60 protein-coding genes and 1 tRNA gene (2 of these 61 running past the window's edge) are annotated in these 54,441 nt (G+C 68.2%); 31 read left to right on the top strand and 30 right to left on the bottom strand.

Going from position 1 to position 54,441, the window contains the following annotated elements:
- The 4 genes in view from NKJ07_RS09680 to NKJ07_RS09665 are tightly spaced (at most 45 nt apart) and all read right to left on the bottom strand, a layout consistent with a single transcriptional unit that may run on beyond the window.
- Positions 1-43 carry the beginning of an ABC transporter permease gene (locus NKJ07_RS09680; protein WP_318570379.1) on the bottom strand. Its footprint begins 782 nt before the window's first position, so only the first 43 of its 825 coding nucleotides appear in the window; the start codon lies at positions 41-43; the stop codon falls past the left edge of the window.
- Positions 40-861: an ABC transporter ATP-binding protein gene (locus NKJ07_RS09675; protein ID WP_318570378.1), complete on the bottom strand. Its 822-nt coding sequence runs from the start codon at positions 859-861 to the stop codon at positions 40-42. The genes NKJ07_RS09680 and NKJ07_RS09675 overlap by 4 nt, the downstream gene beginning before the upstream one ends.
- A complete protein-coding gene (locus tag NKJ07_RS09670; RefSeq protein WP_318570377.1) occupies positions 858-2,786 on the bottom strand; it encodes a NosD domain-containing protein in 1,929 nt (642 codons plus the stop codon). The genes NKJ07_RS09675 and NKJ07_RS09670 overlap by 4 nt, the downstream gene beginning before the upstream one ends.
- Positions 2,787-2,831: 45 nt before the next feature.
- Positions 2,832-3,419 carry a nitrous oxide reductase accessory protein NosL gene (locus NKJ07_RS09665; RefSeq protein WP_318570376.1) on the bottom strand — a complete coding sequence of 196 codons (588 nt, stop codon included), beginning with the start codon at positions 3,417-3,419 and terminating at the stop codon, positions 2,832-2,834.
- A 144-nt stretch (positions 3,420-3,563) separates the two neighbouring features.
- On the opposite strand from NKJ07_RS09665, the gene NKJ07_RS09660 reads away from it, so the two are divergent.
- On the top strand, positions 3,564-5,264 hold the full coding sequence (locus NKJ07_RS09660) for an acyl-CoA mutase large subunit family protein (protein ID WP_318570375.1): 1,701 nt from the start codon (positions 3,564-3,566) through the stop codon (positions 5,262-5,264).
- A 151-nt stretch (positions 5,265-5,415) separates the two neighbouring features.
- A complete protein-coding gene (gene acs / locus NKJ07_RS09655; RefSeq protein WP_318570374.1) occupies positions 5,416-7,410 on the top strand; it encodes an acetate--CoA ligase in 1,995 nt (664 codons plus the stop codon).
- An 84-nt stretch (positions 7,411-7,494) separates the two neighbouring features.
- Here acs and NKJ07_RS09650 read toward each other — a convergent pair whose 3' ends face one another.
- A complete protein-coding gene (locus NKJ07_RS09650; protein WP_318570373.1) occupies positions 7,495-7,746 on the bottom strand; it encodes a DUF7576 family protein in 252 nt (83 codons plus the stop codon).
- 245 nt (positions 7,747-7,991) lie between these two features.
- Here NKJ07_RS09650 and NKJ07_RS09645 point away from each other — a divergent pair, with 245 nt between their 5' ends.
- Together NKJ07_RS09645 and NKJ07_RS09640 are read left to right on the top strand one after the other, a co-directional pair.
- A complete protein-coding gene (locus NKJ07_RS09645; protein WP_318570372.1) occupies positions 7,992-8,294 on the top strand; it encodes a HalOD1 output domain-containing protein in 303 nt (100 codons plus the stop codon).
- A gap of 90 nt (positions 8,295-8,384) precedes the next feature.
- Positions 8,385-9,995: a long-chain-fatty-acid--CoA ligase gene (locus NKJ07_RS09640; RefSeq protein WP_318570371.1), complete on the top strand. Its 1,611-nt coding sequence runs from the start codon at positions 8,385-8,387 to the stop codon at positions 9,993-9,995.
- A gap of 83 nt (positions 9,996-10,078) precedes the next feature.
- Here NKJ07_RS09640 and NKJ07_RS09635 read toward each other — a convergent pair whose 3' ends face one another.
- The gene (locus NKJ07_RS09635; RefSeq protein ID WP_318570370.1) at positions 10,079-11,542 is read right to left on the bottom strand and encodes a P-loop NTPase; all 1,464 of its coding nucleotides are present in this window, start codon (positions 11,540-11,542) and stop codon (positions 10,079-10,081) included.
- Positions 11,543-11,609: 67 nt separating this feature from the next.
- Positions 11,610-12,359 carry a GNAT family N-acetyltransferase gene (locus NKJ07_RS09630; RefSeq protein WP_318570369.1) on the bottom strand — a complete coding sequence of 250 codons (750 nt, stop codon included), beginning with the start codon at positions 12,357-12,359 and terminating at the stop codon, positions 11,610-11,612.
- A 79-nt stretch (positions 12,360-12,438) separates the two neighbouring features.
- On the opposite strand from NKJ07_RS09630, the gene NKJ07_RS09625 reads away from it, so the two are divergent.
- The 7 genes from NKJ07_RS09625 to NKJ07_RS09595 all read left to right on the top strand — a co-directional run bounded on the left by NKJ07_RS09625 (position 12,439) and on the right by NKJ07_RS09595 (position 19,124).
- On the top strand, positions 12,439-13,125 hold the full coding sequence (locus NKJ07_RS09625) for a haloacid dehalogenase type II (RefSeq protein WP_318570368.1): 687 nt from the start codon (positions 12,439-12,441) through the stop codon (positions 13,123-13,125).
- A gap of 132 nt (positions 13,126-13,257) precedes the next feature.
- Positions 13,258-14,655, top strand: a complete 1,398-nt coding sequence (locus tag NKJ07_RS09620; RefSeq protein ID WP_318570367.1) for a substrate-binding protein — start codon at positions 13,258-13,260, stop codon at positions 14,653-14,655.
- Between the two features lie 107 nt (positions 14,656-14,762).
- Positions 14,763-15,716: a branched-chain amino acid ABC transporter permease gene (locus tag NKJ07_RS09615; RefSeq protein ID WP_318570366.1), complete on the top strand. Its 954-nt coding sequence runs from the start codon at positions 14,763-14,765 to the stop codon at positions 15,714-15,716.
- The gene (locus NKJ07_RS09610; RefSeq protein ID WP_318570365.1) at positions 15,713-16,858 is read left to right on the top strand and encodes a branched-chain amino acid ABC transporter permease; all 1,146 of its coding nucleotides are present in this window, start codon (positions 15,713-15,715) and stop codon (positions 16,856-16,858) included. The genes NKJ07_RS09615 and NKJ07_RS09610 overlap by 4 nt, the downstream gene beginning before the upstream one ends.
- Positions 16,855-17,613, top strand: coding sequence for an ABC transporter ATP-binding protein (locus NKJ07_RS09605; protein ID WP_318570364.1), 759 nt, complete (start codon positions 16,855-16,857; stop codon positions 17,611-17,613). Before NKJ07_RS09610 ends, NKJ07_RS09605 begins: the two co-directional genes overlap by 4 nt.
- On the top strand, positions 17,610-18,365 hold the full coding sequence (locus NKJ07_RS09600; RefSeq protein WP_318570363.1) for an ABC transporter ATP-binding protein: 756 nt from the start codon (positions 17,610-17,612) through the stop codon (positions 18,363-18,365). Before NKJ07_RS09605 ends, NKJ07_RS09600 begins: the two co-directional genes overlap by 4 nt.
- A gap of 3 nt (positions 18,366-18,368) precedes the next feature.
- The gene (locus NKJ07_RS09595; protein ID WP_318570362.1) at positions 18,369-19,124 is read left to right on the top strand and encodes a thioredoxin family protein; all 756 of its coding nucleotides are present in this window, start codon (positions 18,369-18,371) and stop codon (positions 19,122-19,124) included.
- A 142-nt stretch (positions 19,125-19,266) separates the two neighbouring features.
- Here NKJ07_RS09595 and NKJ07_RS09590 read toward each other — a convergent pair whose 3' ends face one another.
- The 6 genes from NKJ07_RS09590 to NKJ07_RS09565 form a co-directional block, all read right to left on the bottom strand.
- Complete coding sequence (locus NKJ07_RS09590) at positions 19,267-19,668, bottom strand: universal stress protein (protein WP_318570361.1); 402 nt, start codon at positions 19,666-19,668, stop codon at positions 19,267-19,269.
- A gap of 24 nt (positions 19,669-19,692) precedes the next feature.
- Positions 19,693-20,049, bottom strand: a complete 357-nt coding sequence (locus tag NKJ07_RS09585; RefSeq protein ID WP_318570360.1) for a DUF7520 family protein — start codon at positions 20,047-20,049, stop codon at positions 19,693-19,695.
- Positions 20,050-20,269: 220 nt separating this feature from the next.
- Positions 20,270-20,929, bottom strand: coding sequence for a hypothetical protein (locus tag NKJ07_RS09580; RefSeq protein WP_425504756.1), 660 nt, complete (start codon positions 20,927-20,929; stop codon positions 20,270-20,272).
- A 141-nt stretch (positions 20,930-21,070) separates the two neighbouring features.
- Complete coding sequence (locus tag NKJ07_RS09575; protein ID WP_318570434.1) at positions 21,071-22,846, bottom strand: cbb3-type cytochrome c oxidase subunit I; 1,776 nt, start codon at positions 22,844-22,846, stop codon at positions 21,071-21,073.
- A 233-nt stretch (positions 22,847-23,079) separates the two neighbouring features.
- The gene (locus NKJ07_RS09570; RefSeq protein WP_318570358.1) at positions 23,080-23,436 is read right to left on the bottom strand and encodes a DUF6684 family protein; all 357 of its coding nucleotides are present in this window, start codon (positions 23,434-23,436) and stop codon (positions 23,080-23,082) included.
- A gap of 55 nt (positions 23,437-23,491) precedes the next feature.
- Positions 23,492-23,857, bottom strand: coding sequence for a DUF7541 family protein (locus tag NKJ07_RS09565; RefSeq protein ID WP_318570357.1), 366 nt, complete (start codon positions 23,855-23,857; stop codon positions 23,492-23,494).
- Positions 23,858-24,102: 245 nt separating this feature from the next.
- Between NKJ07_RS09565 and NKJ07_RS09560 the strand changes: the two genes are divergently transcribed.
- The 5 genes from NKJ07_RS09560 (at position 24,103) to artA (ending at position 28,803) form a co-directional block, all read left to right on the top strand.
- Positions 24,103-24,306: a hypothetical protein gene (locus tag NKJ07_RS09560; protein WP_318570356.1), complete on the top strand. Its 204-nt coding sequence runs from the start codon at positions 24,103-24,105 to the stop codon at positions 24,304-24,306.
- Positions 24,307-24,788: 482 nt separating this feature from the next.
- Complete coding sequence (locus NKJ07_RS09555) at positions 24,789-25,901, top strand: OBG GTPase family GTP-binding protein (protein WP_318570355.1); 1,113 nt, start codon at positions 24,789-24,791, stop codon at positions 25,899-25,901.
- Positions 25,902-25,940: 39 nt separating this feature from the next.
- Positions 25,941-26,396 (top strand): TIGR04206 family protein, encoded by a 456-nt coding sequence (locus tag NKJ07_RS09550; RefSeq protein ID WP_318570354.1) that lies wholly within the window; start codon positions 25,941-25,943, stop codon positions 26,394-26,396.
- 489 nt (positions 26,397-26,885) lie between these two features.
- Positions 26,886-27,677, top strand: coding sequence for a VOC family protein (locus NKJ07_RS09545; RefSeq protein ID WP_318570353.1), 792 nt, complete (start codon positions 26,886-26,888; stop codon positions 27,675-27,677).
- Positions 27,678-27,858: 181 nt separating this feature from the next.
- Entirely contained in the window at positions 27,859-28,803 is a 945-nt protein-coding gene (gene artA, locus NKJ07_RS09540; RefSeq protein WP_318570352.1) for an archaeosortase A, read from the top strand.
- A gap of 25 nt (positions 28,804-28,828) precedes the next feature.
- On the opposite strand, the gene NKJ07_RS09535 is transcribed toward artA, so the two are convergent.
- The 9 genes from NKJ07_RS09535 to NKJ07_RS09495 all read right to left on the bottom strand — a co-directional run bounded on the left by NKJ07_RS09535 (position 28,829) and on the right by NKJ07_RS09495 (position 35,021).
- A complete protein-coding gene (locus tag NKJ07_RS09535; protein WP_318570351.1) occupies positions 28,829-29,239 on the bottom strand; it encodes an EamA family transporter in 411 nt (136 codons plus the stop codon).
- A 206-nt stretch (positions 29,240-29,445) separates the two neighbouring features.
- Positions 29,446-30,246: a diphthine synthase gene (dph5, locus tag NKJ07_RS09530; RefSeq protein ID WP_318570350.1), complete on the bottom strand. Its 801-nt coding sequence runs from the start codon at positions 30,244-30,246 to the stop codon at positions 29,446-29,448.
- Between the two features lie 96 nt (positions 30,247-30,342).
- Complete coding sequence (locus tag NKJ07_RS09525; protein WP_318570349.1) at positions 30,343-30,750, bottom strand: CBS domain-containing protein; 408 nt, start codon at positions 30,748-30,750, stop codon at positions 30,343-30,345.
- A gap of 291 nt (positions 30,751-31,041) precedes the next feature.
- On the bottom strand, positions 31,042-31,398 hold the full coding sequence (locus tag NKJ07_RS09520; RefSeq protein WP_318570348.1) for a hypothetical protein: 357 nt from the start codon (positions 31,396-31,398) through the stop codon (positions 31,042-31,044).
- Positions 31,399-31,862: 464 nt separating this feature from the next.
- A complete protein-coding gene (locus tag NKJ07_RS09515) occupies positions 31,863-32,237 on the bottom strand; it encodes a hypothetical protein (RefSeq protein WP_318570347.1) in 375 nt (124 codons plus the stop codon).
- A gap of 335 nt (positions 32,238-32,572) precedes the next feature.
- Positions 32,573-32,645: transfer RNA gene (locus NKJ07_RS09510), tRNA-Thr, on the bottom strand.
- A 56-nt stretch (positions 32,646-32,701) separates the two neighbouring features.
- The gene (locus NKJ07_RS09505) at positions 32,702-33,721 is read right to left on the bottom strand and encodes a class I SAM-dependent methyltransferase (protein WP_318570346.1); all 1,020 of its coding nucleotides are present in this window, start codon (positions 33,719-33,721) and stop codon (positions 32,702-32,704) included.
- 196 nt (positions 33,722-33,917) lie between these two features.
- On the bottom strand, positions 33,918-34,391 hold the full coding sequence (locus tag NKJ07_RS09500; RefSeq protein WP_318570345.1) for an HTH domain-containing protein: 474 nt from the start codon (positions 34,389-34,391) through the stop codon (positions 33,918-33,920).
- Between the two features lie 189 nt (positions 34,392-34,580).
- A complete protein-coding gene (locus tag NKJ07_RS09495) occupies positions 34,581-35,021 on the bottom strand; it encodes a pyridoxamine 5'-phosphate oxidase family protein (protein WP_318570344.1) in 441 nt (146 codons plus the stop codon).
- 109 nt (positions 35,022-35,130) lie between these two features.
- On the opposite strand from NKJ07_RS09495, the gene NKJ07_RS09490 reads away from it, so the two are divergent.
- Positions 35,131-35,559: a universal stress protein gene (locus NKJ07_RS09490; protein ID WP_318570343.1), complete on the top strand. Its 429-nt coding sequence runs from the start codon at positions 35,131-35,133 to the stop codon at positions 35,557-35,559.
- Between the two features lie 17 nt (positions 35,560-35,576).
- On the opposite strand, the gene NKJ07_RS09485 is transcribed toward NKJ07_RS09490, so the two are convergent.
- The 3 genes from NKJ07_RS09485 to NKJ07_RS09475 all read right to left on the bottom strand — a co-directional run bounded on the left by NKJ07_RS09485 (position 35,577) and on the right by NKJ07_RS09475 (position 39,339).
- Positions 35,577-36,230 carry a potassium channel family protein gene (locus NKJ07_RS09485; RefSeq protein WP_318570342.1) on the bottom strand — a complete coding sequence of 218 codons (654 nt, stop codon included), beginning with the start codon at positions 36,228-36,230 and terminating at the stop codon, positions 35,577-35,579.
- A 15-nt stretch (positions 36,231-36,245) separates the two neighbouring features.
- The gene (locus tag NKJ07_RS09480; protein ID WP_318570341.1) at positions 36,246-37,781 is read right to left on the bottom strand and encodes an APC family permease; all 1,536 of its coding nucleotides are present in this window, start codon (positions 37,779-37,781) and stop codon (positions 36,246-36,248) included.
- Positions 37,782-38,181: 400 nt separating this feature from the next.
- A complete protein-coding gene (locus NKJ07_RS09475) occupies positions 38,182-39,339 on the bottom strand; it encodes a tubulin/FtsZ family protein (protein ID WP_318570340.1) in 1,158 nt (385 codons plus the stop codon).
- Between the two features lie 85 nt (positions 39,340-39,424).
- On the opposite strand from NKJ07_RS09475, the gene NKJ07_RS09470 reads away from it, so the two are divergent.
- A complete protein-coding gene (locus tag NKJ07_RS09470; protein ID WP_318570339.1) occupies positions 39,425-39,694 on the top strand; it encodes a hypothetical protein in 270 nt (89 codons plus the stop codon).
- Here the strand turns inward: NKJ07_RS09470 and NKJ07_RS09465 are convergent.
- Positions 39,670-41,037 (bottom strand): heme ABC transporter ATP-binding protein, encoded by a 1,368-nt coding sequence (locus NKJ07_RS09465; protein WP_318570338.1) that lies wholly within the window; start codon positions 41,035-41,037, stop codon positions 39,670-39,672. The genes NKJ07_RS09470 and NKJ07_RS09465 overlap by 25 nt on opposite strands.
- Positions 41,034-42,053: a vitamin B12 ABC transporter permease BtuC gene (gene btuC, locus NKJ07_RS09460; protein WP_318570337.1), complete on the bottom strand. Its 1,020-nt coding sequence runs from the start codon at positions 42,051-42,053 to the stop codon at positions 41,034-41,036. The genes NKJ07_RS09465 and btuC overlap by 4 nt, the downstream gene beginning before the upstream one ends.
- Positions 42,054-42,187: 134 nt before the next feature.
- Between btuC and srp19 the strand changes: the two genes are divergently transcribed.
- From srp19 to NKJ07_RS09445, 3 genes are all read left to right on the top strand, one after another.
- Positions 42,188-42,466: a signal recognition particle subunit SRP19 gene (gene srp19 / locus NKJ07_RS09455; RefSeq protein WP_318570336.1), complete on the top strand. Its 279-nt coding sequence runs from the start codon at positions 42,188-42,190 to the stop codon at positions 42,464-42,466.
- 13 nt (positions 42,467-42,479) lie between these two features.
- On the top strand, positions 42,480-42,704 hold the full coding sequence (locus tag NKJ07_RS09450) for an H/ACA ribonucleoprotein complex subunit GAR1 (protein WP_318570335.1): 225 nt from the start codon (positions 42,480-42,482) through the stop codon (positions 42,702-42,704).
- 420 nt (positions 42,705-43,124) lie between these two features.
- Complete coding sequence (locus tag NKJ07_RS09445; RefSeq protein WP_318570334.1) at positions 43,125-44,195, top strand: presenilin family intramembrane aspartyl protease PSH; 1,071 nt, start codon at positions 43,125-43,127, stop codon at positions 44,193-44,195.
- Between the two features lie 17 nt (positions 44,196-44,212).
- On the opposite strand, the gene NKJ07_RS09440 is transcribed toward NKJ07_RS09445, so the two are convergent.
- Positions 44,213-44,761 carry a PAS domain-containing protein gene (locus NKJ07_RS09440; RefSeq protein WP_318570333.1) on the bottom strand — a complete coding sequence of 183 codons (549 nt, stop codon included), beginning with the start codon at positions 44,759-44,761 and terminating at the stop codon, positions 44,213-44,215.
- Between the two features lie 88 nt (positions 44,762-44,849).
- Positions 44,850-45,344 (bottom strand): PUA domain-containing protein, encoded by a 495-nt coding sequence (locus NKJ07_RS09435; RefSeq protein ID WP_318570332.1) that lies wholly within the window; start codon positions 45,342-45,344, stop codon positions 44,850-44,852.
- 115 nt (positions 45,345-45,459) lie between these two features.
- On the opposite strand from NKJ07_RS09435, the gene NKJ07_RS09430 reads away from it, so the two are divergent.
- A complete protein-coding gene (locus NKJ07_RS09430; protein WP_318570331.1) occupies positions 45,460-45,627 on the top strand; it encodes a hypothetical protein in 168 nt (55 codons plus the stop codon).
- Between the two features lie 156 nt (positions 45,628-45,783).
- Here the strand turns inward: NKJ07_RS09430 and NKJ07_RS09425 are convergent, their stop codons facing one another.
- The gene (locus tag NKJ07_RS09425; protein ID WP_318570330.1) at positions 45,784-46,281 is read right to left on the bottom strand and encodes a LabA-like NYN domain-containing protein; all 498 of its coding nucleotides are present in this window, start codon (positions 46,279-46,281) and stop codon (positions 45,784-45,786) included.
- A 671-nt stretch (positions 46,282-46,952) separates the two neighbouring features.
- Here NKJ07_RS09425 and dapA point away from each other — a divergent pair.
- The 9 genes from dapA to NKJ07_RS09380 all read left to right on the top strand — a co-directional run.
- Positions 46,953-47,867 carry a 4-hydroxy-tetrahydrodipicolinate synthase gene (gene dapA / locus NKJ07_RS09420; RefSeq protein WP_318570329.1) on the top strand — a complete coding sequence of 305 codons (915 nt, stop codon included), beginning with the start codon at positions 46,953-46,955 and terminating at the stop codon, positions 47,865-47,867.
- A 41-nt stretch (positions 47,868-47,908) separates the two neighbouring features.
- Positions 47,909-48,640, top strand: a complete 732-nt coding sequence (dapB, locus tag NKJ07_RS09415; RefSeq protein WP_318570433.1) for a 4-hydroxy-tetrahydrodipicolinate reductase — start codon at positions 47,909-47,911, stop codon at positions 48,638-48,640.
- 9 nt (positions 48,641-48,649) lie between these two features.
- Entirely contained in the window at positions 48,650-49,492 is an 843-nt protein-coding gene (locus tag NKJ07_RS09410) for a 2,3,4,5-tetrahydropyridine-2,6-dicarboxylate N-succinyltransferase (RefSeq protein ID WP_318570328.1), read from the top strand.
- Positions 49,489-50,775, top strand: a complete 1,287-nt coding sequence (lysA, locus tag NKJ07_RS09405; protein ID WP_318570327.1) for a diaminopimelate decarboxylase — start codon at positions 49,489-49,491, stop codon at positions 50,773-50,775. The genes NKJ07_RS09410 and lysA overlap by 4 nt, the downstream gene beginning before the upstream one ends.
- A complete protein-coding gene (gene dapF / locus NKJ07_RS09400; protein WP_318570326.1) occupies positions 50,772-51,635 on the top strand; it encodes a diaminopimelate epimerase in 864 nt (287 codons plus the stop codon). Before lysA ends, dapF begins: the two co-directional genes overlap by 4 nt.
- Positions 51,632-52,744, top strand: a complete 1,113-nt coding sequence (locus NKJ07_RS09395; RefSeq protein ID WP_318570325.1) for a M20 family metallopeptidase — start codon at positions 51,632-51,634, stop codon at positions 52,742-52,744. The genes dapF and NKJ07_RS09395 overlap by 4 nt, the downstream gene beginning before the upstream one ends.
- 63 nt (positions 52,745-52,807) lie before the next feature.
- Positions 52,808-53,518, top strand: a complete 711-nt coding sequence (locus NKJ07_RS09390) for an RNase P subunit p30 family protein (protein ID WP_318570324.1) — start codon at positions 52,808-52,810, stop codon at positions 53,516-53,518.
- Positions 53,502-54,119 carry a class I SAM-dependent methyltransferase gene (locus NKJ07_RS09385; RefSeq protein ID WP_318570323.1) on the top strand — a complete coding sequence of 206 codons (618 nt, stop codon included), beginning with the start codon at positions 53,502-53,504 and terminating at the stop codon, positions 54,117-54,119. Before NKJ07_RS09390 ends, NKJ07_RS09385 begins: the two co-directional genes overlap by 17 nt.
- Positions 54,120-54,129: 10 nt before the next feature.
- A protein-coding gene (locus tag NKJ07_RS09380) for an Rpp14/Pop5 family protein (RefSeq protein ID WP_318570322.1) crosses the window boundary here: on the top strand, positions 54,130-54,441 show its 5' portion. It continues 168 nt past the right edge of the window; only the first 312 of its 480 coding nucleotides appear in the window; it begins with the start codon at positions 54,130-54,132; its stop codon lies off the right edge, out of view.

Genomic DNA, 54,441 nt, shown 5'->3' with positions numbered 1-54,441 from the left:
CCGCGAGCGCGCGGTAGCGCCCCGCGCGCTCCGTGAGCGTCATCGGCGCTCACCCTCCCCGGCGCGTCCGAGCCCGGTCCGGACGGTGAGCCCCTCGGTCGCACCGACGGTGTCGAGGAACACCTCTCCCAAGCTCTCCACGCCGGCGTCGTCGATCAGCTCGGTGGGGGTGCCGTCGCGGACGATCCGCCCCCGGTCGAGCAGGGCGACCCGGTCGGCCGTCCGCTCGATCGCGGCGAGGTCGTGCGAGGCGACGAACACCGCGCGGCCGTCGTCGGCCGCCTCGCGCACGGTCCGGTAGATGTGGGCGGACATCGCGGGGTCCAGGCCGCTCGCCGGTTCGTCGAGCACGAGCACCGGCGGGTCGCCGAGCAGCGCCTGCGCGAGCCCCAGCAGTCGCGTCATCCCTCCGGAAAGGGCCTCGACCCGGCGGTTCCGGGCCTCGGCGAGTCCGACCGCTTCGAGCGCCGCGCGGACGTCCACCCCGCTCGCCGCCTCGGGGCCGAGCAGGTCGGCGTAGAAGCCGAGCGTGTCGGCGACGGTAAAGCCCGGCCGGAACGACGGTCGCTGAGGGAGGTAGCCGACGGGGCGGACGCCGCTCCCGGCGACGTCGACGCGCCCGCCGTCGGGGTCGAGCACCCCGGCGACGACCCGGAGCAGGGTCGACTTCCCGGAGCCGTTGGGGCCGACCAGCGCGACGAGCGACCCCGCCTTGACGGTGAGCGAGACGCCGTCGAGGACGTCCACGTCGCCGAACCCGTGGCTGAGACCGTCGACGGTGACCGCCGGGTCGACGCCGCCGGAACCGGCCGCCTCGGAGGCCGCGGCGTCGACGCCGGCGGTCGGGTTCGTGTCGGTCACGCCCCCGCCTCCCGGGTCGCGTTCGCCAACTGGTCGGGGGTGGCCGGCGACGCGCGCGGCGACCGGTCGACGACGCCCGCCGACCGCAGGCCGGAGACGTCGGTGCCGGCCGCCCGGAGCGCGACGGCCGACGGGGCCCGCGAGACGGTCCACGCCGCCGGCTGATCGCGGAGCGCCCCGTCGACCGGCCCAGTCGGTCGGTACGGGCGGTCGAGGACGCCGTCGCCGTCGGCGTCGGGGATCGGGAGCGGCCCCCAGTAGTTCCCCTCGTCGCCGCGGGACCACGTCCGGAGCGGCCCACGGCCCGTCTCGATCTGCTGGTCGTTGTCCACGATGTCGTTGCCGACCACCCAGTTCGTGGGGAACAGGGTCGAGGCACGGACGCCGACACCGTTGTCCGCGATCACGTTCCCCTCGTACACGGAGCGGTGGCCCGACACCGAGATGCCGTGGTCGTTGTCGGCGAGGACGTTCCGGGCGTAGTAACTGTCGCCGCCGACGGGGATGACGCCGTAGCCCGAGTCGCGGACGTCGTTGCCCACGACCACGTTCTCGACGGGGCGGGTCATGATGATGATTCCCGCGCGCGTGTCACGGATCGTGTTGTTCGCCACGAGCCCCCGCGACGTGTACATGAAGTGGACGCCGTACCGCTCGCCGCGCATGTGGTTGTCGCGGACGACGAAGCCGTCGGCCCGGTGGGTGTAGACGGCGTCGCGCCCGCCGACGAACGTCGATCCGTGAACCAGGGCCCGCGACTGCATCAGGACGACGCCCATGAACCCCTCGCGTGGGTCATCGCTCCCGCGGATCCGGCTGTCCACCACGGCGGCCCGATCGGACGAGCGGACGATGACGCCGCTGGCGGGCGTGTCGATGGTGACGTCGTGGACGACGGAGCCGTTCGCGCGGTGCATCACGACGCCGGCGTCGCCCTGGCCGTAGGCGAACTGGACGACCTGTGACCAGTCAGCCTGGGTGAGGTTCCCGTGCGGGCGGCGCTGGGTACCGTTCGGGCCGACGCCCTCGATGCGGAGCGACGACACGGCCACCCGGGGATGGCGCAGTTCCAGTACGCTGTCGGTGCCGTCCCCGCGGACGACCGTCTCGTTCCCGGCACCGACGAGCGTGAGCGGCTTCCCGATCGTGAGGTTCGTCGCCGCGTACGTCCCCGGCGGGAGGCGGACGGTCGTGTTCGGCGGGGCCTGTTCGATTGCGGCAGCCAGCGTCGGCGCGTCCTCGCCGACGACGACGGCCGTGGGGCGGTCGAGCAGCGCGCGCCCGTCGGCGGCTACGCCGTCGGCCCACGCGTTCCCGTCGACGACCCGCGCTTCGAACCGCGCGCGCCGCCGGTCGAGGGGGTTTTCGGCCGTGCGCTGGAGCGTCTCCCAGTCGACGACCCGACCGCCGTACTCGGCGGCGAACGTCGCGGCGTCGGCCCGGTCGCCGAACGGGACCGCGATGGGGCGACTCGGCGCTCGCGCGTCGCTCCCGACGACGAACGAGGCGTCGGCCGCACGCGTCCACCCGACGGCGCGCCCGCGCTCGGTCGTGAGGTACCCCCCCGCGGTGAGGACGGGCGAGACCGTCGAGAAGTCCGAGACGAACACCGCGAGCGGATCGCCGAAGCTCGTGGTTGTCTCGGGCGCGGCGAGTTCGCCGGCGGCCGTCTCGACGCCGTAGTAGCCGACGACGAAGCGGTACTGCGAGAAGTACACCTCCGCGCGAGGGATGTGGAAATTCTCGGTCTCTGCGCGGTTGACGTCGACGTACGTCATGCCGGTCGACAGCGTCCGGTCGAACGGGACGGGGCGGAGCTGGTCGCCGGGGGATGGACCGAGCGCGAACGCGCCGCTGGAGACCACGAGCAGACCGGCGAGGACGAGCGTCGCTACCCTGACCGCGCCGGGCGTGACGAACGTCATGGCCGTGGCGGGCGTCGTGTCTCGACGGTCATCAGTCGTCGGGCCTCATCGTCCGAGGCTCGCGATGGTCGCCCGGGTGACGTCGCCGTGGCCCATCAGCTGCCCACCGTGCTCGTCGCGGAACGACTCCGCGTCGGCCCGGTCGGAGAAGCCGATCAGGTCCCGTCCCATCGCCCCCTTCACCTCGCTCCCGACGACGTACGTCACTTCCTCGCTGTCGACGAACGACGACGCCTCGGGATGCGTCGAGACGAGCGTGTCGCCCCCGTCGGTGAACGTGCGGTAGTCGACCGCCGAGTAGTCCGTCACGTAGAACCCGGCCGGCTCCCACCCCTCGTCGCGACGCTCGAAGTCGAACTGGTACGCCTCCCACGTGCTGTCGAACCGGGCGGGGTTCGCGTGCCCCGCGGGTTCGCGGCCGGGGTAGAACACCTCGGCGGAAGGACCGGGGTGGTTCGGGATGACCATCCCGCAGACGTCACAGCTGTGCTCCTGTGTGAGGGTGATCGGTTCGGGCGGCTCGCCACCGCCGCCGGAGCTGCCGCTGCACCCGGCGAGGGCGCTGACGCCGAGCGCCGCCGTCCCCGCGAGGACCGTCCGCCTGGGGACCCCGAGACGCGTGTGCTCGCACATACGACTCAATCGGTCCGGTGTGGATTTATGAATCGTTCTCGTTCCCGTCGGGTGAGAATCGGCCGGCACTGGGGTCGCCCCCGGACCGTTCCGGGCGGCTTTCGGACCCGAATCCTTAATCATCGTCCCTCGGTAATCGGACCCATGTACGACGAGGACGACCTCGATGCCATCCGCGAGTCGCATGCGGCGTGGGAACGCGAAACGCGCGACCCCGTCGTCGACCGGTTCGGCGAGCGGAAAAAGCGGTTCGCGACCGTCTCGAACCACGCGGTCGACGACCTCTACACGCCGGCTGACGTCGGCGACCTCGACTACGAGGAAGATCTCGGCTTCCCGGGGGAGTTCCCCTTCACCCGGGGGCCCTACGCGACCATGTACCGCGGGCGGACGTGGACGATGCGGCAGTTCGCCGGCTTCGGCACGGCGCGGGAGACCAACGAGCGCTTCCACTACCTCATCGAGCACGGACAGACGGGGCTGTCGACCGCGTTCGACATGCCGTCGCTCATGGGCAAGGACTCCGACGATCCCCTCTCGGACGGGGAGGTCGGCAAGGAGGGCGTCGCCGTCGATACGCTCCGCGACATGGAGGTGCTGTTCGACGGGATCGACATCGCCGAGGTGACGACCTCCTTCACGATCAACCCCTCCGCGCCCGTGATCTTCGCGATGTACGTCGCGCTCGCGGACCAGCGCGGCGTCTCCCGCGAGGAGATCGACGGCACCCTCCAGAACGACATGCTCAAAGAGTTCATCGCGCAAAAGGAGTGGGTCATCCCCCCCGAGGCCTCGCTCAAACTCGTGACGGACACCGTCGAGTTCGCCGCCGGGGAGACGCCGAAGATGAGCCCGGTCTCGGTGTCGGGCTACCACATCCGCGAGGCCGGTTCGACCGCCGTGCAGGAACTCGCCTTCACCCTCGCCGACGGCTTCGCCTACGTCGAGGACGCCCTCGACCGGGGGCTCGAGGTCGACGAGTTCGCCCCCCAGCTCTCCTTTTTCTTCAACTCGCACAACTCCATCTTCGAGGAGGTGGCGAAGTTCCGGGCGGGGCGGCGGATCTACGCCCGCGTGATGGACGAGTGGTACGACGCCTCCGACCAGGCGTCGAAGCGGATGAAGTTCCACACGCAGACGGCGGGACAGTCCCTGACGGCCCAACAGCCGCTGAACAACGTCGTCCGGGTGACGATCCAGGCGCTCGCGGGCGTGCTCGGCGGGACCCAGTCGCTGCACACCAACTCCTACGACGAGGCGCTCGCGCTCCCCGGCGAAGAGGCCGTCCGGGTTGCCCTGCGCACCCAGCAGATCATCGCCGAGGAGAGCGGCGCGGCGGACGTCATCGACCCCCTCGGTGGGTCGTTCTTCGTCGAGTCGCTCACGAACGAGGTCGAAGCCGAGGCGATGGCGTACATCGAGGAGATCCGCGAACTGGGCGACGGCTCCGTGCGCGACGGAGTGTTGGAGGGGATCGAGCAGGGCTACTTCCACCGCGAGATCCAGGACGCCTCCTACGAGTACCAAGAGCGCGTCGAGGAGGGCGAGGAGGTCGTCGTCGGTGTCAACAAGTACGAGATGGACGAGGACACCCGACCGGACCTGCTACACGTCTCCGAGGAGGTCCAAGAGCGCCAGCTGACGCGGCTCGCCGAGGTCAAGGAGGAGCGCGACGACGAGGCGGTCTCGGAGGCGTTGGACGCCATCCGGGAGGCGAGCGAGGCCGGGGAGAACGTGATGCCCGCCGTCGTCGACGCCGTCAAGGCCTACGCGACGATGGGCGAGATCATGGCGGTGTTCGAGGCGCAGTACGGCCGCTACCGCGAGACGGTCGGGCTGGTCTGAGCCCGCGCGAGGCGGGGATACGAGGCCGCGCTCGGCGGTGGTTCGGCGGTCCTCGCCGTCCGGACGTCTGTGTCAGAGACCGTCTCACATATATCAACCCGTCCGCAAACCAATGGTTTATCATGGATGATTCGGAAGCTTCGAACGACTCATGTCAGAAGGTGACCCGGAACTCGAGGCACGGCTGGCAGCGCAGGAGGAGTTCGAACCGCCGGCGGCGTTCGTCGAGGGGGCGAACATCTCGGATCCTGACATCTACGAGGAGTTCGAAGCGGAGTGGCCCGACTGCTGGGAGGCCGCCGCGGAGATGCTCGACTGGTACGAGGGCTACGACCAGGTGCTGGACGACTCGAACCCACCTTTCTACAAGTGGTTCACCGACGGCAAGCTGAACGTCTCGCACAACTGTCTCGACCGCCACCTGGACGAACGAGGCGACGAGGCCGCCATCGAGTGGGTCGGCGAACCGGTCGAGGAGGACGACATCACCTACACGTACGAGGAACTGCACCGCGAGGTCAACGAGTTCGCCGCGGCGCTGCGGGAGATGGGCGTCGGCGAGGGCGACGTCGTGACGATGTACATGCCGATGATCCCGCAGCTTCCGATCGCCATGCTCGCGTGTGCACGCATCGGCGCACCCCACTCGGTGGTGTTCGCCGGCTTCTCGGCGGACGCCCTGGCAACCAGAATGAACTCCGCGGACTCCGAGTACCTGATCACCTGCGACGGCTACTACCGCCGCGGCGACCCCCTCGACCACCTCGCGAAGGCCAACGAGGGGCTCGGCGGGGTGGAACACGACGTCGAGGCCGTCGTCGTCGCCGAGCGGCTGATGGACGGCGACGGCTTCGACCACGACTACGCTGAGAACCAGCACGCCTTCGCCGACCTCGTCTCTGCTCACGAGGGCGCGACGGTCGACCCCGTCGAGCGCGACGCCGAGGACATGCTCTTTCTCATGTACACCTCGGGGACGACGGGCAAGCCCAAGGGCGTCAAACATACCACCGCGGGCTACCTCGCGTGGGCGACGTGGACCTCCCACGCCGTGTTGGACATCAAGCCCGAGGACACGTACTTCTGCTCGGCAGACATCGGCTGGATCACGGGTCACTCGTACATCGTCTACGGCCCGCTCTCGCTGGGCACCACGACGATGATGTACGAGGGGACGCCCGACTACCCCGAGCGCGACCGCCTCTGGGAGATCGTCGAGGAGTACGAGGCGACGCAGCTGTACACCGCTCCGACGGCGATCAGAGCGTTCATGAAGTGGGGCTCGGAGTTCCCCGAACGACACGACCTCTCCAGCCTCCGTCTGCTGGGGACGGTCGGCGAGCCGATCAACCCGCGCGCGTGGAAGTGGTACTACCAGCACATCGGCGACGAGTCCTGTCCCGTCGTCGACACTTGGTGGCAGACCGAAACCGGCGGAATGATGATCACCGGCCTGCCCGGGATCAAGAAGATGAAGCCCGGGAGCGCGGGGCCACCGCTGCCGGGCCTCGACGTGCGCATCGTCGACACCACGGGCGAACAGGTGCAGGCCGGTCGCGCCGGCTATCTCACGGTGCAAAAGCCCTGGCCCGGCATGCTTCGGACGCTGTACAAGAACGACGAGCGGTTCATCAACGAGTACTGGGCCGAGTACTCCGACACCGATTCCGACGACCCCGACGACTGGGTGTACTTCCCCGAGGACGGCGCGAAGATCGACGACGAGGGTTACATCACCGTCCTCGGCCGCGTCGACGACGTGCTCAACGTCTCCGGGCACAGGCTGGGGACGATGGAGATCGAGTCCGCCATCGTCGGCGTCGACGGCGTCGCCGAGGCGGCCGTGGTCGGCGGCGAGCACGAGATCAAGGGCGAGGCCGTCTACGCGTACGTCATCCTCGAAGACGGCTTCGAGGGGAGCGACGAGATGCGCTCACGCATCGTCGAGGGCGTCGAGGACGCGATCGGTCCGATCGCGCGGCCCGAACAGGTGATCTTCACGCCCGAACTGCCGAAAACCCGCTCGGGCAAGATCATGCGGCGACTCCTCGAACAGATCGCCAACGAGGAAGAGCTCGGCGACACCACGACGCTTCGCAACCCCGAGATCGTCGCGGACATCCAAGAGCAGGTTCAAGAGGACTGAGCCGCTCGCTCGTCAGCGGATCCGATCCGTTCGGTTCTTTCCCACCCTGACGATCCCGTCCGCCGCCAGAATCGACGGACGACGCTACTCCTCGTCGAGCCACCCCCGCAGACACGACTCGTCACAGAGGTAGCGTTTGCCTGCGGGGAGGTAGTCCGACTCCTTCGAGAGCGTCACGAGGAGGTGACGTTCGTGTAAGTCCAACACCGTGTCACAGGACGAACAGCGCGCAGTCTGGGTTGCGTCCATCGCCCACAGGTGGTGCTGGGAGACCCGGCCGACGACCAGTCCGGGTTCGGCTTGCGGTGTGCGTCCGGTGTAGTCCGACAGTGCCATACGCCGTCTTCAGCCGCCCCGAACATGACACTTTCCTGGGTATTTTTGGGTTGTGGTAGTGTGTCACGCCACGTGGAGTAGTAGGTCATACCGGTCGGGAACGCTCACGATCGATCCCGAGTCGTCCGGTGGGAAACGGAGTCGGAATAGTTGGCAGACCTACACGAAACCGGGATGAACTGGCCGTTCAGGGGGTGTAGTTTCCGTCAATTTTAGTCTCCCCCGGTGTGATACAGGTATCGTCGATGGTACCGTCTCCCGACATTCGGCCGTCCGATACGGACCCGTTGGTGCTGTACGACGTGGGTGCGGAGGAGTCACTCAGCGATGCCGTCCTGCGTGCGGCCGCGGAGATCATCGAGGATCTCACTGCTGTCCGGCCGCTGTCATCTCTGGTCGACGTCGAGTCGCTCGATCACCTCTTCGAGAGCAGACGCGACGCCGACACCGACACGCGCATCGTCGCCTTCGCCGCCTGGAACCTGTGGTTCGTCGTCACCGCCACGACGATCGAGATCTACGAACTGGACGAGCCACTGGACGCCTGACGCGCCGCCGCTCGTGCCACCGTGTCTCACCCGATACGGCGTCCCGTGGCCCGCAATCTATTTCATGAACGTACGTAAACGACTCCCCGTATGGAGAAACCACTCCTCGTAACGGACTTCCTGGATCGGGCACGGAGACACTACGCCGATCAGGAGGCGGTGCTGGCGACGACTGGTGAGCGGTACACGTACGGCGAGTTGGGCGAGCGGGTCGACGGGTTCGCTGCGGCGCTCCAAGCACGGGGGGTGCAGAAGGGCGACCGCGTGGCCGTGCTGGACCCGAACACCCACTATCATCTGGAGGCGGCGTACGCGTCGTTCGAGTGTGGGGCCATCCACACGCCGCTGAACTACCGGCTCGTTCCGAGCGACTTCGAGTACATCCTCAACGACGCCGGCGTGAAGGCCATCTACGCCGACTACGACTACGCCGACAAGATCGAACAGATCCGCGACGACGTTCCCACCGAGCTGTTTATCACGAACGCCCCGGGGAAGGTCGACGGCGACTGGGAGTCGTTCGACTCGCTCGTCGACGAAGGGGGAGACCACGAGCGCCCCGAGATGCACGAAGACGAGATCGTCACCATCAACTACACCTCGGGGACGACCGGCGACCCGAAGGGCGTCTGTCGGACCCACCGCTGTGAGACGCTCCACGCGTACCTCACCTCGATCCACCAGGAGCTCACCGACGACGACGTCTACTACTGGACGCTCCCGATGTTCCACGTCAACGGCTGGGGCCACATCTACGCCGTGACAGGGCTCGGCGCCCGACACGTCTGCACCCGCGGCGTCGACGCCGAGCACATCTTCGACTCGATCCGCGACGAAGGGGTGACGTACCTCTGTGCGGCGCCGACCGTGTTGAAGCGGCTGGGCGACTACGCCGAGGAGCACGACCTCGACGCGGTGGGCGCGGGGCAGGTACGCGTCGCCACCGCCGGTGCGGCACCACCGGAGGCCACCATCCGGACGGTCGAAGACGAGTTCGGCTGGTATCTCAAACACGTCTACGGCGCGACCGAGACGGGACCACTCATCACCACCTCCGACGCCAAGCGGCTGTTCGACCACGACGACGACGCCCGGTTCGCCGTCAAGAAGAAACAGGGGATCGGCTACCTCGGTACGGAAGTGAGGGTCGTCGACGAGGACGGCAACGACGTCCCACGCGACGGGCAGACGATCGGCGAGATCGTCGTCCGCGGCAACCAGGTGATGGACGGCTACTGGGAGAAACCGGAGGCGACCGAGGAGGCCTTTTCCGACCGCGTCGAGGGCTACTACCACATGGGCGACCTCGCCGCAATGGACGAACACGGGATGCTCATCATCCAGGACCGGAAGAAGGACATCATCATCTCAGGCGGCGAGAACATCTCCTCGATCGAACTCGAAGACACGCTGTTCGACCATCCCGCTGTTGGGGACGTCGCGGTCATCCCCGCTCCCTCGGACGAGTGGGGCGAGGTGCCCAAGGCGTTCGTCGTCCCGGCCGGCGGCGACCCGGACGACCCCGGCACCTCCGAGGGGGAACTCATCGAGTTCTGTCGCGAACGGATCGCGACGTACAAGATTCCGAAGGCGATCGAGTTCGTGACGGCGCTCCCGAAGACCGCCACCGGAAAGATCCAGAAGTACGAACTCCGCGAGCAGGAGTGGGACGACGAAGACCGGATGGTCGGTGAAGGGTAGCGATCGGGGCCGTCGCCGGGGACGGGCGAGCGGCGTTCGCTCCAAACGGCTCCGGCGATTCCACTCACCCGGCTCCGAACGGCTCAGTCGCCGCGGCGATCGACGATCTCGATCGCCCGGTCGATGAACCGTTTCGCGGTCGACTGCTTCGACTCCCACGAGCCGTCGGTTCGTTCTCCCTGCTCCTCGGTTGGTTCCTCTCGTTCCGCCGGTTCCGTCACCGTCCCCCCATCGTCGCTCGCCGACTGCTCGCCGGCCTGCGCTTCGGGCTTCGCTCGCTCGGCCTCGTCCACTTCGACGGACGCGAGTTGCTCGGCGATCTCGTCGTCGGTCGCACCAACCCGCCCCCCCGCTCCGGTCGCACCGTTGCTCGTCCTTCGTCCGGGCCGCTGGACCCGAGTTCGTCCCGCCCGTTCACGCGGTTTCGCCCCTCCACTGTCGGGCCCGCTGTCGTCCCGCTCGCTCCGCTTTTGCCGACCGCGGTGCGTCCCTGCTCGCTCCGATCCGCTCGATCCCGCGGGCTGACCGCCGGCCACGACGGGCGGCTGGTCCAGCGAACCGGAACTGCCCGTGTCGGTCCCTCCCGTTCGCGTCGCGTCGGCGTTAGCGCGTCCGGTCTCCGCGGGCTCGCTCGCCCCGTCCGCCGTTGTGCCGTCGACGAACGCGAAGCCGTCGGTCCCCTCCTCGGCGGTCGAAAGCGCCTCGGTCGAGTCTGCGCCGCCCGGCTGTCGGTCCGCGGAGCCAGTGTCGCTCCCGGACGCGGGCGGGTCGGCGGTGGCAGCCCCGTTCTCGGCCGCCACGCTGGCGGCCTGCAACGTCTTGACGCGCTCGTGCATGCGCGACCCGAGCGCTCCGTAGGCCCTCGCCGCGTCGCTGTCGCCGTCGGCGACGACGACCGGCCGGCCGATGTCCTGGGCGGCGGCGACGGCGGCGTCCTCCGGTACGTGCCCGAGGAGGTCGACCGCGAGGAAGTCGGCGATCCGCTCGACGCCGGGTGAGCGCCCGCTTCCGGACTTCACGAACACGACGCCGGCGACAGTGCCGTCGACCTGCCGAACGAGGTTCCGCGTCTTTTTCGCGTCCCGGACAGACGCGACGCGCGGCGAGGAGACGAGCACCGTCTCGTCCGCCAGCGACAGCGGCACGAGCGTCTCCGCGCCGATCCCGGCCCCGGTGTCGAGCAGTACCACGTCGTACCGCGAACGGACCGCCGTGAGCACCGCCCCGGCGCGGCCGACGTCGACGTTCGCGAAGCCTTCGAGGGTGGTCCCGCTCGGTACCACGTCGAACCCTCCCGGTGCCTCGTAGATAGCGTCCGCGACGTTCGCGGTCCCGGCGAGCACCTCGTGGAGGGTCGGGTCGCGGGCGTCCTCGAAGTCGACCTCGAGGTCGAGGAAGTCACCGACGTTGGCCATCGCAACGTCGAACTCGACGAGGACGACCGAGTGACCCATGTCGGCGAGCACCGCACCGAGGTTGATGGTCGTCGTGGTCTTGCCGACGCCTCCCTTGGCTCCGGCGACCGCGACGACGACACCCGCTGGCATGACTCGTCCTTCGATTCCTCAGATATTTGTACGTTTCCCTGAGGTATCAAATTTGAGTTTCAGAGGCTCAGAGGTACGCCGCGTCCCACCGCGTCGCCTTGCTTCTGTTCCCACACTCGCCGCATTCGAGTCGCTCCATCGTGTCCATCACGACGCCGATGTTGCCGCAGGAGCAGGCCCAGCCGTAGCGTTCCGTGCGTGCTTCGTCCATGTACACCGCGTGGAAGACGCCGTTCGCGCCGCGGACGGTCTCGTCGCGTGCGACGTACACCGTCCGATCGCCGACGACCCGTTCTTCGAGGTCGGCGTCGTGCTCACCGGGGTCGAGGAACCTGACGTACACCCGCTCAGCGAAGTCCGTCCCCTCGATGTCGATGACTCGTTCGCCCGCGGCGGTGAAGCCGTGTTCGTCGTAGAAGTCCGTCCCCATCTCGTTGGCGACGAGGACGGCACCTTCGAGGCGGTCGGCACCCTCCGCGATGAGTGCGGCTTCGAGCGCCACCAGCAGTTCAGTCCCGATCCCCTTGCCGCGGTGGTCGGGAGCGACGTGGAGCCAGTCGATCTCGCCGACGACCTCGCGGCGCGAGACGACGTAGCTCTGGACGAACCCCACGAGTTCGCCTTCCTCCTCGGCGACGACGAAGTGGCTGTCGGCGTCGGCGAGGTCCGCCGAGAGGTCGTCCGTGTCGTACCACTTCTCGACGACCGACTCGATGAGGTCTGCGTCGAGCGCGTGTCCGTACGACTCCGCGAGTGATTCGCGCGCTACCCGACGGATCGCGTCGATGTCGCCCGAATTCGCCTGACGAATGTCCATAAGTGATTCACTATTCCCGCCGACTTAACAGTGTCACCCCATCACGTGGATTGATCCGTCTCGCCGTCGACGAACGGTCATGGCCAGCACGACTGCGCTCTGTTTCGACATGTACGGGACGCTCTGTGACACGTCGAGCGTCACCCGGCGGCTCGGCGAGGTGCTTGATCTCTCCGGCGTGCTCACCGACGCCATCGACGGGACCTGGCGCCGGAAACAGCTACAGTACTCGTATCAGGCCGCCCAGATGAACGCCTACGAGCCGTTCTGGGAGATCACTGCGAAGGCGCTCGACTACGCCCTCGCGGAGTACGGACTCGACCCTGACGACGACGCCCGCGAACGGATCCGCGCGGCGTACGACCACCTCTCGCCGTACCCCGACGCCGCGCGAACCCTCGAACGCCTCGGCGACGCCGGCTACACGGTCACGGTACTCTCGAACGGCAACCCGGAGATGCTCGCGCGACTCGCCGACAACGCCGGACTCACCCCGCACCTCGACGACGTGATCAGCGCCGACGAGGTCACGACGTTCAAACCCGACCCCGCGGTGTACGAGAACGCCGCCCGGCGGATCGGGGCCGACATCGGTGCCTGCCGGCTCGTCTCCGCGAACGCGTGGGACGTCGCCGGCGCTGGCAACGCCGGGATGGACGTCGCGTGGGTCAACCGCCGGCGCGACCCGCCCGAAACCATCGGGCCCGCCCCGGAGACCGAGGTCGGGGCACTCGCCGAACTCCCTGGCGTGCTCGCGGCCGACTGAACGGTCGATCGACGACGGCTCGGCCGATATACTATATATTTATTGAGATTATAAATATAAATCTCCCTGTATGCTGATACCTGACAGTGTAGTTCCACAACAATTATTAACAAATCTTTCTGGTTAGAAGACATGGCACGGGAGACTGACGTTCCAACCCGCCGAGACGTTCTCAAGACAGCAGGTGCCGCCGGTGCGGCCGGACTGGCCGGACTGGCCGGCTGTACGGGTGGCGGCGACGGTGGCTCTGGTGACGGTGGCGACGGTGACTCTGGCGACGGCGGGTCGGGTGGGTCCGGTGAGGACTATCCCGAACTCGGCAACTTCCCCGTCGAGGGCGACGAGGTGGTGTTCGGGTTCAACGTCCCGCAGTCGGGGTCGTACTCGCAGGAGGGGGCCGACGAACTGCGCGCGTACAACCTCGCGGTGCAGCACCTGAACAACGGTGGCGGCTGGGTCGACGAGTGGGACGATCTCTCCGGCGATGGCGTCCTGGGCAAGACGGTCACCTCCGTGGAGGGCGACACGGCGACGGACCCCGACACGGCCCGACAGTCCGCCTCGCGGATGATCAGCCGCGACGACGCGATCATGGTGACTGGGGGTTCCTCGTCCGGCGTGGCGATCGCGGTGCAGCAGCTGTGCCAGGAGGAGCGGGTCATGTTCATGGCCTGTCTGACGCACTCGAACGACACTACGGGGCCGGAGTGTGTCCGGTACAGCTTCCGTGAGATGTTCAACGCGTACATGACCGGCCAGGCGCTGGCACCGGTGCTCGCCGAGGAGTACGGCGAGGACCTCAGCTTCTATCAGCTGTACGCCGACTACTCGTGGGGGCAGACCCAGCAGGAGTCGATGAACCAGTTCTTCACCGAGGTCGCCGGCTGGTCGCAGATCGACTCCGTCCCGACGCCGCTCGGCACCTCCGACTACTCGTCGTACCTCTCGGACGTCCCGAGCGACGCCGACGTGCTCGTGTTGAACCACTACGGACTGGACGCGGCGAACTCCCTCCCGCAGGCCATCAACCAGGGCCTCGACGAGGAAATGGAGGTCGTCGTCCCGCTGTACAACCGCCTGATGGCGGAGGCGGCGAGCGACTCCATCGAGGGCATCTTCGGTACGGCCGACTGGTCGTGGCAGCTCGAAGACAGCGCCTCGCAGGCGTTCACCGAGGTCTTCCGAAACGAGTACGACAAGGTGCCGTCGTACGCCGCCCGGCTGGCGTACACTCAGACCCTGCAGTACGCCGCGGCCGCCGAGCGCGCGGGGACGTTCTACCCGCCCGAGGTCATCCGCGCGCTGGAGGACTACGAGTTCGGCGGCGCCGGGCTCGGCGAGGAGACGATGCGCGGCTGCGACCACCAGGCACAGCGCGACGTGCTGGTCATGCGTGGGCTCGCCCCAGGCGACCAGACCGAGAGCCAGCTGCTCGAACTCGTCAACCAGACCGGTCGGGACCAGCTCGGGTACGCCTGTGACGCGGGCCCGGCCGCCGACTGTGAACTCGGCGAGTACGGCGACGAGTAACCAGGCCACCACGCCGACGTTCTCCGTCGCTCCATGGGACATAGTACCATGTCAACACCGATAGATACTAACGAGTACCACAGAAACCGGAATTTGTACGAACAATCATGAGTCTCCTGTCGCAAGCCGTAACGATACTCCTCAACGGGCTCCAGCAGGGCGCGATATTCGCGCTGTTGGGGATCGGGTTGACCATCATCCTGGGAACGATGCGGTTCCTCAATCTCGCCCACGGGGCGCTCTACCTCGTCGGCGCCTACATTGGGATGTTCGTCGTCCGGGAGACGACCCTCACCAACGGAGTGTTGCAGAGCCTCGGAATCACCAACTACGGGATCGGACTCGGCTTCCTCGCCGCGCTCGTTCTCGTCCCGATCATCGGGGTCGTCGTCGGGGCGTTCATGGAACGGTTCATCGCGAAACCGTTCTACGATCGGCCCGAGACCGACCAGCTCCTCGTGACGTTCGGGCTCGCGCTCGTGGTCGAAGAGCTCATCAAACAGGTCGTCGGCGGGAACACCTTCCAGCCGATCCCCCCGCAGACCATCTTCGGCCTCCAGATGTCGGGGCCGATCACCCTCCCGATCGTGGGGTCGTTCCCGCGGTGGCGGCTCTACCTCGTCCTCCTCGCCGGTGTCGTGATCGTCCTGACCTTCCTCATCATCGAGCGGACGGACTTCGGGCTGGTCGTCCAGGCCGGGACGCGTGACTCCGAGATGGTCAGACTGCTCGGCATCCCGATCAACCGGTCGTACACGCTCGTGTTCGCGGTCGGGGCGTCGCTGGCGGCCTTCGCGGGCCTCGTCGGCGCGTCCATCCAGACCATCAGCCCCCAGATCGGCACTCAGCAGGCACTGATCCCGGCCTTCCTCACCATCGTCGTCGGCGGGGCGGGCTCCGTCGTCGGCGCGATCGCCGGCGGGATGGTGCTCGGGCTCATCGTCGCCGCGTTCCAGCAGACCTTCTCACAGTGGGCGTTCATCATGATGTACCTCTTCGTCGCGCTCGTGTTGGTGTTCAAACCGGAGGGCCTCTTCGGGGGCGTGGAGGTGGGCGAATGAGCCCAGACACCGAGAGCGACGGCGGCACCGTCGTCGACGACGCCGCCGGTTCCCGGCCGGAGCAGGGGTTCCTCGAACGGATGCAAGAGAGCAACACGATGTCGCTCGTCGGCTTCACCGCGATGCTTCTGGTGTTCCCCCTCCTCTTGGTGAACGGGCTCGGTATCGTCGGTGACATCGTCGGCCTGCGGATCGGCGGCTACGTCGGCCTGCCGGATCTGGTGCTCATCTTCGGCATCGCCGTCATCGGCTTCAACCTCCTCCTCGGCTACACGGAACTGCTGTCGTTCGGTCACGCCGCGTTCTTCGGTTCGGCCGCCTACGCCGCCGCCATCTTCAGCGGCGTCTTCAGCAGCCCCCTCGCGATGGTCGCCGTCGGCACCCTCGTCGCCATCGTCATCTCCTGGCCCATCGGCTACGTCTCCATCCGCCGGAGCGGAGTCTACTTCGCCGTCCTGACGCTGACGTTCGGGCAGATGCTCTACTTCTACGCGCTCGGGCCGGGGTCGTGGCTCACCAACGGTGACAACGGCTACTCCGACATCGAGATCGCCAACCTGCTGACCGTCTTCGAGCTCGACGAGGCGATCGTCGGCATCGACCTCCTCGAAGCGTACACCTGGCAGTACGCCTTCGTCGCGGCCTGTGCGATCTTCGCGCTCTGGTTCGGCTACCGCATCATCAACTCGCCGTACGGCCTCATCTTCAAGGCGCTCGGCGAGAACGAAGAGCGCGTCTCCTTCGTCGGCCTCGACGTCTTCCGGTACAAGCACATGGCCTTTATCATCTCCGCCGGCTACGCCGGCGCCGCGGGCGCGCTGTTCGTCATCCACGAGACGTATATCCACCCGACGACGGGGCTGTACTGGATCACGTCCGGCGACTTCGTCATCATGACTGTGCTCGGCGGCACTGGCTCGCTCATCGGGCCGGTGTTCGGTGCACTCATCTTCGAGTACGTCTCGAACGTCATCTCAGGGGTGTCGTTGCCCGTCATCGGCTCTATCGGGTCGCTCTGGCGTATCGTCCTCGGTGCGGTGTTCGTCGCGGTCGTCTGGGTGTTCCCCCAGGGCGTCTGGGGCGCGGTCTGGGGCGGCGTGAAGCGCCTGACGGGCGGGCTCAACGGGGGTGATCGCGAGTGAGCCTGCTGGAGACGGACGGGCTGACGAAGCAGTTCGGCGGCCTCACCGCCGTCGACGAGGTCAGCTTCGCGGTCGACAGCGGCGAGACGCGCGCGGTCATCGGCCCGAACGGGGCCGGCAAGTCGACGCTCATCAACTGCATCACCGGGATGCTCGAACCGACCGCGGGGAGCGTCTTCTTCGACGGCGAGGACATCACCGGGATGGACCCCCACGTGGCGGTCCAGACGGGCATCTCGAAGTCCTTTCAGACCGCCTCGATCTTCCCCGACATGACGGTCAAGGAGAACGTCGAGATCGCCGCGCTCGCGGCCGAACACGGCTCCTTCCAGCTCAACTTCCTGCGGAAGCGCGAGTCCTTCGAGGAAGTCCACCGCATCTCCGAGCGGATGCTCGAGGCGGTCGAGCTCCTCGGCCGCCGCGAGGAAACCGCTGGGAGCCTCCCGTACGGCGACAAGCGTCGCCTCGAGATCGCCATCGCGCTCTCCTCAGAGCCGGAGATGCTGTTCATGGACGAGCCGACCGCGGGCATGTCGCCCGAGGAGACCAACTCGACTGTCGACCTCATCGAGGAGCTCCAGGAGGACCTGGGACTGACGATCCTCATCGTCGAACACGACATGGAGATCATCTTCCGGATCTCCGATAGCATCCTCGTGTTGAACCGCGGCCGGGTCATCGCCGACGGGAGCCCAGAGGCGGTCCGCGGCGACGCCGAGGTGCAGGAGGCGTACCTGGGGGGTGTCGAGCTGTGAGCGCCGACGGCTCGCTGCTCCGCCTCGAGGACGTCGACTCGTACTACGGACAGAGCCACATTCTCCGGGGGGTCTCCCTGGAGGTCAAAGAGGGCGAGATCTGTGCACTGCTCGGCCGCAACGGCGCGGGCAAGACCACGACGCTCCGCTCGATCGCGGGGGCGCGGCCACCGGAGATCCGGGGCGGGCGCGTCGTCTTCGACGGCACCGACATCACCGACCAGACGACGGAGAACATCTCCTCGATGGGCATCGCGCTCGTCCCCGAGGAACGACGCGTCTTCCCGAACCTCTCGGTCGCGGAGAACCTCCACCTGCCCGACGTCGCGCGCAACTGGTCGAGCACGTTCGGGCGGAACCTCACGCTGTCCGAGAGCGGCCTCACGAACGAGGAGATCTACGAGGACTTCCCCCGCCTCGACGAACGACGGACGCAGAAGGCGGGGACGCTCTCCGGCGGCGAACAGCAGATGCTCGCCATCGCGCGCGCGCTCAAACAGGGCGCGGACATCCTGATGCTCGACGAGCCCTACGAGGGGCTCGCCCCGCAGATAATCAAGAGCGTCGAGAACGCCATCGAGCGGATCCGCGACACCGGGAAGACGATCCTGCTGGTCGAGCAGAACGCCGTCGCAGCGATCAACATCGCCGACCGCGCGTACGTCATCGACCAGGGCGAGGTCGTCTTCAGCGGAACCGCCGAGGCGCTCCGCGAGGACGAGGAGACGCGCCAGCGGTATCTGGGGGTCTGACCGATGGGCGCACCCGCCAACGTCGACGCGGAGGCCGCGCTCGACCGCCTCATCGACAGCGGCGTCGTCGACGAGGACGACGACGGAACGCTCACCACCACGGAGGCGTACGAACGGATCCGTGCCGTCTACCACGACAGCTACGGGGGGATCGAGGAGGAGCAGCTCACCGCGACGCTCTCGGACCTGTTCGACGTCGACCACGGGACGGCCGCCGCGTACGTCGACGAGAACGACGTCACGTCCGCGGATCTCGTCGCCTACCTGTCGCTCCAGTCTGCGCTCGACCCGGTCCCGGACCGGCCGACGCTCGCGACGATGGCCGCGCTCGTCGTCGACGTCGACCCGGGGTCGCCGGTCCCCGGCCGCCTCGAGGAACTCGACGACCGGAGCTACGAGGCGTTCCTCGCCGAGAACCCTGACGCGGTCCTGACGGTCTGGAGGACGGGCTGTCACCCCTGTGAAGCCATGAAGGACGACCTCGACGAGATCCTCGAACGCGTGCCCGACGGGGTCGCCGTCGCGGGACTCGACGGGGAGTCGGTCCCGTCGTTCCGACTCGCGTACGGTGTCGACTCCGCGCCGGCCGTCCTAGCGTTCGAGGACGGCGAACTCGCCGACTCGCTCTCGGGCCGCCGGTCGCCGTTCGCCCTCGAACAGTTCTTCTCCACCGTCTACGCCGACGGCGACTGGGACCCGGTCTCGGCGGTGGCGGACGAACTCGACCTCGATCCGATCGCAGACTCCGACGGGAACTGAGGCCACCGGTGCGGGACGCTCCGTTCCGCTGCGTCGTTTCCCGACTCCTGGTTCCGTACACCGTTCGTCGCCACCAGCGACGCCGACGGTGCGGATTCAGAGGGCCGTCGGAGACCGGCCGAAAACGGTGTCGCGGACGCCGTCAGGCGTCCTCAGGGACGCCCGTCACCATCACGGGGCGACCCGCGTTGAGGATAACCGTCTGGGTGACGCTCCCGAACAGCGCCTTCCCGGCCGGCGAGCGCTTGCGTCCGCCGATCACGATGAGGTCGGCGTCGACGTCGTCGGCGGCGTCGATGATGGCCTCGGCGGGGTCGCCGCTCGACTCCGTCACGTCGTAGTCGATGCCGGCCTCGTCGAGCACGTCGCTGGCCTCGCGGACTGGGGCGAGCTGCGTCGCGGAGGCTCCGCTGGGGTTGTCGGTGAAACTGTGGATGAGCGTGACGTGTTTCTCCGAGCCGTCGCCGGGCATCCCGACCACTTCCTCGGCGCAGAGCTTCGCGTGCGCTTCGTCCTCGTCGATTCCGACGATTATCTGATACATACTCCCAGATCCGACGCAGGCGGCTTAGTCCTTTGGGGATTCGCTCGACACGGCGGCCGTGTCGGGGTCGGCGTCGTCGGTCGCGTCGGTCTCTGCGCGCCCGACGGCGTCGACGTCGTCGACCAGTTCCGAGACGGCGACGACGAGCGCCAGCGGGACCCCGAGGACGACCGCGATGGTGACCGCGCCGTAGAGCCCGAACCCGACGGCCGTCGGGGGGAGCTCGAAGGCGAAAAACAGCGCCGGCGGCGATGGATCGTCGACCGCCGTGGTGAACAGCACGCCCATGACGCCCGAGACGCCGACGAGCGCGAGGTACAGGAGGACGACGAACCGCCGGCCGCCCAGCCGCCGTCCGTCGCTCGCTGCGGTGTCCGTCACGGTCGTCGCTCGGGAGGCGAGCGGATTAGCCCTTTCGACCTGGCGCTCACGGTCCCCTCGGACCGCCGGACCGATTGATCTTTACTCCGCCCGACCAACGTCCTAGCATGTCGGACAAGGACCTCCTCGCGCTCGTCCTCGGGGGTGTCGCGCTGCTCATGTTCGCGACCGGGATCATCCTCGCGGTCTGAACGGCCGCTTCCGCGTCGGCGTCGACCTCTCACGGCGGCGAGCGCCGCCGCGTCGTCGCGGCCGTCTCCGCGTCGACTTTGATCCGCGCTAGGACCCGCCCGAGGATGTAGCCGACGAACGGAGCGACGAGCCACCAGTACCGGCCGAACCGGCGTTCTGCGCTCGGGTCGGTGCCCGCCGTCCGCGCCTCGTACGTGAGGAGCGTCCGGTCGCGTCCGTAGGGTCGAACCGACAGTCCGGCGGCGATCTTCGCGTAGCCCGGCGCCTCGAAGGTCCGGAACTCCTCGGCTCCGAGTTCGACCCACTCGATCCTCGGCTTCCAGACGGTGCCGACGGCACCGAAGACGAACTCCTCGCCGTCGGCCTCGTCGAGGCGGATCCACGTCCCGTGTGACGGGAGATCGGCGAGCGTGAGCGCGTCCGGCGTGGCCGCAGTCCCGGCCAGCCGTGCCGCCACGCGGGTCGGGAGCGTCCGAAGCGCGCCGAGCGTGCCCACGACCGATCCGAGCCGCGCGAGGTCGGCCGACCGCATCGCGTCGTACGTCTCGTCGATGGCGGCGTCGACGACGACGTGCCGACGGCTCACGGCCTGGAACTCCGGGAGCTGGCGGTCGATGCGCAGTGGGCCAGCGTCGGTCCCGCCGTCGGTTCGCGAGCCGCGTATCAGTCCCTCTCCTGTCACGAACATCGTGGTCACCGGACGACCGGACGCTCGGGGAGGAAAAATATCCGTGATCCGGTTCCCGTCTGGCGAGAGCGGTCGCCGACGAGTAGCGTGGAACAGCTAACGGCCGGAAAGAAACGCCGGACGAGAACAGAGCGAGCGTCGTTACGTGTCGTCGGAACCCGCGTCCGTCTCCGCGATTTCAGTGTCGGACTCGGATTCGGACTCGGCGACCTGGCCACCGTCCGCGGCGAGTTCCTCGTCGCCACCGTCGGCGATCGCGGTTTCGAGTTTGCGCTCGTACCACTGCCACTCGGCCGTCTTGAGGCCGTAGTCGTCGAGGTTCCACGGATCGCCGTCCTCCACCTTGGGGCCTTCGAGCCAGGAGTCGGCGAAGTTCCACACCCAGATGAGCTGGCCAACGAAGATGATGAGCGCGCCGACCGTCGCGACCTGGTGGATCGTGGCGAACTCGGGCAGGTACGTGGCGTACCGGCGCGGCATGCCACCGTAGCCCAGCAGGATCATCGCGATGAACGTGACGTTCGTTCCGATCATCGAGAGCCAGAAGTGCGCCTTACCGAGGGTCTTCTGGTACATCCGGCCGGTGTAGAGCGGGAACCAGTAGTAGAGGCCGGCGAAGCCGGCGAACGCGATACAGCCCATGACGATGTAGTGGAAGTGGCCGACGACGTAGTACGTGTCGTGGAGCACGAGGTTGACGGGAATCGAGGCGAGGAAGACGCCCGTCACGCCGCCGATGATGAAGTTCGAGACGAAGCCGATACAGAACAGCATCGGCGTCGTCAGCCGGATCTTCCCGTTCCACAGCGTCGTGATCCAGTTGAACGTCTTGACAGCAGAGGGAATCGCGATAGCGAGCGAGACGGCCATGAACGAGGCGCGCAGGCGTGGGTCGATGCCAGTGGCGAACATGTGGTGGGCCCACACCCCGAAGGACAGAACGCCGATCGCCAGCGTGGAGTAGACGACGAACTTGAAGCCGAACAGCCGCCGACCCGCGAACCTGGGAAGAACGTACGAGACGATTCCCATCGGCGGGAGCACGAGGATGTACACCTCGGGGTGGCCGAAGAACCAGAAGAGGTGTTGCCAGAGGATGTAGCCGCCGTCGACCGAGAAGAACGTCGTGCCGAGGTTGCGGTCCATGAGCAGCATGATGATCGCGCTACCCAGGAGGGGGAACGCGAAGAGGATGAGCCCCGACTGCGTGAGGATCGTCCACGAGAAGATGTCGAGGTTCGCCCAGGTCACCTTCTCGTCGCGTTCGGTGAAGATGGTCGCGATGAAGTTGATCGCCCCCATCGTCGCCGAGACACCAGTGAGGTGCAGTCCCAGGAGCATCAGGTCGACGCCCGCGTTCGCCTGGTTGCCCGACCCGACACCCGACGACAGCGGCGTGTACATCGTCCACGCGGTCTGTGCGGGAATGAGGTCTGGGATCGGGAAGAAGCCAGCCCAGATGAGGAGCGCACCGGGCGGCAGGAGCCAGAAGGCGATGGCGTTGATGCGCGGGAACGCCATGTCGTCCGCGCCGATGATCAGCGGAACGAGGTAGTTCGCAAAGGCCGCGATGATCGGCGTCCCGAACAGGAACAGCATCGTGATGCCGTGGCTCGTGAGCATCGAGTTGTAGAACGTGTTCGAGATGAGGGTCATGCCGGGGTCGGCGAGCTCGATCCGCATCAGCGTGACCATCAGCCCGCCGACGACGAACGCCACGACGGCGTACGCGCCGTAGAGCATCCCGATGTCCTTGTGATCCACGGTGGTGAGCCAGCGGATGAGCCCCGCCGGTTTCTCGCTCGAGACGTACGATCCTTCGCCGCCGTACCCGCCACCGCCGGCGAGCGGCGTGTACGACCGCCAGTTCTCGACGCGCGCGAGCCAGACGGCGACGGCGACGAGGAACACCCCCATGAGAACCGTCAGTGCTAGTTGTCCGGTCATCCCCGAACCGCCGGAGGACTGGAGAAGACCCGACGCCAGCTGTCCGTTAACCTCCATGAGTGTGGCTGAGGATTGGAAGGTAATGAAAGGTTCGGGATGCACGCCGCCCCCCGATCAGCGGGGGTGACAGTCACCTATCGTGTCGCGTTGCTGTTGGGGGAACACGCTCGCTGTGCGGTTCCGGTGTGGCCCGCCGTCGAGAGTTACTCTTCGAGTTCGGGGCTCGTGTCGTCGCCGGCTTCGAGTTCGGGGCTCGTCTCCTCGCTTTCGGTCCCGTGGAGCGGCGTCGCGCCGGTGACGGTCGCCTGCCCCGGGAGGTAGACGGTGAAGTCCTTCTCCGCGCCCGCGATGGCCTTCCCGGAGATGTACGTCAGGATTGCCAGGAGGACGAACGGTGCCACGAGCAGTCCGAACTGGATCCCCGACGGGAGCGCCTCGACGCCGAACGGGTTGAACAGCAAGAACGCGACGATGAAGAAGAAGATGATGAACAGCGGGATGATGTTCACCACCAGGTCGAGGAGCGTCTCCCGGTCGAATATCTCTGTCTCGTTCGCCATACAGGCCGGTCAGGACCGGCCGTCAAATAGGTTGTCGATTCGTCCGGGCGCGTGACTACACCGCCGGGACGTCGTCGTGGACGAACAGTTCGCCGGCGACCGCCCCGAGACCGAGGAGCGCGCCGGCCGTGACGACCGCGTACCCCCGGGTGACGAGGTTCAGGTCGGTGACGACGAACGCCGCGCCGATGCCGACGAGGACGACCGCGAGCGCGCCGATGGCGCGCCAGGGTGAGTCGACGTAGCCCGCTTCCTGTAACATCCCCGAGACGCTCCCGCTGAAGAGGATGAGCCCGCCGACGGCGATGGGGAAGAGGTCGAAGAGGATCCCGACCTCGGCGATCGGGATGCCCAGCGCGATGAAGATCGGCCACGGGCTGGCCATCCGGTACTGCTCCGAGAGCCCCGGTTGCTCGTCCATATCCGGACCAGGGGGCCGACGATACAAAGCGCTTCGGTCCTCGACGGCCGTGATCCGGTGATCGGCGGGGTCTCGATCCGACGCCCTACCGACACCGCTACTCGGGCCGCCAGCGCCCCCCGAGTTCCGCGCGCTCGTAGTTCTTGTACGTCCCGTCGACGAACGTGGTCACGCGACCGTCCTCCATCGCTCAGTGTGATCGTCCAGAGGACCTGACGGCGTGTCGACGCTTCCAGCGCGCTCAGATGCTTCGTCCCCATCCACTCCGGGGCGACGATCGCGTCGTCACGCTCGTGTTCCGCTCGGCCGGGCGTCCGCACACGGACCATCTGCTCCTGCACGGTGCCGTCCCCCGAGATGACGACCGCGCCGTCTCGGGCAAACGCGACGTCCCGGGCGGCCTCGACGAAGGCTTCGGGCTCCTTCGAGACGACCTCACACTCTCATGATCGTCTCCCGTCGTCCTGAATCGTCCCTTCGGCGGTTCGGCCGGCGAGTCGGCGTCAACTGACCTCGTACTCGACGATGTTAGTGGATCCACACGCGGGACACTCGTCGGTGGTCACGTCGACGGTGGTTCCACACTGCCGACACTCGTAATGCGCACCTGAGCGACCCGTCCACGGGAGCAACGTCTGCCAGTTCGGTATCATTCGTTGCTCCCTCCATTGGTTCGCCTGTAGCTGACAGTACAGTTCGCGTGGGAAAATAGCCCCAGCTTCGTTCTCACGTGTTGAACATCCCCGCTACTGGCGTTCGGTCGGGGGGAGAGAGCCGTCGCCCGTTCGACGTGTGCGCCACCAACGATCCTCGCTCTGAGGGCCGCCCGGTTCCCCGCCCGTCTCCCCCATGTCGCGTGATCCCGGCGATCCGGTACCTCCCACGCCGCTAATGAACAGGTTTTTCGACGGGCGTGACGGACGCTCGACTAATGGGACTGGAAGAGGAGATCGAGGAACTCCAAGAGGAGATCTCCAACACGCCCTACAACAAGTCGACCGAGCAGCACATCGGCCGGCTGAAGGCGAAACTCGCGGAGAAGAAGGAGAAACTCGAGAATCAGTCCTCCGCCGGCGGCGGTCACGGCTACGCCGTCGAGAAGACCGGCGACGCGACGGTCGCGCTCGTCGGCTTCCCTTCGGTCGGCAAGTCCACCCTCATCAACGCGCTGACGAACGCCGACAGCGAGGTCGGCGAGTACGAGTTCACGACCCTGAACGTCAATCCGGGGATGCTGAAGTACAACGGAGCGAACATCCAGATCCTCGACGTCCCCGGCCTGATCGAGGGCGCGGCGGGCGGCCGCGGCGGCGGCAAGGAGGTGCTCTCGGTGGTTCGGACCGCGGATCTGGTCGTGTTCATGCTCTCGGTGTTCGAGATCGAGAAGTACGAGCGTCTGCGCGAGGAACTGTACTACAACAAGGTCCGCCTCGACACCAGTCCGGCGAGCCTCTCGATCAACAAGACTGCGAAGGGGGGGATCAGGGTCACGAAGAGCGACGCCGTCTCGCTCGACGAGGACACGATCAAGGGCGTCCTCCGGGAACACGGCTTCGTCAACGCCGACGTCACCGTCCGCGGCGAGTGTTCGATCGACGAACTCATCGACGGCATCATGGACAACCGTGTCTACCTGCCCTCGATGGTCACCGTCAACAAGGCCGACCTCATCGACCACGATTACCTGCCCACGGTTGAGGAGAACCTCCGCGACTGCGGGATCGACCCCGACGAGGCCGTCTTCATCAGCGCCGAGAAGGAGAAGGGCCTCGACGCGTTGAAAGAAGAGCTGTGGGAGTCGCTCGGGCTCATCCGGGTGTACATGGACAAACCCGGCCGCGGCGTCGACTACGAGGAGCCGCTCGTGCTCATGCAGGGCGAGAACACCGTCGAGGACGCCCTCCACAAACTCGGCGGGAACTTCGACGAGCGGTTCCGCTTCGCCCGGGTGAGCGGGCCGAGCGCCAAACACGACGAACAGCAGGTGGGGCGCGGCCACGAACTCGCCGACGAGGACGTCATGCGCATCGTCGCGCGGAAGTAGCGAGCCCTTCTTGTTCGTCGGCGCAAAGAGCCACTGAGCATGCCCGACCGGACCGACCGTGCCTCGTTCGTCGTCCTGCTTTCCCTGCTCGCGCTCCCGTGGTCGGTCCAGACCTTTCCGGATGGAGGGACGACGTTCGTCTTCGCGTGGGGACTGTTCAACACCCAGCCGCCCAACGCGACGTTCGTCTGGGACTTCTTCTTCCTGTACACCCAGGGCCTGCCCGACTACATCTACGCGTGGCCGATCAGCGTCGTCTGTTACGCCGGTGCCGTCGCGAGCGGGTTCGTCGGCCTCGTCTTCGGCCGCGAGGACCCTCGGGTCACCGGAGGCTTGCTAGTCGTCGCCGGCGTCGCGCAGTTCTCGCTCGCCCGCGGGTTCTCCGTCCAGCCGTACCGGACGGCGTGGCCGCTGGGCACGCTGGCGTTCGTCGTCGTCGCGTGGTGGCTCTACTGGCCCGCGGCGAAAGCGCGGTTTCGAGCGGTCCGGTCGTGAACGGCTGTCGTTGACGCTTGTTGGTGGACGAGTGATGGCTCGGCGACGGAGGAGGCTCCGCAAGCGGCGAGGGAACCGGACAGCGGGGAACGAAGCAGTGCGCCGGACGCGGCGATACGCCACGATCACCAAAGCACCCAGGATGCTTCGAGCCGCTCGTTCGCTCCGCTCACGAAGACCTCCCCAGCTGATTCGCTCCTCACTCGCTGCGCTCGTTCAGTCGCTCATCCCTCGCGCGACGCCGGCGCGTCACGGAGTCGCGCCAGCACGCGCCACCAGCGCGCGGGAGTGAGCGAGCGAACCGAGCGAACGAGTCGGCTGGGGAGGGTGAGGCCTCTTGGCTCGCCCCGGATACTGCGGGGTAGCGATTCACAGTACTGACTCCCTGCGACTCTCTCCCCCACGAGCGGACGCGGATGCAACTGAAACGGCTACACGTTCGACCGATACCACACCGCTTTTCGCGTCCGCACACGTTGTTCGTACACGATGTCCGGAGTACTCGATCACGTCATGATGCGGACGGAGGACCTCGACGCCTCCCTCGACTGGTACCAGACACACCTCGACTACGAGGAGAAGGACCGCTACGAGGGAGACGGCTTCACCATCGTCTACCTCGGACCCGAGGAGATGCACGAGGAGGGGGCGATGCTGGAGATCACCGCCAACCACGACGATACGGAGCTAGAGATGGGCGACGCGTGGGGCCACATCGCGGTCCGCGTCCCCGAGGACGAACTCGAGTCCTCCTACCAGCAGCTCATGGACGAGGGCGTCGAGGACTACCGCGACCCCGAGTCCTGCGGCGGCCGCTACGCCTTCGTCAAGGACCCTGACGGCCACGAGGTCGAGATCGTCAAGCGCGACCACGGCACGAAGTGGAGCATCGACCACACGATGATCCGCGTCGAGGACGCCGACGAGGCGCTCGGCTACTGGACCCGGAAATTCGAGTACGAACACACCGGCCGCTGGGAGTCCGACACGTTCGCCAACTACTTCATGAAGCCCGAGGGGAGTTCGGAAGAGGCGATGGCGGTCGAACTCACCTACAACTACGACGGCCGCACGTACACGATGGGCGACGCGTGGGGACACCTCTGCGTCCGCATCGACGACCTCCACGACGACTGGGACCAGCTGATGGAGCGCGAGGCACCCGACTACCGCGACCCCGCCGACTGCGACGACCTGTACGCCTTCACGAAGGACCCCGACGGCCACGAGATCGAACTCATCGAACGCGACCCCGACGCCGAGTCGCTGTTCCCGTTCTGAGCCTGCCCGGCGACGGGCGTTCGTCTCAGCGTTCTGGGTGTTCGGCTCGTGGTCCCTGACTGAGGCACCACGTTCCCCGTGAACACGGCCCACAGTCCGCTGTTCAGTCCGTGGCGGTCGTGAAAACGAGCCGTCACGAACGACAAGGACTTTACTTCGAGACGTTCATCTGTCGGCACGTATGCCGGGATTGCTCTCTGACGCGCTCGGGTGGGTCGTCATCCTCCTGTTCACCTCGGGCGCGCTTCTCGTCGACCGCGACCGCGAGCAGGCACGACTCGTGACGACCGCCGCCTGGGGTGGGTTCGCCGTCTTCTGGGCCCAACTCGTCCCCTGGTTCGCCTTCAGCCACAAGAGCTACGTCGAGGGCTTCCTCTCGCTCGCCGCGGTCCCCGCCTGTCTCTATGCGGGATACCTGGTCTACTCGGGCCGGGACACGCTTTTCGTGCTCTCTCGGGCCGTCGCCGCGATGGGACTGGTCTACCTGCCGTTCGAGACCATCCCCGCGATCACGGTCGCGGGTCTGTCGCTCCCGGCACCGCAGCAGGTGCTCGTCGAGACCGTCGCCGCCCAGACCGGCTTCGTCACCAACCTCTTAGGGTACACGCCCACGCTTATCGAGGGACCGCAGGGGTACACGAACACCTACCGGTTCGTCGAACCGAACGGTCACCGGCTGGAGTACACGGTCGTCCTCGCCTGTACGGGACTGGGGAGCATGGCGATCTTCGCCGGGCTCATCGCCGCCGTCCGGGCACCGCTCGACAGAAAGCTCCGTGCGTTCGCCGTCTCGATCCCCATCATCTACGCGCTCAACATCGTCCGCGTCACCTTCATCGGGATCGTCTTCGGCAACCAGTACATGCAGTGGTTCGTCGACGAGGTGCTCTTTCTGTTCGGCTCCTCGGACCCCTACCGGGTCTCGTTTTTCCTCTCGGACCGCGTCATCTCGCAGGTCGGGGCCGTCTTCGCGCTCGTGGGCGTCATCTACCTCGTCGTGCGGGAACTCCCCGAGCTCCTCACCGTCATCGAGGATGTCCTCTACATGGTGACCGGGGACGAGTACGACCTTGCCCGCCAACTGGACCTCCCCAGAGTGCCCGACGGCGGCGAAGACGTCGAGTAGCCTCCGTCTCCGCCCCGTCTGCGAGTCAGAGGTTGATCAGGACGATCGCGACGACCGCCAGGCCGATCCCGGCGACTTTCGTGACCGAGATGGGTTCGCCGAGCACCAGGACGCCGATCGCGGCCGCCGTCACGAAGTACATCCCGCCGACGGTCGAGACGACGGCCGTCGACCCGAGGGAGACGCCGACGAACGTTGAGACGACGCCGACGGCGGCGGCCACACCGGCGACGGTGGAGAAGGCGAGCCCCCGGTTCGTCACCGCCAGCGACGCGTCGGAGACCAGGGCGTAGGCGACGGTGACGACGGCCGCGGCGACGTAGGAGATGGCCGCGGCGGTCACCGGGTCGATGCTGTTCGAGGCGACGTCGCCGAAGACGATCCAAAAGCCCCACGCGATCATGGTCCCGAGGCCGAAGACGACCGCCGAGTTCACACGGGGTCACCCGCCCGTCTCCGGGTGTCGGCGACCGTCACCCTCGATCGGTGCCTCCGCGTCCGGTCCGTCTGGTGCCGGGTGTTTCGTTCAGCTGTCATCGTCCGTGCGTAGTCGGGGCCACCTGTTGAATGCCGCGGAACGCGCAAATAGAACGTCCGACACCGGGGTGCGAGAGGCGGTGATCTGCAACGGCCCGACGCGCGCTACGCGAGCGACTCCTCGACGACCGCGCGAGGAGCCCCGCAGAGGTCGCACAGCGCGTCGGCTTCGAGGTGGTGGAGCGTCCCCGGGACGACGAGCATGTGCAGTGGGCCGCCGAACTGCTCGCGGGCGAGCGCCGAGAGGCGGTCGGCAGCCACCACGGGATCGGGGCTCCCCGCGCGGGCGACCACGACGCCGAGGACGTCCTGCCACTCCTCGAGCAGGTCCGCGGCCACGTCGCCGGTCATGAACTCGTCTTCGTCCCCCTGCTTTCCGGGGACGTCGCCGACCTTGATGTCGAGGTAGACGAGCGTGTGGAGGCCTCGCTCCCGGTTGGCCTCGATTGACTCGAGGACCGACGGCGGCACGCCCTCGGAACCGTGAGCGTACGGGAACGGAAGCGTGACGGCCTTGCCGAAGCGGTAGTTCTGCAGGCCCGTCAGGCCCGCGGCAGCCGACTGGGCGGTCACGCCGTGGATCACGCGGGTGTCGATCCCGCGGTTCTCCGCCCGCATCCGCAGGTCGACGTGCGTCGTCGAGATCATCGTATCGCCGGCGGTCAGGAAGACGACGTCCTCGTCGTGAGCGGCGTCCAGTATGCCGTCGGGATGCTGTTCGACGCCCGGACGGTCCCTGACCTCGACGTCGACGCCGTGGTAGGCTTCGAGTTCCTCGACCGTGGTGCCGACGAGCCGGCTCGTGTAGAATTCGGCGAACGCCCGATCCGCGTCCCTGAGCGCCTCCTGGCCCTCGACGGTGATCGAGCGTTCGTCGTACAGGCCGAGGCCGACGAAAGTGAGCATACGCCTCCGTCGCGCGTCGGGGAGTTAAGCGGCGTGGAGTGACGGCGACACGCCGACGGCTCGGTGTCGCCGCCGCGTCCGACCTCGTCGGCCGGGTTACGTCATGTCGGTGACGGTCCGATACGAGAGGTAGGCGGTGATGTCCATGGTCGAGATCATGCCGACGACGGCACCGTCGTCGTCGACGACCGGGAGGTGGTGGACGTTCCTACCGATCATCTTGGCGGCCGCGTCGCGGGCGCCGTTCTGCGCGTTGAGCGTGAAGAACTCGTCGGTCATGTACTCCTCGACGGCCGTCTCGGTGGGCGATCTGCCGTCGGAAACGAGTCTGGCGAGGTCCGTGTTGGTGAACAACCCGACGGGGTGGTTCGCGTCGTCGACGACGACGAGCGATCCGATACCCTCGGCGATCAGCGTCCCCGCCGCGTCCGTGACCGTCGTGTCCGGTGTGATCGTGTGGAGGTTCTTCGACATGAGTTGCGTCACAGGTGCGCCTTCGTCCATACCGCTACGAACGGGCGAGACCCGCTAATACCTATCGACGAAATTTCATTTTTTCGTGACCGAGTTATCTTTTTGCCGTCACTGTCCCCCCGTGGTTCGCGTCGATCGTCGGCTCGCACCCACCTGTGCACACGCAGTGACGGGGGTGACCGGGAGCGCGAGCGGTGTGAGATGGGAACGGCGCGACGCCCTCGACTCACTCTACGTGAGCGCGCTGGTAGACCTCGTCGTACAGCACGAGGCTCACGAACTCGCCCGGGAGCGCCGCGACGCCGTGGCGGTGGTCGTCGCTCACAGGCGTGCGCTCTCCGGTGGCGTCGTCCGTGACTCGCCGTCGGACAGCGACCCGGGCCGGCACGCGAACCGGAGCCTGTGCACTCCTGGGTGCCAGCGCGTCGTCGAGACGTCGACGACCTCCCCCGAGTAGGTGAACTCGCGTGCGCGACGCCCCGGTTCGTCGCCGGCCGTCCGGCCGCCCGAGACGGTGATGCGGGAGCCCGTGACGTCGTCCGTGCCGACCGCCGCGGCCAGGACCGAGACGACGACCCGTGTCCCTGTCTCGCGGATGCGGGCGTCGTCGAGGTGGCTGTCGGCGTCGATGTTCGGCGCGTCTCCGGGCGCGAGAAGTGTCAGGCGGTCGATGTTCATGGTGTGAGGGCTAGTCCCGGACCGCGCGGTCGAACACACCGCGTGGACGACGCGAGTCCGGGGCGCGAACGGCGTATCACCCTACCTATTGTATTGAGACGATTCGCCAGTAACAGATCGGTTCGTCCAAATATTGCAAACTAATAAGCGTTGTTCGCTAGCAATACGGACACAAGATAGATGGTTATTTTCGATATGTTTTGGGCAGAGCTGGACGGTAACCTCTTTTGTCCTCCCGAGGACGCGTCCCGTCCCGAACGCTGTGCTCTGCCCTCGCCACGCGACGCTCGTCAGTTCACTTCGTTCGGTAGAAAGAGCCGGTGGAGGGCCTCTTACGCAAAAGTTTAAATATTCTGTATGTGCTGTCGTTTATGTACTCGAACAACGGGCTTTGAAGCAAAATCACGCACAAAAAAGTGGTGGAACAAAACGAACGATATATTTCGCATAAGTGAACCGAATTGTTAGAAACTGGGTTTACCAGATCCACCGCCTCTCCCAACGTACGTCGCGGCGAAGACGGTGACGTTGTTGATCGGGAACGCGTCAATCGTGGCATCGTTCTCTGTTCCATCAAACGAGTACAGACTCGGCGGAAGGGTGGGCACATCGTTGCCCTTCCCGTCAAGCGAGGCGTAGACTCCCGGCGGTGGGTACACATAGTTGTCCTTGCCATCGAGTGACGCGTATAGACTCGGCGGATACGGATCGTTCCCTTTCCCATCCATGGGTTCGGCCGATGCCGTCCCAACGCCACCGAAGACTCCGGCAGCCACAACGACCGCAACGAGGAGTATTTTGACGGCAGTGCGTCCAACCGTGATGTCGATTGCTTTCATCACAAATGTATCCAAGACGGAGTATTCGATGGAGACAGATGCTAATTATCGAAGCGTGTCCTCGAAAGTTTGTTCTAGATAGCTAGAGTAACGGACCTGGTGGCCCGGAAGCTGTGCTACTGCTCTTTGGCCTCGTACTGCTGGATGAACAGCTCGATGCCACGGGTTGCTACGTATTTGCGGCTGAACCCATGCTTCTCGCAGAAGTTCTCGAACTGTTCTCCGAGTGCGTCTTCGTAAGAAACAGCGCTAACGACCCGAACGAGGGAGATTCGACTGGTGGTTTGTAAACTTCGCCACCCCTATCTCGTAGGGGCTTTGAACCTGAAATATCAAGCCGGTGGAGGGATTTGAACCCTCGGCCTATTCCTTACGAAGGAATCGCTCTGCCAGCTGAGCTACACCGGCACGCCGTCGTGCAACATCACGTACCTGCAAGAGGGAAATAAGGCTTCCGAATCGCCCTACTCCCTGCGAGTCAACCGCACGTCCAGACAGACGTTCAGTTCGTGGGGGGCGTACGACCGCACGACGTGTTCGGTCTCGACCGCCACGTCGTACTCCGGCTCCGCCACGGCTCTGATCGCCGCTAGGCCGGGCCCGAAGGGGTCCTTGTCGTGTTGGATGTCGTAGTAGTGAACCACGCAGTCGTCGCCGGCGACGTCGACCGCGGTCGCCAAGAACCCGTCGGCCGAGTGGGGGAGGTTCATGACGATCCGGTCGGCCCACCCCGCGTACGCGCCGGCGACGTCGCGGACGTCCCCCTGGATCGCAGTCACCCGATCCGCGACGCCGTTCCGGCGGGCGTTCTCCCGGAGGTAGTCGACCGCGCGTTCGTTGAGGTCGACGCCGACCGCCTCGGCACCGCGGGCGGCCATCGGCACCACGAACGGGCCGACGCCGGCGAACATGTCGAAGACGCGTTCGCCCGGTTCGACCTGGCTGACGACGCGGTGGCGTTCCGTGGCGAGCCGGGGGGAGAAGTACACCGTGGCGATGTCGAGGCGGAAGTCGTGGCCGTACTCGCGGTGGACGGTTTCCGTTCCGTCCCCGACGAGCACGTCCCAGTCGCGGACCCGAAGCTCGCCTTTCACCTTCGAGGCCCGGTTGACGACGGTCTCGACGGGGAGGTCCGACTCGACGATCGCGTCGGCGATCCGTCGGGCGCGCTCCGGATCGTCCTCGTCGAGGATCGCGATCTCTCCCAGGCGCTCGATGCTCGGTGCGAAGCCGAGCACGTCGGCCGGCGTGACCTGCGAGTCGCGCTCGGGTGCGTCGCGGTGGACGACATCGATGTCGCTGTCGATGGCGGCGGCCCCGGCGTCGAGCGCGGCGACGGCGGCCGCCCGTTCCGTGACGGGGATGTAGATCGAGCCGTCTTCGACGACGATCTCGTGGTCCTCGTCGAGGAGGTCGGCCGCGGCGAGTTCCCGCCGGACCTCCTCGCCGGCTTCGCGGGCGACGCACACGCAGGGGACGCTCATCGCCGTCGAAGAGACCGTCGGCGCGAGTAAGGCTGACGCTTCGCCCCGACCGGGCGACGAAGCGCCGGTGACGACCCGAGCAGATCCGGTGACGCACTCGAGAACCGACGAGAGCCTGGCGAAGAGCCGGTCAAGAGTCGACAGAGAACTGGTGAGAAAGCCGACGTGGTGGACCGGTGGCCCGTGCACGCGCGACTCAGGCGACGAGTCGCGGCCCCACGTCACAGCCCGGCGCGTCGCCCTCGGTCGCGGCGCCGACCCACTCCATCGGCGTCCGCTCCCGGCCGTCCTCGACGCAGGGAGCGACCCACTGGAGCACGCCCTCGCGCGTCACCGCCAGCGCGGTCTGGGGGAGCGTCAGCGCCGTGTACTCGGGCCCCATCCGTCCGACGCCGGCGGTCGTGCGGTCGCCGAACGCCGGGAGCGTGACGCCCTGCTCCGCCGCCCACTGGCGGAACGCGCGGACCCGGTTCGCGATGGCCCGGTCGCGCGGCGTCGTGGGGCCGTCCAGTGCGACCTCGTGGGGCCACGTCCTGACTCGGACCGACTCGATCACGCCGCGGCGGTCGAGCCACGCCAACCGTCGCCGGAGTTCGTCGTGCTCTTCGCCCTCGCCGGCGGGGAGCGTGCGAATCCACAGTTCGACTCGGGGGCGCGTGGTCGTGGGCATCGTACTCACCACTCTCCGATACGTCGGCCGAGCGAAAAGAGACGTGGGGCGCTTCTCGTCGCACGGGAATCAGTCGCGCCCGCGGACGTTGACGTCGCGTGCGCCGGCGCACGTGCGCTGGCGGAGGACGACGCGGCGTCGCGTACACGAGGGTCCCGCCCCCGACAGCCCGTGGCGCTCGTGCTCCCGTCAGCCGAACCGGGGTGTCTCCCGGCCGGTCACCGAGGTCGCGCGCAGTTCGAACAGTTCGATCGCGGTGTCGCCGACGTCCTCGTCGAAGATCCGCACGGGGCCGAACCGTTCGTTGATCGCCGCGGCGTCGTACCGCTCCGGGTCCCCGATGGGACCGATGGAGCCGCGGACGACGACGCTCCACGACTCGCCGTTCGTCGCCCCGTACACAACGAAACACGCCTCGGTCGTGGCGTCGAGGAACGCGAGTTTCTCGCTGTCGTCGTCGTCGCTCAGCCGGAACAGGACGCTCCCCGCCTGGTAGTGACAGTGCACCGGGACCGCGTACGCGCGACTCCCGTCGGCGAGCGACAACACCCCGGTCTCGGCCTCGCGCAGATGTCGTTCGACGTCCGATTCCGGCATCCCGACCGTGTACACGTACTCGATGTGTTCCATCGTGGTCCCCGTCCGTCATCGTACGGACCCCGACGGATTAACCGCTCGCCATGGTCCGCCGACCGGTCCGGCCACAACGGTTAGGATGGTAGAAGCGTTGACATTCGATGTGTACGACGCCGTCCTCCTCGCCACCGACGGGAGCACGCCCGCGAGCCGCGCGTTCGACCGTGCGGTGACGCTCGCGATCGAGACGGGGGCGACGTTACACGTCCTCTCGGTCGTCGACGTCGGCGACCTCGACCCGTTCACGGACGCCGACATCGACGCCGTCGACGAACTGCTCCGGGACGCGGCGGAGACGGCCGTCGACGACGCCGCCGAACGGGCCAGGGAGGCCGGCGTCGACGTCGTCAGCACTGTTCGCGTCGGCGTCCCCCACCGGGAGATCTGTGCGTACGCCGACGAGACCGCCGCCGACGTAGTGGTCGTCGGCACCCACGGGCGGGCGGGGCTCTCGCGGGCGCTCCTCGGAAGCGTCGCCGCGCGAGTCGTCCGGACGTCGACGGTACCGGTCCTCGTCGTCCCGCCTGTGTGACTCACCCCGCAGCGCACTCAGCCTCGCAGCAGGTTCATCACCTCGCCGGCGACGTCGGGTTCGACGGCGACGATGTAGCGCCGCCCGGGGTCCAGCGTCGTGTCGGGCCGGGCGATGCGTTCGCCGTCGTCGTCGGAGATGACGAGCGTCCCCGAGGGGAACCGGATCTCCTGTAGCGTCTTGTTGGCGGCCGGGGCTCCCTCGACGACGCGGATCTGCATGATGTCGAGCGTCCCGGTCACGTCGGCCAGCGTCTGGACGTCGCCGCCGATGATCTCGTTGACGGCGACGCGCGCACCGGCGCGCTCGGGGAAGAGCACCGCGTCGACGAACCGGGTGTACGACTCGCCGGCGGCGCGGTCGATGCGGCAGACGCTCCGGATCTCCGGCGATAGCCGTTCGGCCGCCATGCAGACCGCGAGGTTTAGGCCCGTCTCGCCGGTCAGGGCGGCGACCGCGTCGGCGCGGTCGACGGCCGCCTGTTCGAGGATGTCGGGGTTCGCCGCGTCCCCCTCGATCACCGTCGCGAAGTACGCGTCCGCGATCTGCTCGCACCGCTCCCCGTCGCGCTCGACGATCCTGACGTCGTGTCCGAGGTCGTCGAGCATCTCCGCTGTCTGGAAGCCGACACGGCCGCCGCCCGCGATGATGATGTCGAGTTTTGTGGTCATGGTCTGGTGTCGTTGTCAGTCGTCCTCGTCCGCGGCTAGTCCTGCATCGGTGCCCGCACCGCCCTCGCTTTCCTCCTCGAACGCGGCGTCCACGTCGGTCGTCTCCAACTCGTCCGGCTCTCCGATCTCGTCCGTCCCCGCGCCGACCCCCCGCGCCGTCTTGAACCGGTTGAGCCCGACGTACGTCACCACCCCGAGCACGATCCAGCTAACGCTGAGGACGAGCGCGAGCGGATCGGTCCGGATCAGGAACTCGATCAGGACGACCGTCAGCACGAGGTTCAACACGATGCCGAGCAGCGGCGGCAGCGGGTACAGCGGCATCTCGTACGGACGCGTCATGTCCGGGCGCTCGCGGCGGAGTTTGATCACCGCGCCGTTCACGACGATAAAGGACAGCAGGAAGAAGAGACTGGACATGTTGCCGGCGCTCTGCGTCGGCAGAACGACGGAGCCGAGCATGACGATGGCGCTCGTGACGATGGCGACGAACGGCGTCCCGAAGCGGTGGTGGAGCTGGCCGAACCCCGGCAGGAGCTGGCCCTCCCGGCCCATCGAGAACGCGACCCGCGAGGAGGCGATGACCACGGCGTTGAGCGCGGTGAGCGTCGAGAACACCGCCCCGAAGACGATCACCGCGCCGCCGTTCTTGATCACCGGAAGCCCGGTCGGCATGAACTCCGTCGCGGCCTGGGCGATGCCGGCCTCGCCCGCCGCGGCCAGCCCGCTCGCGCCGAGCGTGCCGATGGCGACGGTGACGACGAGCAGGTAGACGACGACGGTCACCGCGAGGCTGACGAAGATGGCCTTGGGGATGTTCTCGCGGGGGTTCTTCACCTCCTCGGTCACGGTGGTAATGAGGTCGTACCCCTCGAAGGCGATGAACGTCAGCCCCATCGCCGGCAGGACGGCGAAAGCCGTCCGGTCTCCCGGGAAGAGGGGCTGGAACTCCGCGGAGGAGAACATCGGCGAGGCGACGCCGAAGCCGACGAAGATCATCAGGATGGTCACCTTCGTCGCCGTGAAGATCGTCTCGATACTCCCGCTCGCCGCGGTCGAGACCGCGTTGAGTGCGACGAAGAGTGCCACGGCCACGAACGCCAATCCGACCCCGGCGGGGATTCCGGCGTCGATCACGGGCAGGGCGATCGCACCCACCTGATCCGGCGGCGGGACGATCCCGTAGACGTGGAGCAGTTCGAGGAAGTTGGGCGCGAAGCCGAGCGCGTACAGCGCGCCGGCGATCATGTACGCGAACCAGAGCATCCACCCCATCAGGAACGACTGTAGATCCGCGAACACCTCGCGGACGAAGGCGTAGCCGCCGCCGGACTTGGGGATCGCGGAGGCGAGCTCGGCGTACGACAGCCCGGTGAAGGCGGTGACGACGCCGTTGAGCGCGAAGACGAAGATGGCCCCCGGCCCCGCGATCTCCGCGGCGAGCCCCGTGAGGACGAAGATGCCCGCGCCGATCATCGCGCCCATGCCGATCATCGTGGCGTCGAGAAGCCCGAGTTCCGCCTCGGGGGCGCGTTCGCCGTGGCTGCTCATGTTCCCGTCCCGACGCGGGTCTCCCCGGTCGATCGCTCGGAGCAGCGACGCGACGCCTCCCGGTCGTCACTCGTCGTCACCGCTCCGGGCCGTCGCCCGGTTTCTCGGTTCAGTACGCCTCGACTCGGTCGTCTGGCACGGCGGCGTGCCCCCATACGAGAGCAGTATCTCACTCGGGCTACTTTTGAATCTCGGCTTGATTCCCTCTTTGTGGGAACAACCCTACTGATTGATACCTATCAGAGTGATATGGCCCGGTCCATCTCCCGTCCCCAGCGACGTGCCGCCGCCGAGCGCGGACCGAACGCGAGCCGTCCACCGGTTTGTCCCGTCACGGACTCCGGGGTCGACTCCCCCGAGAATCGAGCGTTCCGACCGGGTCGGTCGCCGACGTTGGCGCTCAGAACAGCACGTCGAGTTCGTCGTCGGTGTTGAGGAGGGCCGCGAGGCGCTCGGGGCTCGCCGCGTCGCGCTCGTGGAAGTCGCGCTGGGCCTCGATGGCGACCGCCTGCAGTTCCTTGATCCGCGGGACCGAGGTCACGCCCGAGAGCAGGACGACCGCGGCGACGTAGCTCGAGTCGGTCGGGTAGTCACCGCCGCGGACCTCCATCGTCCCGGTCTCGTCTTCGAGCCACGTGCGCCCGCGTTCGATCCCTCGCCGCGACAGCGCCGCCGGCGGCCCGCTCACCACGAGCAACGCGCGTTCGGTCCCCCGAACCTCGCAGGGGAGCGTGAGCCGACCGAGGGTCGCGCGTCGGACCAGACTCGACACGCGGTTCGTCGCCCCGCCGTCGTCGGTGGTCGTCGGGGCGGCCCGGAAGCGCGAGAACAGCCCGGACGCCGAGCGCTCGACCGGCGCGGCCGCGTAGCCGATCGTCGAGACGCCGCCCGACGCGAGCGTGTTGATGATCTCGCTCGCGTCGACGACGCTCTCGGCGACCTCCCGCCCGGGTTCGCCCGCGGAGAAGAGCACGCCGAGCCGTCGGGCGAGTTCCGCGTTGCTCTCGGCGTACCCGGTCTCGAGCGACTCGCCGCTCCGCCGCCAGGCATCGTTGTCGAAGACGAGCAGGTTGTCCACCTCGCGGACGAACGTCTGGAACGACCGCGCGGCGTTGAGCGTGTAGATCCCCCCCTCGTCGCTCCCGGGGAGGAGCGCGAGGCCGTACACTGGCTCCGTGTGAAGCCGTTTGAGCCCGCGGGCGATCACTGGCGCGCCGCCGGAGCCGGTGCCGCCGCCGAGGCCCGCCACCACCAGAAAGGCGTCGACCTCGTGGGAGTGGACCGCGTCGAGGGCGGCCAGCACCTCGCCGACGTCCTCGGACATCACCTCCGCGCCGAGTTCGTTGTCCGCACCGACGCCGTGGCCCTTCACCCGGGCCTGTCCCACGAGCACGCGTTTCGCTGGTGGGATCTGTTCGAGCCCGAGCAGGTCCGCGCGGGCGGTGTTCACCGCGACCGCGGCGCCGATGAAGCCGCTCCGTGTCTCGGCGTCGTACCGGACGAGCGCGTCTACCACCTTGCCGCCGGCCTGGCCGACGCCGATGAGTGCGAGTTTCATGCGAATAATGTCGCGTATATTATGAGTCGGGAGCTATTGAACACAGCGGTGGTGGGTTTATATGTCCCAGTCCGTACGGGCGGACGTGACAGACACGTTTCCGACACCCAATCCCGGCCCCTCGCGCGAGCGACTCGCCGTCCGTCTCGGCTGTTCGGCGGTCGCCGCCGGCCTCTCGGTTGTCGTCTTCCGAGACGTCGTCGTCGAGGCGCTCCCCCTCCTGTGGCCGCCGACCGATCCGGTCTCGCGCTGGTTCGGGCTCGTGACCGTCCTCGCCGTCTCGTTTCTCGTGTTGCCGGGGGTCGTCGGCACCCTCGTCGGCGACCGTCTCTATGACTCGCTCGACGACGAGTAACGGGACGACGGCGGCGGGGACGAGAACGGGTCGTCCCGGCCGGTCGCCGGTCGATCGTCCGCCGGCGTCTCGTCGGCTCCCGTCCCGTCGCCCGTCCGGTCCGTCGCCGCCCTCGCGCCGTCGCTCACGGCGGCCTCGACCGCCCCGAGGACGCCGCGCTGTCCGACGACCGTCCCGTTCCGGCGGAGGCGGTCGTACGCCTCCGTCCCCCGATCCCCGGCGAAGTTCCGTTCCCCGAACGGCCGTTGTTCGACGACGACGATCTCGTCCGCGGCGGCGGCGGCGGCGAGGTTCGGGAGGTTGCCGTCGCCCACCTCCACGTCGGTGACGACGACGACGTCGGCGTCCGCCACGCGCTCGGCGACGGTCTCCCGCGTCGCCTCGTCGATCCCCGCGTACGGGGGGACCGTGACGACATCGAACCCGAGGTGGCGGGCGGTTTCGGTGTCGGTGTCGCCCTCGTTGAGCGCGCCGACGGTCACGGTGTACCCCGCCGCCGAGAGGAGATAGAGGACGCGCGCGGCGCTTCCGCCGCCCCCGACGACGTGGACCCGACCCACGGCGTCCCCGCTCGGTTCCGGCAGGGCGGTGACGTACACCGATCCGGTCACGGGATGCCGGGAGACGACCGCGTTGGCCCCGAACGCGTCGCGGAGCCGGGACTCGGTCAGCACGTGCTCCGGGGTGCCCGCCGCGACGACCGTCCGCTCGGCGAGGAGGACGAGGCGGTCGCAGTAGTGCGCCGCGAGGTTCAGGTCGTGGATGGCCGCGACGGCGGTCTTCCCCTCGCCCACGAGCGCACGAACCAACTCGAGCGTGCGGACCTGGTGGTTGATGTCGAGGCTCGCCGTCGGCTCGTCCAAGAGGACGAGCGGTGTCTCCTGGGCGAGCGCGCGGGCGATGAGCACCCGCTGTCGCTCCCCTCCGGAGATCTCCGTGACGGCCCGGTCGGCCAGTTCTTCGACCTCGGTCCGCGTCATCGCGCGCTCGACGGCGGTCGCATCGTCGGGTCGCCACGTCGAAAAGCGCGAGCGGTGGGGCGTTCGGCCCATCTCGATCGCCTCCCGAACGGAAAAATCGAACGACAGCGACGTCGTCTGCGGGACGGTCGCGACGAGCCGGCTCGCCGCCCGCGACGAGAGGTCGTGGACGTCCTCGCCGGCGACGCGCACGCGTCCCGCCGTGGGCGTGAGCGCCCCGTTGATCGTCCGCAACAGCGTGGTCTTGCCCGCGCCGTTCGGGCCGACGAGCCCGACGAACTCGCCTCTCGAGACCGTCGTCGAGACGCCGTCGAGCACCCGCTCGTCGCCGAGATCGACGACGAGGTCCGCCACGTCGATCACAGCCGGCGGACCTCCCGCGAGCGGAGCAAGTAGATGAAGAAGGGCGCGCCGACCGCAGCGGTGACGATCCCTACCGGGAGTTCGGCGGGTCCCGACCGTGCGACGGTGTCGGTCACGACGAGAAAGGCCGCGCCGCCGAACGCCGACGCCGGCAGGAGGACGCGGTGGTCGGGCCCCACGACGAGCCGCATCATGTGCGGGACGACCAGCCCCACGAACCCGATGACGCCCGAGACCGCGACCGCCGCCGCGGTGACGAGGCTGGCGAGCGCGAGCAGCAGGCGCTTCGTCCGCTCGACTTCGATGCCGAGCGAGTGGGCGTCCTCCTCGCCGAGCAACAACACGTTGAGGTCCTGGGTGTACACCAACAGCAGGAGGAACGTCGGTGGGAGGACGAAAAGCGTGGCCTGGACGTCGCCCCAGGAGGCGTCGTGGAGGTGGCCCATGAGCCAGAAGACGGCGCGGTCGAGGCTCTCGCCCGCCTGCAGGAGGAGAAAGGAGACGACGGCACCGAGGAACGTCTGGACGGCCACGCCGGCGAGCAGAAGCGTCGCGACCGGCGTCCGGCCGTTCTCCGTGGCGATGAGGTAGACCCCGAAGGCGGCGACGACCGCGCCGACGAACGCCGCGGCTTGGAGCCCGATCCCGAACGGGAGGGCGGGCAGGGCGATCGAGGCGACCGCACCGACCGCCGCTCCCGACGAGACGCCCACGATGGAGGGATCGGCCATCGGATTTCGGAAGAAGCCCTGCATGACGACGCCCGCGGTGGCGAGCGCGAAGCCGACGACGGCGGCGAGGGCGATTCGGGGCATCCTGACCCGCCCGACGATGATCGACGCCTCCCGCGGGACGTCGAACGCCACCCCCGGGAGCGCGTCGAGGACGACCTGCGCGACCGTCGTCGGCGGGAGGCGAACGGGGCCGATGCCGGCGCTGACGACCATCGCGACCGCACAGACCGCCGCGAGGCCGGCCGACCAGCCCACGGCGCGGACGCGTACGTCCCGAGACATCCGTGAGTACAACCGCAGTTTCAGTACGTAAATACGTGTTGTACTTCGGGGGGAGCGTCCCGGCACTCGACCGAATGGCTGCCGGAGGCGACCGGACCACAACCGTATTACGGCGTCGTCTCCCTCCTCGGTGTATGGTCGAGAACGTCATCTGGCCCGCGTACTTCGACGCCGCCCGCTCCCGGTCGGAGGGTCGCCGGGTCGCACTGGACCAGGCGGTCGAAGAGCCGACCGTCGACGAACTCGCGAAGGCGGTCCAGCAGGTCGGCTACGACGCGGTCATCGAACGGGACAAGGCGTACTCCCGGGAGTACGAACGTCGCGGCCGCGTCCTGGTTCAGGGGGCCGACGACGCCTCGAAGAACGACCTCGTCCAGGCTGTCGCCGCGTACGTCAATATCCTGCGCGACTGATGCGGGGGGGAGAATGAAGCGCGTCGGAACCGTCTCCCGGGTCGCCCAGGGGGTCGCGATCGTTCGCCTCGACGACGACCCACCGGAGATCGGCACGGCCGTCCTCGACGACTCGCTTTCGACCGTGGGGCGAATCGTCGACGTGTTCGGTCCAGTCGACCGACCGTACGTGGCCGTCTCGCCCGCGAGCGGCGTCACGCCCGCGTCGCTCGTCGGCTCGAAGCTGTACGCGCGGTGATCCGTGTTCTCTGACGTGCATCGATGGCGAGCGACTCGCGCGAGGTCTTCGAGAGCGACCAGTGGGAGCGATCGAAGGCCCGGAGCGACGGCGTTGTTTCGGTGGTCCTGCTCGCGGCTCTGTCCGGGAGCACCCGGTTAGGGAGGACTTCACGACCGAAGCGAGTGGCGGCTCGGAGCGCCGCAGGTGCTTCGGCGTGTGAGGCCGCTCGTGCGCCCGGCCACCGTGTCGGGTTTCGGACCCTCTCGTCTTCCAATGCTGATACGTCTCCGTTTCTCTCGTCTCCCGATACCGCTCCGCTCCACGGATCGCGGTGCGCACACGTGCCGAACGGTCTCTCCGCTGGTCTGCCCCTGGGGTTTCGTTTTCGCACACGACGGAACGAAAAGCCCCAAAGCCCTGCCGCCGAAACGCGGGAGTATGAAACCGCGCGTCTACGGCGGGATCGCGTTCGCCGCCGTGCTGTTCCTCCTCGTCCAACTCGGGGCGCTTGCGCTCGTTCCGACCTTCTACGCCGAGGGGTACCAGCAGGTCGAGGACCCGACGGATCCGGCGAACAGCCTCCTGTACATCGGCGCGATCCTCGTCGCCACGGCGGTGATGCTCGCCGCGTTCAAGTACGACTTCGACTGGGCCGTCCGAGCGCTCGTCATCTTCACCTCGGGGCTCCTGTCGTGGTACGTCTTCAGCGCGCTCGTCCCCGGTTTCCTCTCGGTCGTGCTCGCCGCCGTCGTCGCGCTCGCGCTCCTCGCGTACCCCGAGTGGTACGTCATCGACACTGCGGGCGTGCTGATGGGCGCGGGAGCCGCCGCGCTCTTCGGGATCAGCTTCGGCGTCCTCCCGGCCGTCGTCCTCCTGCTCGTGCTCGCGGTGTACGACGCCATCTCCGTCTACGGGACGCGACACATGCTCGAACTCGCAGAGGGCGTGATGGATCTCCGCGTTCCCGTCGTGCTCGTGATCCCGACCAGCCTCTCGTACTCGCTTCTCGACACGGAGTTCGCCGACGCGAACGAGGTGCACGAGGGTGACGAGGACGAAACGGTGACGGCCGACGGCGGGGACCGGTCGCCGGAGACGCCCGACGGGGAGCCGACGGCCACGGATGCGACCGCGGAGGCGGACCCAGACGGGAGCGCGCCTGCGGCGGTCGACGGGGCTGGCGAGAACGAGGAAGACGACGTCCGCGACGCCTTCTTCATTGGCCTCGGTGACGCCGTCATGCCGACCGTGATGGTCGCCAGCGCCGCCTTCTTCTCGCCGGCCGCCTCGTTCGGCCTCTCGTCGCTCCCGGCGCTCAACGTCCCCGCTCTGACGGCGATGATCGGCACGTTCCTCGGCTTTTTTATTCTGATGTGGGCCGTGACGAAGGGGCGGGCCCACGCCGGCCTCCCGCTCCTCAACGGCGGCGCGGTCGGCGGCTACCTCCTCGGATCGCTCGTCGCGGGCGTCCCGCTGGTCGAGGCGCTCGGCCTCGCGTCGTACCTCTAACGCGCGTGGCGACGGCTTCAGTCGTCGATCGCCTCCTGGATCCCGATCCAGTTGGTGACCGTCCCGGTGTCGTCCTCGAGGGGGACGAGCGACACGCGGTTCCGGAACGGGGTGCCGTCCTTCCGGTAGTTCCGGAGGGTGACGGTGACGGGCTCCCAGATGTCGAGCGCCTCGCGGAGGTCAGCGACAGGACCGGCCGCCGTCTCCGGCCCTTGGAGCAGGCGTGGGTTCTCCCCGCGGAGTTCCGCCATCGAGTAGCCACTCAGTCGCCGGAACGTCCGGTTGGCGTACCGGATGGGGTTGTCCTCGTACGCCGGCCCCGAGAGCGTGAGCCCGAACGGGACGTCGTCGAGCACGCGGACCCGCCACACCAGTTCCCGTTCGAGCGGCGTCGGATCGTCGAGGCCGGCCACCGCGGCGGTCGCGTCGTCCGGGGAGCCGTCCGCGACCGCCCGGTCCGGTCGCTCGGCGTCGAGACCGTTCTCGTCGAGGAACGCCGGCAGGCGCGTTCGGAACGTCCGGTCGTCGAGGAGCAACAGGTCCGTGAGCGCACGTCTGAGGGACATCCGTACGTCCCGTGGTGCCCGCGGACACATACCCGTTCAGGTCCTGTCTGTTCGAGCGCGAGTCCTGTCCGTTCGGCCGCGTGGCGCGCTACGCGGCGTCGGACGAGGCGACGGGGTTGCCCTCCCGAACCTTCACCGCCATTCCCGTCCCGAAGTCGCCCATCGCATCGGCGGAGAGTTCCGCACGACCGACCGCGAGCAGTGCCCCTCCCTCGTCGACCACGGCCACCTCGTCGCCGGGGCGAACGACGGGGTCGACCTCGCGGACGAACTTCGCGAACGCGTTCTTGCCGTCGCGGACGAACGGCTCGGACTCGTCGCCGACGACGACGCGGTACGCGGGCGCGTCGAGGGCGGCCGTCAGGCGGCGCCCCCCTTCGAGGCCGAGGGTACACCGCCCGTCGACGGCGTACGTGACCAGGCGGCCGGCGTCGGCGTGGACCTGGCTGGGCCGGCCGCTCGACGTGCGCTCGATCCGCAGGTCCTCGTCGGCGGGAAACAGCGCGGCTCCCGCGCCCTCGCCGAACTGGTAGTCGGCGACCGTCCGCAGCTGGCGGAGGTCGCGCTCGTCCGCGTCGCTCATGTGCACCCCTCGCCGCGGTGCGGACAAAACCTCTTTCATCCCGTCGCCATGCCCACTGCTCACACGGTCGGGCGAGAGAGAAACCAATATACCGGTGAATTACCGTGTGACGAACATGAACCTCAGACTCGCGCTCGTCGGCGTCTGTTTCCTGCTGACGAGTAGCGGCCTGTTCGCCGCCAGCAGCGCGCCCCAGGGCGTCCCGCTCGTCCTCGCGGTCGCCGCCGTCGTGGGTGCCGCCGCCGCGCTCGCCCGCTCGAGTATCGGGCGCGGTGCCGCGTAGACGGGCAGACGGGCCAGCGGACTGACGGGGACCGACCATTCGGCGGCCGTTCAGGCGCAGGTAGGGCCGCTCAAGACCGTTCAGGCGCACGGTGCCGTGACCCGCTTTCGACTGTTTTGCCGCAGGGCCGACGGTGCAACCCGACGCGTTCGGGAGCTACAGGAGGAACGTCTCCTGTCGTTCGGAGAGGTCGAGGAAGGCGTCCGTCGCGTCGACGAGTTCGTCGGCGGTCGACTCGCCGAACGCCATCACCTCGACGCGGACGCCCTCGTGGCGGAGGTGCGAGCAGAGCCGCGAGAAGTCGCCGTCGCCGGTACAGAGCACCACCGTGTCGACGTGCGAGGCGAGCGTGACGGCGTCGAGGCTCATCCCCACGTCCCAGTCGGCCTTCTTCGACCCGTCGCCGAACGTCTTGATGTCCTTGATCTTCGTCTCGAAGCCGATGTCGACCAGCGCCTCGAAGAAGCGCTCCTCGTCGGGCGAGTCCGCGCGGATGACGTAGGCGATGGCGCGGACCAGTTCGCGACCGGAGACGCCTTTCTCCAGGAGGGCGGAGTAGTCGATGTTCCGCGAGTAGAGGCTATGAGCGGAGTGATAGAGGTTCTGGGCGTCGACGAGGACGGCGACCCGCTGGTGCGGATGGATCTCGGTCATTATCAGATGACGATGGTCCACCGACTAACGGTTATCGGTCCGAACGAGGGGGGACGGAGCCGGCAGCGAGGATGTCCCGGCGCGTCGACACGGGAAGCCAGGTGACGACGAGGCGCATCGGCAACCAGTGGCGCTCTACCCGTCCCCACGAGATGCGCACGGGGGGCGTGGTGCGGAGACGACCGTCCGGACAGTGAGACCACACCTCTCCGGCAGACTCGCTCGTGCGTGCGCACGATCACGAGCCACGCACGACACACCGCCGCGACCGGCGCGCGGGAGCGAAACGACCGAATCGACTGGGGAGGACGGGGTCAAATCGCCCTGGCGGCCGTGCTTCCGCCGGTGTCGTCGTCAGTTCGCTCTCCCTCGCCCCGGCGCTCCGACGAGACGGAACGCTCCCGGCGAAGTATCGGAGCAACGATACGAACGCCGAACGGGTCCCGCAAGCTATAACAGGGGACCCGTGCGTGGACTCAGGTGTGACCCGACCCGCGCCCACCAGTGCTCGTCCGTCGAGAGCGCCGCGTGGGTCGACGCCGACGGTTCCGAAAAAACGCGTCTTCTGACGCTCGTGGCGGGAGTGGCGACCCCGTTTCGGGCGGTTTCCGACAGTCGGAGAGCGACACGTTCGACCACAGACGAGACACCACACACTACACTCACATCCGATGACACTCGACGAATTCCGCGGCGTGTACCCGGCGATGTGCACGCCCTTCCACGACGACGACAGCATCGACTTCGAAACCCTCCGCGCGGACGCTCGACGACTCGTCGACGCCGGCGTCGACGGGCTCGTCCCCGTCGGCTCGACCGGCGAGTCCGCGACGCTCACACACGACGAACACATCGAGGTGGTCGAGTGCGTCGTGAGCGAGGTTGGCGACGAGGTGCCGGTCATCGCCGGCTCCGGCTCGAACAACACCCGCGAGGCGCTCGAACTCTCGCGGCGCTCGGCCGACGCGGGCGCGGACGCCCTCCTCTTGATCTCGCCGTACTACAACAAGCCCGAACCCGCAGGCTTCGTCGAACACTACCGGACGATCGCGGACGCAGTCGACCTCCCGCAGATCGTCTACAACGTCCCCTCGCGGACGGGGCGTAACATCCTCCCCGACACCGCCGTCGAACTCGCTTCACACCCCAACATCCAGGGGTACAAGGCGGCCAGCGGCGACCTGAACCAGATCTCCGAGGTGATCGAGCGGACCCGCGACGAGTCGTTCCAGGTGCTGTCGGGTGACGACGGCCTCACTCTCCCCGTGCTCTCGGTCGGCGGGGCCGGGACGATCAGCGTCGTCGCGAACGTCGAACCCGAGCGCACGGTCGAGCTGGTCCACGCCGCGCTCGACGGCGACTACGGACAGGCCCGCGAGATCCACCACCGCCTCGCCCCGCTCGTCCGCCAGCTGTTCGTCGAGACGAACCCCATCCCGGTGAAGGAGGCGATGGGGATCCGCGACTACAGCCCCGCGCACCTCCGCCTGCCGCTGACGCGGATGTCCGAGGAGAACGCCGCGGAACTGGAGCGCATCCTCGACGGGCTGGCACAGGAACGGGTCGCCGCGGAGGCCGACCAGTGAGCGAGGCTCCACAGGTCGCGGTGACGGGAGCGACCGGGCGGATGGGTCGCGAACTGATCGCGCTCGCGCGCGAGCGGGACGACCTCGACCTCGCGCTCGCGGTGAGCGGCTCCGCCGAAGACGCGGTCGAGGGGGTTCCCGTCGCCGACGCCGACACCCTCCCTCGGCTGCTCGTCGAGCGCGAGGTCGACGTGCTCGTCGACTTCACCGCCCCCGCCGCCAGCGCCGAGTACGTCGCCGCCTGCGCGGACGCCGGCGTCGCCGCCGTCGTCGGGACGACGGGCTTCGACGCCGAACAGGAGGCGACGCTCGACCGGGCCAGCGAGACCGTCCCGGTGCTGAAGGCGTCGAACTTCTCCCGGGGGATCGCCGCGCTCCGCCGGGCGGTCCGCGAGGCGGTCGGAGCGCTGCCCGACTTCGACGTCGAACTGACCGAGACACACCACAACGGCAAGCGCGACGCCCCCTCGGGGACGGCGAACGCGCTCCTCGACGATCTGGACGCCGAACGGGGCGACCACCCCCGCGTCCACGGCCGCGAGGGCCACCAGCCGCGCGAGGACGGGGAGATCGGCGTCCACGCCCGCCGCGCCGGCGGCATCCCCGGCGAGCACGAGGTGCTCCTCGGGGGCGACCACGAGTACCTCTCGCTGTCGCACACGGCGCTCGACCGCGGCGTCTTCGCCGACGGCGCGCTTGACGCGGCCGCGTGGCTCGCCGGGCGGGACGCCGGCCGGTACGACTTCGGAGCCGTAATCAACGATGAGGAGTGACTGGGAGACATGACACTGCAGACCGAGATCGAGACGCTGTGGGAGCGGTACGACGCGGGCGAGGTCGACGCGGCGTCGACCACTGCGGCCGAGGCCGAGACGCTCGACGCGTTCCTCGACGCGCTCGAAGCCGGCGAGGTCCGCGCCGCCGAGAAGACCGGCTCGGGGGTCGAGAGCTGGGAGGCGAACGCGTGGGTCAAGCGGGGCATCCTGCTGAACTTCGGCCTCCGAGAGACCCACCCCCGCGAGTACGGCGACGTCACCTACCACGACGTCTTACCCCTGAGAGAGACGGACGACCTCGCCGCGAAGGGGACGCGGAACACCCCCGACGGGACGGCGATCCGTCGCGGCGCCTTCTTGGGGAGTGACTGCATCATGATGTCGCCGTCGTTCGTCAACGTCGGCGCGTACGTGGGCGACGGCACGCTCGTCGACTCCTGTGACACCGTCGGCTCCTGCGCACAGATCGGCGAGGGCGTCAAACTCGGCGCGAACACGCTCATCGGCGGCGTGCTCGAACCCGTCGAGGACGCGCCCGTCGTGCTCGAAGACGGCGTCTCGCTCGGGGCGGGCTGTCGCGTCACGAGCGGGTTTAGAGTCGGCGAGAACACCATCGTCGGCGAGAACACGCTCCTCACACCCCGGATCCCCGTGTACGACCTCGTCGAGGAGGAGGTGATCTACGGCCACCTCCCCTCGGAGCGTCGGGCCTTCACCCGGATGGTCGAGTCGTCGATCGGCGACCACGACCTCTTCGCGGGCGGGGCGTACAAGCCGGCGGTCGTCGCCCTCGACATCGAGGACGACACCCGCGACGCCACGCGGCGGGAGGAGGCGCTGCGGGAATGAGCGAGGGTGCGGGTGCGGGTGCAGGTTCGGATTTCGACGAGGCTGTCGCCCCCGAGAACCCGCCCGTGCGCCGGCTGGCGGCGTGGGACGCGGCGGAACTCGAAGGGCTCGCCGACGAGTACGACACGCCGCTGTACGTGATGGATCTCGGCCGGGTTCGCGAGAACTGCCAGCGCCTGCGCGAGGCGTTTCCGGCCGCGGATGTCCGGTACGCCGCGAAGGCCCACGCCGGACGGGCGGTCCTGGAGACGGTCCGCGAGGCGGGGCTCGGCATCGAGTGCGCCTCCGCCGGCGAGGTCGAACGCGCCTTCGCCGCCGGTGCCCACGGGTCGGCGGTGCAGTACACCGCGGTCAACCCCCCCGGAGGGGACCTCGACCACGTCGTCGACCGGTGGCGCGACGCCCCCGACCTCACCGTGACCGTCGGGGCGCGCGACACCGTCGACCGCCTCCGCGACCGCGGCTTCGACGGTCGGCTGTGTGTGCGTGTCAACCCCGGCGTCGGCGCGGGCCACCACGAGAAGGTGACCACCGGGGGCCACGCCAAGTTCGGCGTTCCCTACTCCGAGGCCGAGTCGGTCGTCGCCGACGCCCGCGACGACTTCGACGTCGTCGGGATCCACGCCCACGCCGGGTCGGGCATCTCGGGCGATGACCTCTCCGCACACCGGGAGGTCGTCCGGCGGATGGGCGACCTCGCACGTGCGGTCGGCGAGTTCGTCGACCTTGAGTTCGTCGACGTCGGCGGCGGCTTCGGCGTCCCCTACCGCGAGGACGAACCCCCGCTCGACCTGGCGGCGGTCGCCGAGGCGACCCGCGAGGCCCTGGGAGACGTCGACGCCCAGTTGGCGATCGAACCCGGGCGCTACGTCGTCGCGGACGCGGGCGTCCTCCTCGCGACGGTGAACACGGTGAAACACGCCGAGGAGTACGAGACGGTCGTCGGCATCGACGCGGGCATGACGACGCTGTTGCGACCGGCGATGTACGACGCGTACCACGCGATCCGGAACCTCTCGACCGAGGACGAGGACGAGAGCGCAATCCCTGTCACCGTCGCTGGGCCTATATGCGAGACCAGCGACGTGCTGTGTGAGCACCGACCCCTCGCGCGCCCGTCGCGGGGCGATCGCCTCGCGGTGGGCAACGCGGGCGCGTACGGCTACGAAATGGCGTCGACCTACAACTCCCGGCCGCGACCGGCGGAAGTCGTCCTCGAGCCGGAGCCACGCCTCGCCCGCCGGCGCGAAACGATTGCTGATCTGACCGAGCTAGACGTATGAGCCTCACACGCACCATTCCGTTCGAGAAGTACCACGGAACCGGCAACGATTTCATCGTCGTCGACGCCGACCATCCGGTTCCGAACCGACCCGCGTTCGCGACGACCTACTGCGACCGCGACGGCGGCGTAACCGATGCCGACTCCGAGACCGTCGGGGCCGACGGCGTCCTCTTTCTCGCGCTGGAGTCGAGCTACGATCCGCCCCGCGTCGTCATGACGCTCGTCCAGCCCGACGGCTCCGTCGCCGCGATGTGCGGCAACGGCGCGCGCTGCGCGGCGGCGTGGGCCCGCGAGCGGACCGGCGCGGAGGAGATCATGATCGACACCCCCGCGGGAACGCGACGGGCCACCCTCGACGGCGACGAGGTCATGGTCGAGATGGGCATCCCCTCGTTCGCCCCGCGGGACGTCCCGCTCTCCCGCGAGGAGCCGCTCGTCGAAGAGCGGGTCGAGGGACTCACCGTCACCGCGGTGAACACGGGCGTCCCCCACGCCGTCGCGTTCGTCGATTCGGTCGAGGGAGTCGACCTCGACGCCGTCGCCCCGCCGATCAGACACGCCGACGTCTTCCCGCGCGGCGCGAACGTCACCGTCGCCTCGCGCGCGGACGACGGTTTCCGCCAGCGGACCTTCGAACGAGGTGTCGAGGGCGAGACCCGCTCGTGCGGCACCGGCGCGGTCGCCGTCGTCGCCGCCGCCAAGCGACTCGGCCTCGTCGGCGACGAGGAGGTGCGCGTGTCGCCGCCCGGTGGGAGTCTCCACATCCGGGTTCCCGACGGGGCGGAGGCGACGCTCCGGGGTCCCGTCGTCCGGGAGTTCGCGGGCGAACTCGAGGTCGTCTCGACGCCCGAACCGTGACGCGCTCGGCCGCTTCCAGTGACGCGTTCGACCCCATCGCGTTCCTCGAACGCGCCGTCGCGATCGACTCGACCGACGAGGACGTCACGGCGATGCGCACCTTCCTGAGGGAGACGCTCGGCTCACACGGTGTCGCCGAGACCGTCGACGACGCCGGCAACACCCTCGCCTCGCGCGGGGCCGCCGCCGCGGACTGCTCGCGGCACGTCGTTCTCAACACCCACATCGACACCGTCCCGCCGCACGTCCGGTTCGAGCGCGACGGCGACGTGATCCGCGGGCGCGGGTCGTGCGACGCGAAGGGCCCACTCGCGGCGCTCCTCGCGGCGTTTCTCGCCGTCGACCCCGGCGACGCCCGCGTGACGCTCGCGGTCACGCCCGACGAGGAGGCGCTGTCGACCGGCGCGGCCGCGCTCGCCCTCGACGGCGATCTGTACGTCGTCGGCGAGCCCACGGGGCTGGACGTCTGCACCGCCGCCAAGGGCCGGTTCCAGGGGACGCTCTCGCTCACCGGCGTGGCGGCACACGCGGCCGAACCCGACTCCGGGACGAACGCCGTCGCCGCCCTCGAACCGGCGTTGGGAGCGATCCGCGCGTTCGACGCCGACCGCGACCCCCACCCCGACCTCGGCCCGGCGACGCTCACGCCCACGGTCGTCGACGGCGGCGCGGCCACGAACCAGGTTCCGGCCGACTGTTCGCTCGTCGTCGACCGGCGGAGCGTGCCGCCCGAGACCGCCGAGGGGTTCCGCTCGGCGTTCGAGGCGGCCGTCCGCGACGCCGTCGCCGACGAGGTCGGCGTCTCGTTCGCGCTGACCGAGCGCCCGACGCCGTTCCTGGAGGCGTTCGCGACCGCCCCCGAGCACGAACTGGTGGAGACGCTCTCGGCCGCGTCGCGCGAGGCGGGTGGCTCGGGGGCGGTCCGGCCCTTCACCGCCGCGACAGAGGCGTCGTACTTCGCGCCCGCCCCGACCGTGGTGTTCGGTCCCGGCGTCCTCGCGGACGACACGGGGGCCGTGGCACACGCCGAGCGGGAGTACGTCTCCGTCCCGGAGGTCCGGCGGGCCGCCGAGGCGCTCACGGCGGCGCTCGACTCGCTCGTTCCGTAGCGTCTCGCGTTCTCCGCCGCCCGAAGCGTAAACTCGATACCCACGGCCCGTCTCGACGGACGCATGTACGAAGCCGTCTACGCCACGCCCGACGGCGCGTCGACGCCCGCGCGCCTCGCGCACGCCGCCGCCCGCTACGGCTACGACGGCGTCGTCGTTCGAGCCACGGGAGAGGAGGATGGGCTCGGAACCGACGACTCCGAGCGGATCCGCGAGCGCTTCGGAACCGACGTGGTCGACGCGGTCGAGATCGTCGCCGAGGACCCCGAGTCGGCGGTCGGCGCGATCGGCGCGCATCGCCCGTCGTCGACGCTCGTCCTCGTCCGCGGCGGGACGGATCGCATGAACCGGTTCGCGGCCGAGCGGGAGCGCGTCGACGTGCTCGCCCGGCCGTTTTCCGATGGTGGCGACGTGAACCACATCATCGTGAAGGCCGCCCGCGACAACGGCGTCCGGCTGGCGTTCGACTTCGGGCCCGTGCTCCGTCTCGACGGCGGCCGCCGGGTCCAGTCGTTGCGAAAGCTCCGCAAACTCCGCGAACTCGTCTTCGCGTACGACGCGCCGTACGTCGTCAGCGCGACGCCGCGGTCGCACCTCCAGCTCCGAGCGCCGCGGGAACTCGCCGCCCTCGGCGAGACGCTGGGCTTTTCGGCCGACCAGGTCACCGAGGGGCTCCGCGAGTGGGGCCGACTCGCGGCACGGAACCGTCATCGGCGCTCCGACTCTTTCATTGCGCGCGGGGTCGAACGTGGTCGGTATGAAGAAGACGATTGAGGAACACGCCGCGCGCTTTTCCGATGCCGCGGCCGCGTACGACGACGACGCCTCGCCGGAGTATCTCGCCTGCTGTGACCTCGTCGTCGACCACGCCGCCGTCGCCCCCGACGACGTCGTCCTCGACCTCGGGACGGGAACAGGAGCCATCGCGCTCGCGCTCGCTTCTGACGCGAAGCGGGTCGTCGGCCGGGACATCAGCGAGGGGATGCTCGACCGCGCACGCGAGAAGGCACGCAACGGAGGCGTCGACAACGTCGCGTTCGGCTACGGCGAGTTCCGCGACCCCGACTTCGAGGCTCCGGTCGACGTCGTCACCTCGAACTTCGCGCTGCACCACCTCTCGGACGACGAGAAGCGTGCGGCGATCGAGGTGATCGCCGCCCTCGGCCCCCGACGGCTGGTTCTCGGCGATGTCATGTTCTTCGGCGAACCGGACCCCGTCGACCCATTTTATTCTCCCGAGGTCGACGACCCCGCGACGGTCGGTACGCTCGCCGATATCTTCACCGACTGTGGCTTCGCACTGACCGCCGTCGAACGGGTCCACGACCAGGTCGGCGTGCTCGTCGGCGAGCGCGCGGGCGAGACGAACGAGTGAGACGAGCGCGATGAAACACCTCCCGAAACACGTCCGGCCGCGGTGGCGGTATCTGGCCGTGGAACTGGAGTCGTGGCCCGACGCCTCGCTGTCGCGGGGCGCGTTCCAGCGCGAACTCTGGTACGCGGCGCAGAACCTCGTGGGCGACGTGAAAAGCGCGGACGCGGACCTGCGCGTGCTCTCGTTTCGGTTCGACCGCGGTCGGGGAGAGACGCTGGTTCGCGCCCGCCGAGCGGAGGTGGGCGTCGCCCGAGCCGTGCTCGCGTGCGTCGACGAGGTCGACGGCCACCCTCTGGGGGTGCGTGTCAGGGGCGTCTCGGGA

This window comes from Salinigranum marinum (assembly GCF_024228675.1).
Lineage (GTDB): Archaea > Halobacteriota > Halobacteria > Halobacteriales > Haloferacaceae > Salinigranum > Salinigranum marinum.
Note: the sequence above shows the minus strand (reverse complement) of the source record. Positions and strands in the feature narration are given on the sequence as shown.

What these genes read in the sequence shown, in the direction of transcription:
- NKJ07_RS09670 (WP_318570377.1), bottom strand. Translation starts at nt 2,786, where the DNA reads ATGACGTTCGTCACGCCCGGCGCGGTCAGGGTAGCGACGCTCGTCCTC.
- NKJ07_RS09665 (WP_318570376.1), bottom strand. Translation starts at nt 3,419, where the DNA reads ATGTGCGAGCACACGCGTCTCGGGGTCCCCAGGCGGACGGTCCTCGCG.
- NKJ07_RS09660 (WP_318570375.1), top strand. Translation starts at nt 3,564, where the DNA reads ATGTACGACGAGGACGACCTCGATGCCATCCGCGAGTCGCATGCGGCG.
- acs (WP_318570374.1), top strand. Translation starts at nt 5,416, where the DNA reads ATGTCAGAAGGTGACCCGGAACTCGAGGCACGGCTGGCAGCGCAGGAG.
- NKJ07_RS09650 (WP_318570373.1), bottom strand. Translation starts at nt 7,746, where the DNA reads ATGGCACTGTCGGACTACACCGGACGCACACCGCAAGCCGAACCCGGA.
- NKJ07_RS09645 (WP_318570372.1), top strand. Translation starts at nt 7,992, where the DNA reads ATGGTACCGTCTCCCGACATTCGGCCGTCCGATACGGACCCGTTGGTG.
- NKJ07_RS09640 (WP_318570371.1), top strand. Translation starts at nt 8,385, where the DNA reads ATGGAGAAACCACTCCTCGTAACGGACTTCCTGGATCGGGCACGGAGA.
- NKJ07_RS09635 (WP_318570370.1), bottom strand. Translation starts at nt 11,542, where the DNA reads ATGCCAGCGGGTGTCGTCGTCGCGGTCGCCGGAGCCAAGGGAGGCGTC.
- NKJ07_RS09630 (WP_318570369.1), bottom strand. Translation starts at nt 12,359, where the DNA reads ATGGACATTCGTCAGGCGAATTCGGGCGACATCGACGCGATCCGTCGG.
- NKJ07_RS09625 (WP_318570368.1), top strand. Translation starts at nt 12,439, where the DNA reads ATGGCCAGCACGACTGCGCTCTGTTTCGACATGTACGGGACGCTCTGT.
- NKJ07_RS09620 (WP_318570367.1), top strand. Translation starts at nt 13,258, where the DNA reads ATGGCACGGGAGACTGACGTTCCAACCCGCCGAGACGTTCTCAAGACA.
- NKJ07_RS09615 (WP_318570366.1), top strand. Translation starts at nt 14,763, where the DNA reads ATGAGTCTCCTGTCGCAAGCCGTAACGATACTCCTCAACGGGCTCCAG.
- NKJ07_RS09610 (WP_318570365.1), top strand. Translation starts at nt 15,713, where the DNA reads ATGAGCCCAGACACCGAGAGCGACGGCGGCACCGTCGTCGACGACGCC.
- NKJ07_RS09595 (WP_318570362.1), top strand. Translation starts at nt 18,369, where the DNA reads ATGGGCGCACCCGCCAACGTCGACGCGGAGGCCGCGCTCGACCGCCTC.
- NKJ07_RS09590 (WP_318570361.1), bottom strand. Translation starts at nt 19,668, where the DNA reads ATGTATCAGATAATCGTCGGAATCGACGAGGACGAAGCGCACGCGAAG.
- NKJ07_RS09580 (WP_425504756.1), bottom strand. Translation starts at nt 20,929, where the DNA reads ATGTTCGTGACAGGAGAGGGACTGATACGCGGCTCGCGAACCGACGGC.
- NKJ07_RS09575 (WP_318570434.1), bottom strand. Translation starts at nt 22,846, where the DNA reads ATGGGGGTGTTCCTCGTCGCCGTCGCCGTCTGGCTCGCGCGCGTCGAG.
- NKJ07_RS09570 (WP_318570358.1), bottom strand. Translation starts at nt 23,436, where the DNA reads ATGGCGAACGAGACAGAGATATTCGACCGGGAGACGCTCCTCGACCTG.
- NKJ07_RS09565 (WP_318570357.1), bottom strand. Translation starts at nt 23,857, where the DNA reads ATGGACGAGCAACCGGGGCTCTCGGAGCAGTACCGGATGGCCAGCCCG.
- NKJ07_RS09560 (WP_318570356.1), top strand. Translation starts at nt 24,103, where the DNA reads ATGCTTCGTCCCCATCCACTCCGGGGCGACGATCGCGTCGTCACGCTC.
- NKJ07_RS09555 (WP_318570355.1), top strand. Translation starts at nt 24,789, where the DNA reads ATGGGACTGGAAGAGGAGATCGAGGAACTCCAAGAGGAGATCTCCAAC.
- NKJ07_RS09550 (WP_318570354.1), top strand. Translation starts at nt 25,941, where the DNA reads ATGCCCGACCGGACCGACCGTGCCTCGTTCGTCGTCCTGCTTTCCCTG.
- NKJ07_RS09545 (WP_318570353.1), top strand. Translation starts at nt 26,886, where the DNA reads ATGTCCGGAGTACTCGATCACGTCATGATGCGGACGGAGGACCTCGAC.
- artA (WP_318570352.1), top strand. Translation starts at nt 27,859, where the DNA reads ATGCCGGGATTGCTCTCTGACGCGCTCGGGTGGGTCGTCATCCTCCTG.
- dph5 (WP_318570350.1), bottom strand. Translation starts at nt 30,246, where the DNA reads ATGCTCACTTTCGTCGGCCTCGGCCTGTACGACGAACGCTCGATCACC.
- NKJ07_RS09525 (WP_318570349.1), bottom strand. Translation starts at nt 30,750, where the DNA reads ATGGACGAAGGCGCACCTGTGACGCAACTCATGTCGAAGAACCTCCAC.
- NKJ07_RS09520 (WP_318570348.1), bottom strand. Translation starts at nt 31,398, where the DNA reads ATGAACATCGACCGCCTGACACTTCTCGCGCCCGGAGACGCGCCGAAC.
- NKJ07_RS09515 (WP_318570347.1), bottom strand. Translation starts at nt 32,237, where the DNA reads ATGAAAGCAATCGACATCACGGTTGGACGCACTGCCGTCAAAATACTC.
- NKJ07_RS09505 (WP_318570346.1), bottom strand. Translation starts at nt 33,721, where the DNA reads ATGAGCGTCCCCTGCGTGTGCGTCGCCCGCGAAGCCGGCGAGGAGGTC.
- NKJ07_RS09500 (WP_318570345.1), bottom strand. Translation starts at nt 34,391, where the DNA reads ATGCCCACGACCACGCGCCCCCGAGTCGAACTGTGGATTCGCACGCTC.
- NKJ07_RS09495 (WP_318570344.1), bottom strand. Translation starts at nt 35,021, where the DNA reads ATGGAACACATCGAGTACGTGTACACGGTCGGGATGCCGGAATCGGAC.
- NKJ07_RS09485 (WP_318570342.1), bottom strand. Translation starts at nt 36,230, where the DNA reads ATGACCACAAAACTCGACATCATCATCGCGGGCGGCGGCCGTGTCGGC.
- NKJ07_RS09480 (WP_318570341.1), bottom strand. Translation starts at nt 37,781, where the DNA reads ATGAGCAGCCACGGCGAACGCGCCCCCGAGGCGGAACTCGGGCTTCTC.
- NKJ07_RS09475 (WP_318570340.1), bottom strand. Translation starts at nt 39,339, where the DNA reads ATGAAACTCGCACTCATCGGCGTCGGCCAGGCCGGCGGCAAGGTGGTA.
- btuC (WP_318570337.1), bottom strand. Translation starts at nt 42,053, where the DNA reads ATGTCTCGGGACGTACGCGTCCGCGCCGTGGGCTGGTCGGCCGGCCTC.
- srp19 (WP_318570336.1), top strand. Translation starts at nt 42,188, where the DNA reads ATGGTCGAGAACGTCATCTGGCCCGCGTACTTCGACGCCGCCCGCTCC.
- NKJ07_RS09450 (WP_318570335.1), top strand. Translation starts at nt 42,480, where the DNA reads ATGAAGCGCGTCGGAACCGTCTCCCGGGTCGCCCAGGGGGTCGCGATC.
- NKJ07_RS09445 (WP_318570334.1), top strand. Translation starts at nt 43,125, where the DNA reads ATGAAACCGCGCGTCTACGGCGGGATCGCGTTCGCCGCCGTGCTGTTC.
- NKJ07_RS09440 (WP_318570333.1), bottom strand. Translation starts at nt 44,761, where the DNA reads ATGTCCCTCAGACGTGCGCTCACGGACCTGTTGCTCCTCGACGACCGG.
- NKJ07_RS09435 (WP_318570332.1), bottom strand. Translation starts at nt 45,344, where the DNA reads ATGAGCGACGCGGACGAGCGCGACCTCCGCCAGCTGCGGACGGTCGCC.
- NKJ07_RS09430 (WP_318570331.1), top strand. Translation starts at nt 45,460, where the DNA reads ATGAACCTCAGACTCGCGCTCGTCGGCGTCTGTTTCCTGCTGACGAGT.
- NKJ07_RS09425 (WP_318570330.1), bottom strand. Translation starts at nt 46,281, where the DNA reads ATGACCGAGATCCATCCGCACCAGCGGGTCGCCGTCCTCGTCGACGCC.
- dapA (WP_318570329.1), top strand. Translation starts at nt 46,953, where the DNA reads ATGACACTCGACGAATTCCGCGGCGTGTACCCGGCGATGTGCACGCCC.
- dapB (WP_318570433.1), top strand. Translation starts at nt 47,909, where the DNA reads ATGGGTCGCGAACTGATCGCGCTCGCGCGCGAGCGGGACGACCTCGAC.
- NKJ07_RS09410 (WP_318570328.1), top strand. Translation starts at nt 48,650, where the DNA reads ATGACACTGCAGACCGAGATCGAGACGCTGTGGGAGCGGTACGACGCG.
- lysA (WP_318570327.1), top strand. Translation starts at nt 49,489, where the DNA reads ATGAGCGAGGGTGCGGGTGCGGGTGCAGGTTCGGATTTCGACGAGGCT.
- dapF (WP_318570326.1), top strand. Translation starts at nt 50,772, where the DNA reads ATGAGCCTCACACGCACCATTCCGTTCGAGAAGTACCACGGAACCGGC.
- NKJ07_RS09390 (WP_318570324.1), top strand. Translation starts at nt 52,808, where the DNA reads ATGTACGAAGCCGTCTACGCCACGCCCGACGGCGCGTCGACGCCCGCG.
- NKJ07_RS09385 (WP_318570323.1), top strand. Translation starts at nt 53,502, where the DNA reads ATGAAGAAGACGATTGAGGAACACGCCGCGCGCTTTTCCGATGCCGCG.